Below are 51,786 nucleotides of genomic sequence, written 5' to 3' on the forward strand. Positions count from 1 at the left end.
TAACAAGCGTTATACAAATTATGCGCAGGTGAATTCATGATCAACACCCTCAAACTCACTAACGTAGGAAACTCTGTTGGCGTCATTCTTCCCAAAGAGCTTTTGAGCAAGCTCAGAGTTGAAAAAGGCGACACCTTGTACGTGGTGGAAACATCTAGCGGGATTGAACTCACTTCATATCGCCCGGACTTTGCATCACAAATGGATGCCGCCGAGGAAATCATGCGCGAAAACCGCGATGTGCTGAAAAAATTGTCACAGTAAATGTCTGAACCGAGTTGGGTATTGACAGAAACTGTAAAAGCCATCCATCAAAGGCAACTCGCTGAACATGGCGGTGGAACAGGAATTCGTGATGAAGGGCTTTTTGAATCTGCTTTAGCCAGTCCGAAAAATGCCTACTACTTCTCAAAAGGTCTAGCAAATATAAAAAGTCTGGCCGCAAGCTATGCATACGCTATTGCAAAAAATCATCCCTTTGTAGATGGCAATAAACGTGTGGCTTTCGTGGTTTGTATGCTATTTCAGAAGTTAAATCAACATAAAGTGGTTGCAAGCCAAGAAACGCTTTACGCCATATTCTGGGAACTGGCCGCGGGAAACATATCGCAGGAAGAATTGACTCAGTGGCTCAATTCGGTTGCAAAAAAAACTGAATAAGGGCGTAAATATCTCCGCGCTGAATAGTGCTTAGCATGTTTACTGGCACTTCAACGGGGTTTTTTAAAGTTACATCTAGACATGTTTCTAGACATCTAAAGAAATTGCGTGTAAAATAATGCCCAGATTAACAAACAATGGGCAATAGCTATGCAGGTACAACTTGCTGAAATCAAAAACAAACTGTCCGAATACGTGAAAGCTGTACAACAAGGACAAAGCTTTGAAATCACTGTCAGAGGGGTGCCTGTGGCGCAACTGATGCCTATGTCAGCAAATGTCAGTAAAACCGGTTTTGCCAAACGCGTACAAACCCATATGGAGAGCGAATCCTTGCCAGTTTTTGACGTTCAGTCAGCGTTGCTGGAGGGGCGTAGGTGAAACTGGTCGTTGATAACTCTGTAGTCATGCGATGGTTGTTCAAAGACGGTTCAGACCTAGACCGCTTGTACGCAACCAGAGTAGCTCAGCTTGTGGAAACCAGCGAGGTGTTTGTTCCTGCATTGTTCATAGCAGAAGCCGCCAATGTCATTTCCAAGGCCTTGAAAGTAGAAGTTATCTCACGCGTTCATGCTCAGACTTTCTTTGAGCTGATCAACCATATGCAAGCACAAGTGGTGCCTCCTACCCAAGGCACACAAGAAGTGATGTTTTTTACATTGAGAGCGTGTGAGCTTGATCTATCGGCTTACGACGCAACTTATTTATTGCTGGCTGAACACTTGTCCTGTCCTTTAGCCACTCTTGACAAGGATTTGCGCAAAGCAGCAAAAAAACATGGTGTTGCCATCGCCGCTTTAGATCAGGAATGAGCCCCAAGCTTGCTCACTTTTTGCGCGGCGGCAACCCTGTGTGCTGCGTCAGTATTTTTCCGGGTGCTGCTTTCACTCTTCCTGTAGTGACAGGTGAGGTTTTAGCTGTTGCAGCAGTGCTGTTTTTGCGTCGGCTGCTGGTATAGCCTTCGGTGTTGAGCGGCTGAAAACGCGGTATCAAATGTTGTTTCCCGTTGCCTATCAAATCGGCACGACCCATGGCTTTGAGTGCTTCGCGCAACAGCGGCCAGTTGTTTGCGTCGTGGTAGCGCAAAAACGCTTTGTGCAGCCTGCGGCGTTTGTCGCCGCGCACAATATCCACCGCTTCACTATCGCGCCCTACCCGCTTGAGCGGATTTTTGCCTGAGTGGTACATGGCAGTCGCCGTGGCCATAGGGCTGGGATAAAAGGTTTGTACCTGATCTGCGCGAAAACCATTTTTCTTGAGCCACACGGCCAAGTGCATCATGTCTTCGTCGCGTGTGCCAGGGTGGGCGGCGATGAAGTATGGAATCAAATATTGTTTCTTGCCCGCCTCTGCGCTGTATTTATCAAACATTTGCTTGAACCGCTCATAGCTACCTATGCCCGGTTTCATCATCATCGACAAGGGGCTGCCCTCGGTGTGCTCGGGCGCGATCTTCAAATAACCGCCCACATGGTGGGTCACCAGTTCTTTCACGTACTCGGGGCTTTCGACCGCCAAGTCATAGCGCAAGCCAGAACCAATGAGGATTTTTTTCACGCCACGCAGCGCACGCGCTTTACGGTAAAGCTGTATCAGCGGCGCATGGCTGGTGTTGAGGTTTTGGCATATACCGGGGAAGACGCAACTCGGTTTGCGGCACGCCGCTTCAATCTCAGGTGTTTTGCAACCGATGCGGTACATGTTGGCGGTGGGACCACCCAAGTCGCTGACCACGCCGGTAAAGCCCGGCACTTTGTCGCGTATGTCTTCAATTTCCCGCAGGATAGATTCCTCGCTTCGACTTTGGATGATGCGGCCTTCGTGCTCTGTGATGGAACAAAACGTGCAACCGCCAAAGCAGCCGCGCATGATGTTGACGCTGAAGCGAATCATTTCCCATGCGGGGATTTTGGTTTCGCCGTCGTGCCCACCTTGCTTGTCTGCATACGCAGGGTGCGGGCTTCGCGCATACGGTAAATCGAACACATGGTCCATCTCTGCGGTGGTCAGCGGAATGGGCGGCGGGTTGATCCACACATCCCGCGCGGTGCGCCCCTCGCCGTGCGCTTGCACCAAGGCACGCGCGTTACCGGGGTTGGTTTCTAAATGCAATACGCGGTTGGCATGCGCGTACAAGACCGGATCTGATTTGATTTGCTCATAAGACGGCAAGCGGATGACTGAGCGCTCACGCGGCGGTACTTTGAGTTTGCCTTTGCCTTGCAGCGCAGGGTTGGGTACGAATTGCAAAGGAGAAGTGGTGAAGCCTGCACTTGAAACAGTGCTTGATTTTATGTTGCTGATTGATGAGCTAACAGGCTTTGTTGACAGGGCACCGTCAGTGGGGGATACACCATGAAGGCTGACTTGTTGGTTGGCCGCATCAGCGACCGCCTGCGCCTCGTCTTCACGCGCACAGCTTTCGCCTTGCGCTTTGGCTTGGTCACTCACCATCAGATAAGGATTCACATGCGCTTCTATGCGCCCGGGCGTATCCACTTCGGTGGAATCAATTTCAAACCAGTCTGATGGCGCTTCGCGCACCAGAAAAGCCGTGCCGCGCACATCGGTGATTTGCGTGATGGGTTCTTTGGCGGCGATGCGATGCGCCACCTCTACCAGCGCACGTTCAGCGTTGCCGTAGAGCAGCAAATCGGCTTTGGCATCAACCAGTATGGATCGCCGCACTTTGTCTTGCCAATAATCGTAATGCGCGATACGGCGCAATGAGGCTTCGATGCCGCCAATGATGATGGGTACTTGGGGATAAGCTTCACGACACCGCTGGGTATAAACCAACACGCTGCGGTCAGGTCGCTTACCGCCGATGCCGCCAGCCGTGTACGCATCGTCGCTTCGGATTTTGCGGTCCGCGGTATAGCGGTTGATCATCGAGTCCATATTGCCTGCGGTCACACCAAAAAACAAATTGGGTTGACCTAATGCTTGAAACGGCTCGGCGCTGTGCCATTCGGGCTGGGCAATGATGCCAACGCGAAAGCCTTGCGCTTCCAACATGCGGCCGATGACTGCCATACCAAAACTTGGGTGATCTACATACGCGTCGCCAGTGACCAAAATGATGTCGCAACTGTCCCAGCCGAGCTGCGTCATTTCTGCACGGCTCATGGGTAAATACGGGGCTGTGCCGAAACGCGCCGCCCAGTACTTGCGGTAACTGCTCAGTGGCTTGGCGGCGCGATTGAAAAAAGAGACGTCTATAGGGGCGTTCATGAGCCCTTGATTCTAGGCGTTCAGGTATTTTTCACTCTCGGCAGGCATCATTGCCGCATACATTGCAATGGCATTGATTCGAAAATACACGAAAACGCGCGTAATTCAGGGCTTAAACTGACCTGATGATCAACGCCAGCCATCGTCCAAAGTCCCTGTGGGAGTTGTTTCTCTCTTTCACTCTGCTTGGTTTGCAAGGTTTCGGGGGCGTGCTGACGGTGGTTCAACGCGAACTGGTGGACAAACGCCAATGGCTGAGTCTGGCTACGTTTGCCGAGGAATGGGCACTGGCGCAAACCTTGCCAGGGCCGAATGTGGTGAACCTCTCGGTCATGTTGGGCAACCGATTTTTCGGCCCTTGGGGTTCGGTGGTGGCCGCATCAGGTTTGTTACTGGCGCCCGGATTGCTCATGCTGTTAGTGGTTTATGTTTTTCAATCCCTGAGCAGCTTTGCCTTTGTTCAACATGCGTTGCATGGCATGGGTGTCACCGCTGCGGGCATGGTCGTAGCGGCAGGGTGTCGATTTTTTCCTTTGTTGCGACGACATGTGCTGGGCTGGCCAATGGCTTTTGCTTTGGCAGGTTTGAGCGCGTTTTTGGCGGCAGTGTGGCACTGGCCTTTGCTGCAAGTCATCTCTAGCGTCGGCTTGCTGTCGTGTGTGGCTTGTGGCTGGCGGCTTTACCAAGGTAGCCCAGCATGACTGCCTATGAGTGGTTGGATTTGTTGTCGCATTTCGCCATGCTGTCCGTGCTGGCTGTGGGTGGTGCTTTGTCCATCGTGCCTGAAATGCACAGGTATCTGGTCAACGAACATTTCTTGATGTCTGAGCCATTGTTCAGTCAATCGCTGACCCTGTCGCAAATTGCACCAGGCCCAAATATTTTGTTGGTCGCAGTCATGGGTTGGAACATTGGCACTCAACATGCAGCGTCTATTGCCCAAGGCGTGCCTGTAGTGTTGGTCGGTTTATTCACCGCAGGGTTGTTGCTGCTGTGCACCGTCATCCCCTCGTCTTTATTGACGTTCACCATGAGCACTTGGCTGCAAAAACATCAACACGCCTTGGGTGTGCGTGCCTTCAAGACGGGCATGTTGCCGCTGGTCACAGGACTGATGTTGTCTACCGGTTGGCTGCTCGAGTCTGCCAGCAACCCGATCATGGATTGGCGACTGATGGTGATGTGTGGCATCAGCACCTTGTTGGTGTTGTTCACGCGGATTCATTTGCTTTGGCTGATGTTGGTGGGCGCATTGGCAGCAGGCGTGTTCGGGTTGTGACAAAGTGAACGACCAAAGACTCACCACAAACCATACGGTTGGTGTTCGATTGCGCCCGCTCAAAGCCGCCGATGAAGACGCCTTCATGCAAGCTGTTCGCATCAGTCGCGAATTCCTTAAACCCTGGGTTCAAGTACCTTTATCGCGCCCCGCATTTCAGCGCTACGTGAAAGAAATGAACACCAGTGAAGACAAGGCATTTGCTGTGATCAGAACGGACAGCCAAGCACTGGCAGGTGTGGTGGAATTGCGCGATATTTTCCACGGCGACTTTCAAAACGCCTACCTGATTTATTACGGATTTCAGCCGCATTTCAAACAGGGTTTGATGCGTCAAGCCGTGTCACTGGTAATACCTATCGCTTTTGATCGATTGAAATTGCACCGACTCGAAGCCAACATACAACCAGAAAATCTGGCGTCTATCGCTTTGGTGCGGGCTTGCGGTTTCAGCAAAGAAGGCTTGAGTCCACGCTTTTTAAAAAAGAACGGTCAGTGGCGTGACCATGAGCGCTGGGCGCTGCTTGCGGATTAAACCCACCAGTTCGTATTGAAAAATTGCGTGTGTCAATGTCAAGCACATCGACAGAGGTCAACCTATGCGCTGCCTGACTGTCTCGTAAAGACATATGCCACTTGCCACCGACACGTTCAAACTCTCGACGCCGCCCGCCATGGGAATACGGACGAGTTGATCGCAGGTCTTGCGTGTCAGTTGACGCAGACCGCTGCCTTCAGCGCCCAACACCCAGGCAGTCGATATTTTCAAATCCACGTCATAAAGCGTTTTGTCCGCGTCATCGCTTGTACCGGTGATCCAGATGTTGCGTTCTTTCAGTTCATTCAAGGTGCGCGCCAAATTGGTCACCATGAAATACGGCACGGTTTCTGCGGCACCACTGGCGACTTTGGCGACAGTGGCGTTGATGCCTACGGCATGGTCTTTGGGCGCAATCACCGCGTGTACGCCGGCACCATCAGCCACACGCAAACAAGCACCTAGGTTATGCGGATCGGTGATGCCATCCAGCACCAAAATCAACGCCGGTTCATCCTCGGGCAATGCCTCCAGACATTCATCCAGCGACTTGGCAATGTCAATCGCATGCACCCGCGCTACCACGCCTTGGTGGCCGTGGTTACCCGCCAGTTGCGCCAGTCGCATGCCGTCGGCCTCCACCAGTTTCACTTTGGCTTCTTTGGCGCGTTCTTGAAACTGCCGCATGCGTGCATCACGACGGCTAGGATCGAAGAACACCTCAATCACTGACGCAGGCGTGGTTTTCAGTCGCACACCGACCGCATGAAAACCAAACAATACTTTAGGGCTGGAGGCCATTCACTACTTTCTTTGGGTGTGCATTTAAAGGATACACATCGATTCACTCAACTTTGGGGGGATTTAGTCTTTAGCTTAATGCCTTAGGCCACTGGGTCTGCCAAATGCCTTAGCGGGTGCGCATGCACTGGCCATGCGCTGTCAAAAAATGCTTGCACCATGTCTGCGCTGATGTCTTCCAAGCGCGGTGGTTGCCACTTTGGCGCATGGTCTTTGTCCACCGCCAGCGCACGAATGCCCTCGACCGTGTCGCTGTGCGCGGCGGCACGCTGCAAATGCACGGGGTGAAAACTGTGTCGCACCATGTCGCGCTCCATACGCAACTCATCAGCCAAACCCATGTGGCGAGCACGCCTGATTTGTTCTAGCGTCACGGACAGCATCAGCGGTGAACGTTTGTGCAAGGCTTGCAATGCTGCTGCCGACAATTCATCAGCGGCAGCAGCCAACGCGTTGGCAATAGCGTGTACGTCTGCGAGTGCAAACACGTTATTCAACTGCGCGTTCCACCAAGCAGGTGTGTGAGTTTGGGCAGATGCAGTAGCGGCTGTATAAGGCTGCGTCAGTTGTTGCAAGGCCTTATCGGGGTGCTGCCAATCAAGCATGGGCAAGCTGTCCCACATGGCGGGCAAATCAGAACTCGGGCACAACACATCGGCCAAGCCTGCGAACACAGCTTCTGCGCCGTTCAACATCTGCCCGCTTAAACCCAAATACTCACCCAATGCGCCTTGGCAACGGCTGAGGAAAAAACCGCCGCCTACATCGGGGAACAAACCGATCGTGGTCTCGGGCATGGCCATTTTGGTTTTGTCGGTGGCAATGCGCAGTCTCGCGCCCTGTGCCAAGCCCATGCCGCCACCCATGACCACGCCATCCATGAACACCATGCAGGGCTTGGTGTAGCGATGAATCAAATGGTTCAGCGCATATTCTTCGGTGAAAAAATCTTCCAGTTGCGGGTCACCAGCCAATGCGGCTTGGTGAAAAAAACGTATGTCACCACCCGCGCAAAACGCACCGAACTCGCCCTCTCGACCCATACCGCGCATGGCCACAGCTTTCACTGTGTCATCAGATTGCCAGGCCAGCAAGACCTGTGTGATGTCGCGCACCATCGTCAAAGACAAAGCGTTCAATGCCTTGGCGCGGTTGAGTGTGATCAAACCTACGTGTCCATCGACCTGCGCCAACACATCGCCGCTTGGCAATTCAACATGTAATTTATCCATTGCGCTGCCTCCAACTTGCATATTCATTTCCAGCCAGCGCCATCAGCACCAGACTACCGCCCAACATCACGGGCAAGCCAGGCGCTTCATTCGCACCCCACCACGCCCAACTGATGCCGAACAACACCTCAAGCAAAGCCAGCAAAGCCACTTCGTGCGGCTTCAAGACCTGCGAACTCAAGACGGCCAAAGTACATGGCAACGCCAATTGAAACACGCCCAACATAGCCAACCATTGCATATCAGAGGCGTTAGCGGTGGCAGGAAAAGCCAGAGGGGCGGTGAATAAACACGACAAGACCGCGCCAATCAAAATAGCTGGCAGCATATTCATTTGTGCTGCGTCTTGTTGGCGCGTTTTCATCAGATTCCATTGCACCGAACCAGCCATGGGTACGCACACAGCCACCAACATACCCTTTAAATGTTGACCGCCATCCAACTGGATTTGCGACAAGAACATATAGCCTATGCCCACAGCGGCTAACGTGATTGCGCCCCAGGTTTGGCGAGACAAAGTCTGTCCGCCTAACAATCGGTGCAGCAAAGCGGTCAGCAAGGGGCCGAGTGACAAAGTGATGAGCACATTGGCGACCGTGGTCATGGTCATGGCAAGCATGAAGGCGGTGAACATGACCGACCAGCACAGCCCCGACAGCCAGAGTGTGCGTGAATAAAACTGAGCCAATCGCCACACCTTGCCTTGAGTGGCCCATGTCAAACCCAAGGCCAATGCGAGCAAGGTGAAAAAACTGCGCCAGAACGTGACTTCAAAACCCTGTGCCTGTGTGATTTGTCGAGACACAATGCCAGCCATTGACCACAATAAAGTGGCCAACACCATCAACCCCAAAGCTTGTGCATGGCTCAGCTTGAAGTTCATTGCAAAAACTCAGGCTTCGCGGCTGGCGCGTTTGCGCTCGTGCTCTTTCAAGTGACGTTTACGCAGTCGCACGCTCTTAGGCGTGATTTCGACCAACTCGTCGTCTTCAATGAACTGCACGCCATACTCCAATGTCAGTTGAATGGGCGGCGTGATTTTGATCGCGTCTTCCTTGCCTGAGACGCGGAAGTTGGTCAACTGCTTGGTACGCGTGGCGTTTACCACCAAGTCGTTGTCGCGGCTGTGTATACCGACAATCATGCCTTCGTACACAGGATCATTAGGTTTGACAAACATACGGCCACGGTCGTCGAGTTTGCCCAAGGCGTAGGTGAAAATTTCACCGTCATCCATGGAAATCAGCACGCCGTTTTTGCGTCCGCCAATCTCACCTTTGTGGGCTTCGTAGCGGTCAAAAATATTTGAGATCAGACCTGAGCCACGCGTCAAATTCAAAAACTCAGTCGTGAAACCAATCAAACCACGCGCAGGTATACGGTATTCCAATCGCACACGACCACGTCCGTCAGACTCCATGTTGACCAAATCGCCTTTGCGCTCGCCCAAGGCTTGCATGACGCCCCCTTGGTGTTGTTCCTCGATATCGGCGGTCACCAACTCAATGGGTTCGCAACGTTCGCCATCAATCTCACGGTACACCACGCGCGGTTTTGACACGGCCAACTCATAGCCTTCGCGGCGCATGTTTTCCAACAAAATAATCAAGTGCAATTCACCGCGACCCGAGACTTCAAAAATACCGTCTTCGTCGGTTTCTTTCACTTTCAACGCGACGTTGGCTTGCAGTTCTTTTTGCAAACGGTCCCAGATTTGGCGGCTGGTCACGTACTTGCCTTCACGACCCGCCAACGGGGAAGTGTTGACACAAAAATTCATGGTCAACGTAGGCTCGTCCACTTTCAACATGGGCAGGGGTTTGGGATTGAGCGGATCGGTGATAGTCACACCAATGCCTATCTCGGCAATGCCGTTGATCAGCACAATATCTCCAGGACCGGCCTCGGTGGCTTGAATACGGTCCAAACCTTGGAACTTCAACACTTGGTTGACGCGACCCTTGACTGGCGTGCCATCCAGGCCTGCGACGACCACCACGTCCATATTCGGTTTGATGGTGCCTGCGCTTATGCGGCCTACACCAATACGACCCACAAAAGTGGAAAAGTCCAGTGCGGAGATCTGTAATTGCAAAGGTGCAGTCGGGTCGCCGCTTTGAGGTGGCACATGTTTCAACACAGTTTCAAACAAGGCCGACATGTCAGGGCCCCACTGCTCGCCCTGTTCGCCTTCGACCAGCGATGACCATCCGTTGATACCAGAGGCGTAAACCACGGGGAAATCGAGTTGCTCATCGTTGGCACCGAGCTTGTCAAACAACTCAAACGCTTGGTTAATCACAACGCTGGGGCGTGAACCAGGTTTGTCCACTTTGTTGACCACAACGATGGGCTTCAAGCCCAGCGCCAAAGCTTTTTTCGTGACGAAGCGGGTTTGTGGCATCGGGCCTTCTTGTGCATCGATGAGCAACACCACACCGTCAACCATGGACAATGCACGCTCGACTTCACCGCCGAAGTCCGCGTGTCCAGGGGTGTCCACAATGTTGATATGGGTGCCTTTCCAGCTGACCGCGCAGTTTTTTGCCAAGATAGTGATGCCGCGTTCGCGTTCAATCGCGTTGTTGTCCATCACGGTATCCACCACTTTTTCATGTTCAGCAAACGTGCCGGACTGGCGCAGCAACTGGTCAACCATGGTGGTTTTGCCATGGTCAACGTGGGCAATGATGGCGATGTTTCTAATTTGTAAAGTCATGCGGCACTCTCGAGTAAGGATTGGATTTCTTGGGGGTTCAGTAAGCGTTCTGGTATCAGTTCACCGGCATGCACATGGGCGGTGCCGAGCAATGAATGCGGGTTGCTGCCATACACAGCCACCTGCGCATGGTCAGGCCAATCACCACGGCGGCGCAGGCCGCTGAGAAAACGTCCTGCATCTTCGCTTGGCAATGTGATGGCTTGATGACTGTCCAGCAAGGCATCGACAGGCAGTAAAGAAGCGTGGCGCTTGTCTTCTGCAAAGCTCTCAAGATCAGTCAGCGTGACACAATCTTTGGCTAAAAAAACGCCGCTTTGAACTCGCCTTAGAGACGACAAAAATGCGCCGCAACCCAGAGCAATGCCAATGTCTTCGCCTAAGGTGCGTATGTATGTGCCTTTGCTACAACGCGCGTGCAAAGCGACGCTGCGTACGCCGTCCACAATCGGCAGTTCGCTCAAATGCAACGCATAAACTGTGACACGACGTGGTGTGCGCTCTACGTCCACACCTTCACGCGCATATTCGTACAAGGCCTTGCCGTCTTTTTTCAATGCGCTGTGCATGGGCGGCAACTGCATAAGTTCACCCGTGAACAGCGCTTGTACTTGCTGCAATTTGTCAGGCGTGAAATCGACAGTGGCCTCGGCGATGACTTCGCCTTCAGCGTCAGCCGTTGTTGTGCGCTGACCCAAGCGCAGCACGGCCTCGTAAGTTTTGTCAGCGTCCAAGTGCAGTTGACTGAATTTGGTGGCTGCTCCAAAGCACAAGGGCAACACGCCAGTGGCCAAGGGATCGAGCGTGCCGGTATGGCCGGCTTTTTCTGCACGCAACAACCACTTGGCTTTTTGCAAAGCCTGGTTGCTGGAGAGTCCCAGCGGTTTATCGAGCAACAACACCCCATGCACGGGACGCCGTTGCACCCGTGTGCGTGGCGAGTTCATGGTCAGTCGGTTTCTTTGGCGCGGGAGGCGACGGCACGGGCGATCAGCGCGTTCATATCGGCGGCGCGCTCGGGGGTGCGGTCGTATTGAAAATGCAAAGTAGGAACGGTGTGAATATGCAAGCGTTTGAACAAACCATTGCGCAAAAAACCTGCCGCTTGGTTCAGACCTTCGGCGCAGGCTTCGGCGTCTCCTAACAACACACTGAAAAACACTTTGGCATGCGCGTAATCTGGTGTGACTTCAACCGATTGGATAGTCACCATACCCAGGCGCGGATCTTTGAGTTCGCGGATCAACTCCGACAAATCGCGCTGGATTTGGTCGGCGACGCGAAAACCGCGGTGGGCTGTGGACGACTTCTTGGCTGGCATGCGAAAAAATTAAATCGTGCGGGCGATTTCCTTGATTTCAAAGAACTCAAGTTGGTCACCCTCTTGGATGTCGTTATAGCCTTTGAGGTTCAAGCCGCACTCGAAACTTTCCTTGACTTCGCGCACGTCATCCTTGAACCGTTTAAGGCTCTCCAGTTCGCCGGTGAACACCACCACGTTGTCACGCAATAAGCGCAGACGCGCATTTCGACGCACCACACCATTGGTGACCATACAGCCTGCGATCGCACCGATTTTGCTGATACGGAAGACTTGGCGAATTTCGGCCATGCCAATGACTTCTTCTTTTTTGTCTGGCGTCAACATGCCTGACATGGCTGCTTTGAGTTCGTCTACAGCGTCATAAATGATGTTGTAGTAACGAATTTCGACGCCGTTGTTCTCAGCCAATTTACGCGCACCTGCATCAGCACGGGTATTGAAACCAATGATGACGGCCTTGGAGGCGATGGCTAAATTGACATCGGATTCGCTGATGCCGCCTACCGCACCATAAACCAATTGCACCCGGATTTCTTCGTTGGTGAGTTTGAGCAACGAAGTCGCCAGCGCTTCTTGCGAGCCCTGTACATCGGCCTTGATGATGATGGGCAGATTTTTGACTTCGCCGGAGCCCATGTCGGTGAACATGTTTTCCAGTTTGGCGGCTTGTTGTTTAGCCAGTTTGGTATTGCGAAATTTACCGGCACGGTAAGTGGCAATTTCACGGGCGCGACGTTCATCTGACAGCACCATGAATTCATCACCCGCTTGTGGCACTTCAGTCAGACCTTGAATTTCTACAGGAATGGAAGGGCCAGCCGATTTGATGGTTTTACCGTTTTCATCCAACATGGCGCGAACGCGACCAAAGGTTTGACCCGCCAACACCACGTCACCAGTTTTCAATGTGCCGGACTGAACCAAAATGGTAGCAACCGGACCGCGACCTTTGTCCAAACTGGCTTCAATCACCAGTCCTTTTGCCATCGCATCTATAGGTGCTTTGAGTTCCAGCACCTCGGCTTGCAACAGCACTTGCTCGAGCAATTCATCAATGCCCTGACCCGTTTTGGCTGACACGGGAACAAAAGGCGCATCTCCACCGAATTCCTCGGGGATAACTTCTTCTGCCACCAGTTCACTTTTCACGCGATCAGAATTGGCATCGGGCTTATCGATCTTGTTGATCGCCACCACAATAGGAACCCCTGCCGCCTTGGCATGCTTGATGGCTTCTTTGGTCTGCGGCATGACGCCATCGTCTGCAGCCACCACCAAAATCACAATATCGGTCGCTTGGGCGCCACGCGCACGCATGGCGGTGAACGCCTCGTGACCAGGTGTGTCCAAAAATGAAATCATGCCGCGCGGTGTTTCGACGTGGTAAGCGCCGATGTGCTGTGTGATACCACCGGCTTCGCCTGAGGCCACTTTGGCACGACGTATGTAATCGAGCAAAGAGGTTTTGCCATGGTCGACGTGGCCCATGACGGTGACCACTGGCGCGCGCGTCAACGACTCACCGTGGTGTGCGGATGCTTCTTCTTCAGTGAAGGCCTCGGGATCGTCTAGTGAAGCGATGATGGCTTTGTGCCCCATCTCCTCCACCACAATCATGGCGGTGTCTTGGTCCAAGGGCTGATTGATGGTCACCATTTGGCCCAGTTTCATCAATTGCTTGATGACCTCAGACGCTTTCACTGCCATTTTGTGGGCAAGTTCAGCCACGGTGATGGTTTCGGGTACGTGCACTTCGATAATGCGCGCCTCTACAGGTGCGGCTTGCACAGGGGTTTCTTCGCGGTCACGCTCGCGCTTGCCGCGAGGACCGCCACGCCAACTGTTGCGACCTACACCACCGCTGGCGTCACCACGGGTTTTGATTTCTTTCTTCTTGGCCTGTTCGTCAGCCCAACTGGATGACAACTTGGCACTCTTAACTTCCTTTTGACCTTCCTTGGTGGTGGTCGCACTGCCTGGCGCACGTGCAGGAGCGGTTGAACCTGCCGCGGGTTTGTGCAACGTGCCTTTGATGGCTTTGGGGTCTGGCGTGGCTGCTTTTTCAGCGACCACAGGTTTTTTAGTGACCAACACCTTTTTAGGTGTACTCATCATGGTGCGAATGGCTTCGGCTTCAGCCAAGGCGGTACGACGGCGTGAATCCAAATCTTTGGCTCGAACCGCGTCCTCCTCTGCACTGGCCTTGGCAACTGCTTCGCGTGCAGCCGCTGCAGCTTGTGCCTGCGCTGCTTGCTCGGCTGCTAGGTCTGTGTCATGGCTAAGCACAGGCGTAGCAGCCAGCGACTCTCGTTCTTTGGCTTCTTGTGCTTCACGTAAGCGACGTTTTTCAGCCAGTTCTTCTTCCTGACGGCGGATAAATTCAGCCTGCCGGCGGGCTTCCTCTTCGCGTCGGGCCAGCTCGGCCTGATCCAGAATAGGTGCGGCTGGCGTCACAACTTGCGGTGGGTCTTCAGCGTCGGTGGAATCAGCCTCATCACGCTTGACGAAGGTACGCTTTTTACGGACCTCCACCTGAATCGTGCGGGCTTTGCCAGTGGCATCGGCTTGCTTGATTTCAGACGTGGATTTTTTCACCAGCGTGATTTTTTTACGCTCTGACGTGTCTGTGCCATGGCTTGCTTTGAGAAAGCCCAGCAATTTCTGCTTGTCTGCGTCTGTCAGTGGGTCGTCAATGGACGATTTGGACACGCCAGCTGATGTCAGCTGTTCAAGCAACGTATCGGGAGATTTTTTGAGTTCCTTGGCAAACTCGGCAACCGTTGTGATGGTCATCTGTGGTGTTCCTCTTCATGACCGTTACGCTTGACCCGCGAACCAATGTTCGCGCGCCTTCAGGATCAAAGTTTTTGCTTCATCTTCAGACTGACCAGTGATATCCACCAGTTCGTCCACCGCCAAATCGGCCAAATCGTCACGGGTATGCACACCACCCACGGCCAACTTGGCAATCAACTCGGCATCCAGGCCTTCCAGGTCTCTCAGATCCTGAGAGACTTCCTCAACACTTTCTTCCATGGCAATTTCCATGGTCAATAAAGCATCTTTGGCACGGGCCCGCAATTCATTGACTGTGTCTTCGTCAAAACTTTCAATTTCCAGCATCTCCTGCAAGGGCACATAGGCCACTTCTTCCAGACTGGTGAAACCTTCTTCAATAAGGATGTCGGCGACTTCTTGGTCCACATCCAGCTTGGCGACAAACAACGCTCGCAAGCCTTCTGTTTCATTGGCAGATTTTTGTGCAGACTCGGCTTCATCCATGATGTTGATTTTCCAACCGGTCAAATCGGATGCCAAACGAACATTTTGTCCGCCACGGCCAATGGCCATCGCCAAGTTTTCGTCGTCAACCACCACATCCATGGCGTGTTTTTCTTCATCCACCACGATAGAGGAGACGTTGGCTGGTGCCAAAGCGCCAATCACAAACTGAGCCGGGTCTTCGCTCCACAGCACGATATCAACGCGTTCACCAGCGAGTTCGTTGGTGACTGCGTTCACACGCGTTCCGCGCACACCGACACAAGTACCGATGGGGTCAACACGTTTATCGTGGGAAAGAACGGCGATCTTGGCGCGTGAGCCTGGGTCGCGGGCACAGGATTTGATTTCAAGCAAGCCTTGTTCGATTTCAGGCACTTCCTGACGGAACAACTCGATCATGAATTCGGGTGCTGAACGAGACAAAATAATGGGCGCACCGCGTAAAGTAGTGTCGACTTCCATGATCATGGCACGCACACGGTCTGCATTGCGTAGATTTTCTTTAGGGATCATTTCGGTGCGGCGCAAACGGCCTTCTACCCGACCGCTTTCGACAATGATGTCACCCTTGTCCATGCGCTTGACGCTGCCGACAAAAATTTTGTCACCGCGTGCCAAAAAGTCGGACAACAGCATTTCCCTTTCGGCATCACGGATTTTTTGCAGAATGACCTGCTTGGCAGCCATGGCACCAATGCGGCCAATCGGTAAGGAAGGAATGCTCTCTTCGATGTATTCGCCGACTTCGATGTCAGCCAGACGCTCCTTCGCGTCCATCAGCATTTCTTCAGCATCCGGATTTTGCAAACCAGACTCATCTGAGACCACCATCCAACGGCGAAATGTTTCGTATTCGCCAGAATCGCGGTCGATAGAAACGCGAATATCTGCGTCTTCCACTGTATTTTCTTTGTCTGCTTGCAGTAATTTTTTGGTTGCTTGCGCCAGCGCGGATTCCACCGCACCGAATACCAGGTCACGCTCGACATTTTTTTCGCGGGAGATGGCATCTACCAGCATCAGCATTTCGCGGTTCATGATTCATTACTCCTGTTCTCAGCGGACCTGCGGCCCTTGAAATTCACAATCGGCACCAGTCTGGCGTCACGCAGTTCACTCAAGGTGAACTGCAACGCTTGCACTGGCAAGTTTTTAGAGGCCCGCGCTGGCCGCATACCCGGCTTGCTCGGCGGCTCATCACGCCAAGTGATTTGCCATGTCAAAGGGGTATCAGTGATTTCCAATACACCCCGGAATTTTTTTCGGTTAGCAGCCACCAAGCCACCTGCCGCTGCCCCCATGGGCGCTTTCAACGTCAAGTCGATTTGCTCACCGACAAAACGCAAAAAATCTTGTTCTGAACGCAATGGACGGTCAATGCCGGGAGAAGAAACCTCCAGACGACTGTAGGTGGTGCCTTCTACTTCAAGCACGAACTGCAGTTGCCGTGTGACTTTTTCGCAATCCTCGACCTGAACAAACTGCTCAGGCAGACCGGCTTGCCAAGGCACATCGATAGTGACGCGCAACAACCCGCCAACTGATCTCTCAACCTCGACCAACTGGTAACCCAGCCCGCTGACGGTTTGTTCAATGATGTCTTGCAATGCCACGGCTTTTCACCCGACCAAAAAAAACGGGCGGTTGGGATGTCCGCCCGTTATCGTTCATTTGCCTGCTATTGTAACCGCTAATCAGACCGTCTGGCCAGCCGTTGGGTATGAAGACGCCAAAAGACTGCGTGTGTAATCGGACTGCGGGAAGCGGGTCAGGTTGTCGATACTGCCTGACTCAACCACCACACCGTCTTTAAGCACAAGCACATGGTGCGCCATCGCCTGAATCACTTCAATGTCATGGGTAATCAGCAAATAACTTAAACCCCGCTCGCGCTGCAAGCTTTGTAGCAGTCCGAGCACTTGTTTTTGAATCGATACATCCAAAGCGCTGGTGGGTTCGTCCAATACCAGCATGCGCGGCTGCACAATCAAGGCACGGGCTATCGCCAGCCGTTGTCTTTGGCCACCAGAGAATTCGTGCGGATAACGCGCCAACAAGCCCGGGAACTGTTCCTCGTCCATGCCGACTTCGCGCAAGGCTGTCAGCACCTTGACCTGCCTGTCCGCCGCATTGAGCTCGGGCGCATGCACCCATAAACCTTCACCCACAACTTCTTCGACTGTCATGCGCGGCGACAGCGAAGAAAAAGGGTCTTGAAATACCACTTGTATAGCGCGGCGCAAGGGCAAATCGGCAGTGGCTTTTGACTGCCATTGCTGCTTTTCGATCTGCAGCTCGCCTTGGAAGGGGATCAAGCCAAGCGCGGCCAGTGCCAAAGAAGACTTTCCTGAACCTGATTCACCAATCACGCCCAAAGTTTGTCCCGCCTTGAGGGTGAAATCAGCACCTTGTAAAGCGACGAACTGAGCTTGGCCAAACCAGCCACGCCAGCCAGGGCGCGGCACCGGGTAAACCACTTTCAGACCTTGGGCATGCATGCGCACCTCGGCATCCTCTGCGGGCTCAAACACATTTCGCTCGGGTTGGCTGTCAACCAGACGGCGCGTGTACGCATGTTGTGGGTGACTCAAGACTTTGCTGACATCCCCATGCTCAACCAAATAACCGTTTTCCATCACCAACACGCGGTCAGCAAATCGCCTCACCATGTTCAAGTCGTGTGTGATGAGCAAAATCGCCATGCCGTGCTTTTGTTGCAAGCTGTCAAGCAAATCGAGTATTTGACCGCGCAAAGAAACGTCAAGCGCCGTGGTGGGCTCGTCGGCAAGCAACAGTTTGGGTTCGCCCGCCAAGGCCATGGCAATCATGGCGCGTTGCCGTTGTCCGCCGGAGAGTTGATGCGGGTAACTGTTGACACGACGCTCAGGCTCGGGGATGCCGGTGTCATTCAACAGTTCTATGGCGCGAGACCAGGCTTGTTGGCGGCTTAAGCCTTTTTTAAGCCCCAACACTTCCGCAATTTGGTCGCCAATGGTAAACAAGGGGTTTAACGCAGTCATGGGCTCTTGAAACACCATGGCGATATCGCTGCCTCGTATGCCCAGCCATTCGTGTTCCATGAACTTCAAAAGATCGCGCTCTTGAAAGCGAATTTCACCGCGAACCCATGCACCACGGGCGAGTCCAAGAAGACTCAGCGCTGTCACGGTTTTTCCCGAACCGGATTCGCCCACCAGCGCCAACTTTTCACCTGCATGAATATCAAATGAGACGCCGTGGACCACTTCACGTCCTTGGAAAGACATATTCAAGTTATGCACTTTCAAAAGAGTTTTCATGAGCTACTCTCCTGGTGCAATTTGCGTGGATCCAAAGCGTCACGCAACGCATCCCCCATGAATGTCAAGAGCAGCAGTGACAGCACCAGCACACCAAAAGTAGAGATGGAAATCCACCAGGCATCGATATTGGTTTTGCCTTGGGACAGCAATTCGCCCAAGCTGGGTGTGCCGGGCGGCACGCCTAAACCAAGAAAATCCAGACTGGTCAAAGACAAAATAGCCGCACTCATACGAAACGGAAGAAACGTCACCACGGGTGTCATGCTGTTGGGCAACACATGACGCCAAATAATGGACCAGTTGGACAAGCCTAAAGCACGCGCAGCACGTACGTAATCTAACTGGCGGTTGCGTAAAAACTCAGCGCGTACATAGTCTGACAAGCCCATCCAACCGAACAAACTGAGCAAGATCAGTAACAAGCTGACGCTAGGCTCGAAAACCGCCGAAAAAATGATCAGCAAATAAAGCTCTGGCATGGCACCCCATATTTCTATGAATCGCTGCATGGCCAAGTCAGTCTTGCCGACAAAAAAGCCTTGAACCGCACCTGTGACTACACCCAAAAGGGTACCCGTGACCGTCAATGCCAACGCGAACAACACCGAGATGCGAAAACCGTAAAGTAATCTGGCGAGCAAATCACGACCTCGGTCATCGGTGCCCAGCCAGTTGTCTTCAGAAGGCGGGGCCGGGTTGGGTTCTTTGGCAAAGTAATTGAGGGTGCTGTGATGGTAAGGATTGATGGGGTAAATCGCCCAATTGCCGGGTTGCTTGAATTGCTGGCGGATGAAGGGATCGAAATAATCGGTCGGGGTTTCAAAGTCGCCGCCAAACACCGTTTCAGGTGGGTTTTTCAGTATGGGGAAATACAACTTGCCCTGGTAACTGGCCACCAAGGGTTTGTCATTGCTGACCAACTCTGCCGCCAGGCTGACGACAACCAAAATTGCAAAAAGAATCAGACTGACAAAACCCAAGCGGTTTCGCTTGAAACGTCGCCACGCCAACTGCGAGGGTGAAAGTGAAACTGTTGCCATGGGGTTCAATCGAATTTCACGCGCGGGTCCACCCACACGTAACAAAGGTCACTGATCAACTTGGTGACCAAGCCAATCAGGGTAAATAAATACAAAGTGCCCAGTACCACCGGATAGTCACGACGCATCACGCTTTCATAACTGAGTAGCCCCAGACCATCTAGTGAAAAAAGGGTTTCTATCAAGAGAGAGCCCGTGAAAAAGGCGCCGATGAACGCAGCTGGAAAACCAGTCACCAAAGGAATAAGCGCATTGCGCATCACATGCTTCCACAGCACTTTGCGCTCAGACAGTCCTTTAGCACGTGCAGTCAGGACATATTGCTTGCCGATTTCTTCCAAAAAAGCATTTTTTGTCAGCATGGTGGTCACCGCAAACGCACCCAACATACTCGCCGTCACAGGCATGGCGATATGCCACAGATAATCCACGATTTTGGCGCCTAAGCTCAACGTGTCCCAATTGCTGGAGGTCAGACCACGCAAGGGAAACCATTGCAACTGCCCGCCAAACACAACCAGCAAGGCCACGCCGAGCACAAAGCCTGGTATCGCATAACCAACCAACACCACCAGGCTGGTCAAGGTGTCAAACCGGGTGCCTGCGCGAACCGCTTTGGCAATACCCAAAGGCACAGACACCAAATAGCTGAGAAAGAATGTCCACAAACCCAAACTGATGGATACCGGTAATTTTTCTTTCACCAGTTGCCAGACATCCTTAGGATAGAAAAAACTCTTTCCAAGGTCGAAACGCGCAAATTGCCCCAGCATTTGCATAAAGCGCTCAAGCGGTGGTTTGTCAAATCCATAAAGCGCTTTGATTTCAGCAATACGCTCTGCGTCCACGCCTTGGCGACCGCGGTAACCAGCGCCGCTGACTGTCGCGCCCTCGCCGCCTGAGTCGCGGCCTTGCAGTTGCGCCACCATTTGCTCCACAGGGCCACCAGGTACAAATTGAATCACCACAAAGGTCAATAAGAGTATGCCAAACAGCGTGGGAATCATGAGCAGCAATCGTTTCAGTATGTAACTTAGCATGTCATTCGTGTCCTACAAGGTTGGCGGTGCTTCCCCACCAAGTGGAAGTGACCCAAAACTCGGGTTGGTAATAACGCGGCGTGATGTCGGGCTGCTCAAAACGACCTTGGCGCCAAGAAACACGGTGCACACTGCCATACCAATGCGGCACCGCGTAATGGCCATGACGCAGCACCCTGTCCAAGGCCTTCAAAGAAGCCACCAATTGGGGCCGAGATTGAGCGGCTACCACTTTATCGAGCAAGGCATCCACAGCGGGATCTTTCACACCAATGACGTTACTTGAACCCTCGGTGTCAGCCGCCTTAGAACCAAAACGCTCAAGCAATTCAGTGCCAGGGGCTTCACTGCCGCCTATGCGGTTGCTGATAATTTCAAAATCAAACACATCCATGCGTTTTTGCAAAACCGCAAAGTCAATGACTTTGTAATTCACCTTGAATCCAAGTTTTTCAAGATTTTTTGCATAGGGTGTGACTACCCGCCCCATGGACCCAGAGTTGTCCAAAAACTCAAGCGTAAAAGGCTCGCCTTTGACATTGCGCAACGCACCTTCCTTGTATGTCCAACCGGCCTGTGCCAGCAAATCGCGGGCTTGACGCAAGTGGTCTCGTAACGTGTGGCCCGACGCGGAATCTAGGCTGGTTTGTGGCGGCAGTGGCACTGTTTCATTGAATATTTCGGGGGATAGTTTGCTACGCAATGGTTCCAGTAAATTCAGTTCATCTGACTCAGGCAGACCTTTGGCTTCGAAATCACTACCCACGAAATACCCGCGCACACGCGTGTAAGCCATGTAGAACAACTGGCGGTTCATCCATTCGTAATCCATGGCCAACGCGATGGCTTGGCGTACCCTTTTGTCTTGGAACTTGGGCAGGCGCGTGTTGAACATAAAGCCTTGAAAGTCTCCGGCATTGCCATGCTTGAGTTCTTTTTTGATGAGTGTGCCGTTGTCAAACAATTTGCCTTTGTAGCCGCGTGCCCATTCGCGGGCCACAAATGCTTGTATGTAATCGAATTCACCCGCTTTGAATCCTTCAAACTGTGCCGTCGTGTCCTTGTACATCTTGTAAGTGATGCGGTCGAAATTGAACATGCCTTTGCGCACACCCAAGTCACGCGCCCAGTAATTGGGGTCGCGCACATATTCAATGTCTTTGCCGAAATCAACCTTGCCTATTTTGTAAGGGCCTGAGCCAATAGGAATATCTGTAATGACTTGATCCAAGGGTTTGTCAGCCCCCCATTTTTGGCTGAAAACAGGCATGCCACCAACGATCAACGGCAATTCAGCGTTGGCTCTTTTGAAATCAAACCGCACTTCTCGATCATTGATGACGGCTATGCTTTTGACTTCATTGAAATAAGTGCGAAATTGAGGTGCAGCCTGCTTGCTGGTCAATCGATCAAAAGAATATTTGACATCAGCGGCCAACACCGGGTCGCCATTGTGAAACCGCGCCAAGGGGTTGATCTTGAAAGACACAGAGAGTTTGTCTGCGGCCACAGTCACATCCTCGGCAATCAAACCATAAGCGGTAGTTGGCTCATCGAAATTACCCACCAACAAGGTCTCAATCATCAAACTGCTGAGGGCTGGAGGCGCCGTTCCTTTGAGGGTGAAGGGGTTGTATTTGTCAAAACTGGATGCTCTGGAAGGGGACACCATATCGATATGACCTCCTTTGGGCGCAACCGGGTTGACATAGGAGAAATGTTTAAAACCTGGTGGATATTTGATGTCGCCAAATTGAGCGTAGGCATGGCCCGCCTGCACCGGTAGGCTGAACAGGAAAAGGGTGATGATCAGGAAAATTCGCATGCGACAATTCTGCAAGATTTTTCAGGAGCTTCCACGTGCATTCAAAATCAGGGTTTTTGGCAGGCAAAAAATTATTAATCACCGGCGTTTTGTCTAACCGTTCCATAGCGTACGGGATTGCCAAGGCCTGCCATGCGCAAGGTGCTGAGTTGGCGTTTAGCTACCAAGGCGAGCGATTCAAAGAGCGGATCACCGAATTCGCCGCCGATTTCGGTTCTTCTTTGGTGTTTGATTGCGATGTGTCCAGCGACGAGCAAATTGCCGCGCTGGTCAGCGGCCTCACCGCTGTATGGCCCCAGTTTGACGGATTTGTTCACGCTATCGGCTTTGCACCGCGAGAAGCCATCGCTGGCGATTTTCTGGACGGCCTGAGCCGTGAAGCCTTTGCGATTGCCCACGACATCAGCGCTTACAGTTTCCCCGCCATGGCCAAAGCGTTTTTGCCTCATCTCAATGACAATGCTTCGCTGTTGACACTGTCCTACCTTGGCGCACTGCGCAATGTCCCCAATTACAACACCATGGGTTTGGCCAAGGCCTCATTGGAAGCCTCGGTACGGTATCTTGCAGAATCATTAGGCAGCAAAAAACGCGGCATGCGTGTCAACGGCATCAGCGCAGGCCCCATCAAAACCTTGGCGGCATCGGGTATCAAAGGCTTCGGCAAAATACTGGAGGTGGTGGCGTCTCAGTCCCCTATTCGTCGCAACGTGACGATTGAAGATGTAGGTAATGTGGCAGCATTTTTGCTCTCAGACTTGGCCGCTGGCGTGTCTGCAGAAATCACGTATGTTGACGGCGGCTTCAGTCAAGTGGTGCCTGGCATAGCAGAGTGACAAAACAAGCCGAATCTGTCATTGGCTTGGGATTTATTCAGCGCTGGTAACGCAAGCATTGGGTTAGCGATGGCTGCTTTGTGCCAGTGCTTCACCAGCCAGGGTGGCGACATCACGAGCTGGTAAATGCTTTAACTTGTGATCACTCCATACTTGTCGCCATTTGCGTGCTCCTGTTTGTCCATGACGCAAGCCCAACATATGACGGGAAATAGCAAACCAGGGCACGCCTGACTTTGCTTGCTTTTCCATGTAATCCACCATCTGCGCTTCAACTTTGTTGTGTGTCAGTCCCAATGGTTTATCGCCTAAAGCCTCGTCCCACTGGCTCAATATCCAAGGATTGTGATAGGCCTCACGTCCCACCATGACGCCGTCATTTTGCTGCAAATGCAACCTGATTTCTGGCATGGAGGTGATGCCGCCATTCAGCACAAAAAATAGAGCAGGAAAATCTTTTTTTAACTGCAACACCCAGTCAGGTTTAAGTGGCGGCAACAGACGATTATCTTTGGGAGAAATGCCATTTAACCAAGCATTACGAGCATGAACAATGAATGTACGGCAGCCGACGCTGGCCACCGTCCCCACGAAGTCGCGCACAAATTCATAGCTTTCGATGCGATCTATTCCGATGCGATGTTTCACAGTGACCGGCACAGACACCACATCCAGCATGGCTTTCACGCCCTCAGCAACCAATTTCGGCTCAGCCATCAGACAAGCGCCAAATGCGCCGCGCTGAACCCGTTCAGAAGGGCAACCACAGTTCAGATTGATTTCGTCATACCCCCACTGCTCGCCCAGACGTGCGGCTTTTGCCAAGTCAGCTGGCTCACTGCCCCCGAGTTGTAAAGCCACTGGATGTTCTTCTTGATTGAAGTCCAAATGTCGGGCTTGATCACCATACATCAGGGCGCCAGTGGTCACCATTTCGGTATAAAGCAACGCACGTTGGGTTAAGAGTCTGTGAAAGTAACGGCAGTGTCTATCTGTCCAGTCCATCATAGGAGCTACTCTGAGTCTACTGACGGGCTGATGAGCGGAAGTTAGTTTTGTCATTGAATGTATGCGGATGGACAAAGCTGGCTAAAAAAGAAAGTTCACGACATTACTCAAAGCAATTACTCTGGTCATGCTTTTCCAAATTCGCTGTCTTATTCTCGCATTAGTTGGTTTTTGATGTTCAATACATTAACTTTATGATGTAAGTAATTGATATTTGTATATTTATATTATTTTTATAAACTTTAAGATAAAATATTGTGCTTATTTAGCATTATTTTTTACAGCATTCATTTTTTAAAGTATTTCTACTATAGGCTATGAATCTTGGTATGTCATGATATTTTTTGGAAGTGTAAGTTACTATTTGACACATGAATGGTTCATTGAATATAGATAGAAATTATCTATATATGCGATAGATATTTCACCGTCCATTGATTGAAACATTCATCAAAGAGTAATAAAAAAAGAAATTTAAATCTGTATCAAAGGTATTTCCCCAAAAAGTTTTTCAACCAAGCAATCATCTCGAAAAAGCACATTGCTGAGGCAATCCGTACACACTTTTTTTGAAAGAAATAAAACATGTTGCAGCCTATCTATCCCCCTCAAAAAAATGCATTGCATCAATATGCAGAATTTTTATTAGAACTTGCCAATGGTGCCGACATTGAAAATCTTCATTCTTCATCTGCAGTTGGTAAATCACCAGATTTGAAAGTACTCTTAGGTGGACTTTTTAATGAAGGAACACTTCCCAAATTAGTACATAAACAAGAATTCAAAAAAGTCAACGGCTTTGAGGTGAAGGCGCCTGAAACATCGTTACCTTCGAAAGGCAAGTACTATGTTGCTCGCCCGGATTTACCCAAAAAATATTTGCAAACCGCCAACTGCCAAGAAGTAACTGATGAGCATTATTTGAAAATGGGATTGGTATTTTTAAATCCTGATGATGCAATTGCATACGCAAAAGCGATGTGCGGAATTGATCCAACAACACGTATATAAATTCATCAGTCAATCGGATGCTCATGCACTACAAACAGCAAGCTTGTAAACACAATGGCGCATAGATTTTTTTGATATGAATTTATACATCAAATGATATTATTTTAAATATTTAGGTCTCTTCCTAGTACAGAATAGATATTTAAGTGAGACACTTGGAAAAAAACAAAAGCATATTGCTGAGAGCGCAATAGATTACCAACCATTTTTCAGGAGTGAACATCATGCTTCAATCACTTGAACTTGCCCAAAAAAACGTATTGCAACAATATGCGGAATTTTTAATTGCGCGGGCCAACGATGCCAACTACACAAAGCTAGACATTTCCCTGGTACCAAAAAATGCCCACGACTTAAAGGTTCTTTTAGAGGAATTTTTAAAAGAGGCGAATTTACACAGCGAGATTCGCCAACCGCTGACAAAAGAGATCAATGGGTTTGTCGTGAGAGCACCTGAAACCGCATTGCCACCAAAATGCAAGTACTATGTGGCGCGTCCAGATCTGCCTAAAAAATATTTGCAAACTACCAACTGCCAAGAAATAGCCGATCAGCATCACTTGAAAATGGGATTGGTTTTCTTAAGCCAAGATGATGCAGTTGCTTATGCCAATGCCATGTGCGGAATCGACCCAGAAAAGTAGTTATGAAAAAACGGTTGCTCAATCACATAAATTGATCACCACATTACCCACGAGTTTGCCGGTCTCAACGGTTTCATGGGCTAGCGCAACTTGATCAAGTTTGAATTCAGCGCCAATGGAGTGCGTTAACTGGTGTTGTTTCAACATTTCTCCTAATTGCGACAGGCATACCGAGCGATCTGTAGGTGTCAAATCGTAGACCAGAAAAAAACTCAATGTGAATGAGTTAAAAAGCATGGGCCGAAAGCTCAGTGAAACTTCTGCTGGCTGGTTTGAACCGTAACACACCAGGTGGCCGTGAGGCCTCATAACACCTTGCCCCATCCATTGGATGGTGGTGGAAAAATCCATGTCGATGATGCTGTCAACACCTTTACCATCAGTCAATTCTTTGACCTTTGTCACCACATCTTCGGTTTTATAAAACACACAGTGATCGACACCAGCGGCTTTGGCGTGCTTAGCTTTTATTTCGGAGCCGACAGTTCCAATCACTTTGGCACCCTGTCGTTTGAGCATTTGCGTGACATAGTGGCCAACCGCAGAGGAAGCCCCAGTGACCAGCACTGTTTGTTGACTGACATCGCCCGCCAGTCGCACAGCCTGCAACGCGGTCAGGCCAGGAATACCCATACAGGCACCTGCTTGGTATGACACATCTTCTGGCAATGACACCGCTTGTGCACTGGGCAAACAAACAAATTCAGCAGCAGTACCCAGAGGTCTTTGCCATTGTGCGTTCCAAGTCCAGACGCGCTCACCTAAACGCGCCGTATCGACGCCATGACCAACAGCGTCAATAACCCCTGCGCCATCGCTGTGAGGAATGATCAGCGGTCCACCCAAGGGGCGCGCCATGCGTGACTTCACATCGGACGGATTCACTCCGCTGCAATGCAATTTAACCCTGACCTCACCTGCCTCAGGCTGAGGTGTTGGCTGCTCACCAACCACCATCACCTCTGCAGCAGGACCATTTCTCTCGTACCAAGCAGACTGCATGTTCATCATCCCATGTGTAGGCCACCGTTGCAGGAGAAATCTGCACCCGTGGTGAATCCGGATTCTTCTCCTGCCAACCAGCCAACGATAGAACCGATTTCTTCAGGCGTGCCTAAGCGCTTAACGGGAATAGTCGCGACAATTTTGTCCAGGATTTCAGGCTTGATGGCTTTCACCATGTCGGTACCGATATAACCAGGGCTCACGGTATTCACAGTCACACCTTTGCTGGCCATTTCCTGCGCCAAGGCCATGGTGAATCCGTGCATACCAGCCTTGGCAGCAGAATAATTGGTTTGACCCGATTGGCCTTTTTCACCATTCACAGACGAAATTTGGATGATTCGACCCCACCCCTTTTCCACCATGCCAGGTACCACTTGCTTGGTCACGTTGAACATGGCATTCAAATTGGTGTCAATCACGGACTTCCAGTCATCCGGTGTCATCTTCAAGAACATACGGTCACGCGTGATACCGGCGTTATTCACCAATACATCAATCACACCATGCTGATCCACGGCTTTGGTGAATGCTTGTTTAGTCGACTCCCAATCTGCCACATTACCCACAGACGCATGGAATGAATACCCAAGCGCTTCTTGCTGACCCAACCATTTGTCAAAGTCTCTGCTAGGGCCACAGCCCGCAATGACCTTGTAGCCCATTTTGTGTAAGCGTTGGCAAATAGCGGTTCCAATGCCGCCCATACCACCAGTGACGTAAGCGATTTTTTGACTCATGGTTTGTTTTCCTCAGATGATTTTGAAAAGGGATGCTCAGTTTGCTTTGGCTTTCACAAACCTGCCGGGTGCAGGTTCCATGGCTTTGTATTTTCCTCTGCCGTAACTTTTGGGAGCAGCGATTTTCTGCCCTGCATGTTTTTTCAACCATGCATACCAGTCAGTCCACCAGCTACCCGCATGTTCAGTGGCATTGTCGATCCAATCGTCAATAGAAGCAGGAAACTCTGCTGAGTTTGCTATCCAGTGACTGCGTTTACCGGCTGCAGGCGGGTTGATGACGCCGGCAATATGACCTGATGCACCCATCACGAATCGTTTGGGCCCGTTAAATACATGGGTAGAAGCATAGGCCGCGGTGATCGGGACAATATGATCTTCGCGCGAACCATAAATATAAATGGGCAGATCTAGCTTACGCAAATCTACTTTTTCGCCGCAAATCGCTGACTGTCCCGGTTTGATCAAATTATTTTCAAGGTAGGTATTTCGCAAATACCATGCGTACATGGGACCTGGTAAGTTGGTTGCGTCGCTGTTCCAATAAAGCAAATCAAAGGGGGGTGGCGTTTCGCCTTTGAGGTAATTGCCCACCACATAGCTCCACACCAAATCATTAGGGCGTAAAAAACTGAATGTGGATGCCATGTCCCGACCGGTCATCAAACCGCCTTGAGAAAACTGGGCTTCGCGGTACTGCACAAAAGCTTCATCAATGAATACGTCTAAAACTCCTACATCACTGAAATCTACCAACGTGGTCAACAACGTGGCACTGGCTACCGGATCCTCGCCGCGCGCGGCCAGCACAGACAGCGCACTGGTCAATAAAGTGCCACCGACACAAAAACCCAAGGCATTGATTTGCGGCATATTGCTGATTTGCCGCACCACTTCAATGGCTTGCATCACCCCTTTTTCCACATAATCATCCCAGTGGGTGTGATTCATACTCGCATCAGGATTGCGCCAACTCACCACAAAAGTGCGATGCCCTTGCTCGACCACATGGCGAATAAACGAGTTGGCCGGTTGTAAATCGAGGATATAAAACTTGTTAATACAAGGAGGCACCAACAAAAACGGGCGTTGATAGACCTTGGCTGTCAGTGGCTTGTATTCGATGAGTTGAAAAATCTCATTTTCAAAAACAACAGCACCCTCGCTGGTAGCTACATTTTTCCCCACCTCAAATTTGCTCTCGTCGGTCATAGAAACGTGACCCTGCTGCATGTCATGCAACATATTTTGCAAACCTTGAACGATGCTTTCGCCTTTGGTGTCTATGGCTTTTTGCTGGGCTTCAGCGTTGAATGCCAAGAAATTACTTGGAGAAGACGCAGCAATCCATTGCTCGATGGAAAACTTGATGCGGGCACGGGTTTTCTCATCTGTATCAACCATGTCGCTCATGCTTAGCAATGTGCGCGCATTCAACAAATACATAGCTGCAGTAAAAGCAGATACAGGATTGTGTTGCCATGCTTCTGCGGCAAACCGTCTGTCCTTGAGTACTGGATTAGATTGCATACCTTGTTGCCACAATTGCTTCATTTCTTCAGCATAATCCGCTTGAAGCTTTGCCAGTTGGTCTGCAGGGAAACTCAGAATGGGTAGTGACTTCATGTTTCTTAGTATGTGGGTATTTAAGAATCATCTTAAGCGATGAACCCCAACAAATCACTGACAAACATCAAACTAATGCAATAGCTGCGGCAAACCTTCCACTGACTCGGTCACGGCGATGTGAAAAATACAAATCCTTTTGTGTGACCGTGCACCACACAGGGGTGCTGTCATTGCCTTGAATCTCCTCTACACCTGACTGATGCAAGCGGTGACGGGCAATACCAGCCAGATCAGCCAAATATTTTCCTGGCTGTGCCGCTTGCTTGAACCAAGCCGTTGCGGTGGCGTCTTCCAAACACAATGCCGCCCTCACCTCTTGACCAACTTCAAACGCCGACGGGCCTATGCAAGGCCCCAACCAAACCCTTAACTCTTTCACTGACCCGAAAGCCGCCAGCATGTCCAGTGTGGTTTCCAACACCCCAGATGCCAAGCCACGCCAACCTGCATGGGCGGCAGCTACCACACGGGCTTGGGGCTGGTAAAAAAGCACGGGCAGGCAATCAGCCACCATGATGGTGCAGGCCAATCCAGTCTTTGTGCTCCAACAAACATCCGCCTCAGGTGTTTCATGCTCGGTCGTGTGATCAATACAAACCAGTTGTGTGCCATGCACTTGTCGCATAAACACTGGCCTGACGCCCCATGTCTTGGCCACACGGCGCCGATTTTCGGTGACTTTGGCGGGGTCATCGCCCACATGGTCACCCAGATTCAAGCTTTGGTAGGCGCCAACCGAAACACCGCCCTGACGGGTACTGCCATACAGGCGGGCGCCTGGCCAATCAGGTAGTTCAAGCTTCAAAGTCAGGGCAAGCACTGGGCTGTGATTGTTGGAAAGCGGTCAGTTCCATGCAAGCATTGAAAACAGACATGGTTTTGTCTAGTCCCGTGAAATCCACCTTGAACCGTTGACCATTGAATATCTGCGGCACCAAAGCACAATCAGCCATGGTTGGCGAATCGCCATGGCAGTAAGAGCCCGCAGGCGAAGCACTGAGTTGTTTTTCAAAAGCCAGTAAGCCTTGGCGAACCCAATGTCTGTACCAGACGTTTTTGCTTTCCTCATCCAGTTTCAGGGTATGGCTGAGGTATTTCAACACCCGTAAATTATTTAAGGGGTGAATTTCACTGGCAATAGACTGCGCCAAAGCCCTGACCCTGGCCCGTCCAGCCGCATCCTTGGGCAATAAAGCTGGCAATGGGCGGGTTTCTTCCAGATACTCAATGATTGACAGCGATTGCGTCAAGCGCAATCCATCAATTTCAAGCATGGGTACAAGTGCATCGCTATTGAGTTGAGTGAAACTGTCTTGCAACTGCTCACCTTTGGCTAAATGGATTGACAAATAGTCATAAGGCAAGCCTTTCAGGGCCAAGGCTATCCTGACCCTGAATGAAGCAGATGATCTGAAGTAATTGTGAAGTTTCATGGCCTTAGGATAACGCTGTTTAGTGCTTTCAAGATTGGGGTGAAGACTCACCTAAACTCACGTCATTGTTGCAGCAGACTGATTCAAACTTTCACCCACTTATGACGCATACAGGCCAGGTATCCATCAAACACTGCAAAAACTGCGGCTCTGCTGTGGTGAGGCGTTTGCCCGACGACGGTGACACGCGCTTGCGTGCTGTCTGTCCGTCTTGTCACACCGTGCATTATGAAAACCCGTTGAATGTGGTGGGAACGATTCCAGTATGGGAAGACAAAATACTACTTTGTAAACGCAATATTGAGCCTCGCAAAGGGTTTTGGACCTTGCCAGCAGGTTTCATGGAACTGCGCGAAACCCTGGCTGAGGGTGCTGCCAGGGAAACCGATGAGGAAGCTGGCGCAATCATAGAAATGCAGGACTTGTTCAGCATCATTGATGTTCCCCGCGTAGGACAGGTGCATTTCTTTTTTCGGGCTTCATTGCAAAGCCCTGTATTCAACCCCGGTCACGAAACCCAGGAAGCCTGTTTGTTCAACGAGGCTGACATTCCTTGGGACGATCTGGCCTTTAGAACGGTCAAAGAAACATTACGTTGTTATTTTTCAGATCGCGCCAAAAACAACTTTGAGTTACATACCCTGTCAATCAACTGAAATAGTTGCTTATTTCGAACCCAGCCCCATGCTGCGGGTAATGACTTCTTTCATGATTTCATTGGTTCCACCATAAATACGCTGCACACGCGCGTCAGCGTATGCACGTGTGATCGGATATTCCCACATGAAGCCACTGCCACCGTGCAGTTGCACACATTCATCCATGACTTTGCACTGCAAATCGGTTGTCCAATATTTCGCCATACTGGCCGTGGCTGTGTCCAGCTTATCCTGCATCAATAGTTCTGTGCATTTGTCAACGAATACACGAGCGATCTGCACCTCAGTTTGTAATTCAGCCAGCTTGAACCTTGTATTTTGAAATGAAGCAAGTGGTTGACCAAATACCTGACGCTGTTTGACAAAGTCCAGCGTCCATTCAATGGCTGATTGGGAAGCCGCGACTGCACCAATAGCAATTTGTAAACGCTCCCAAGGCAACTGCTCCATCAAACAAATAAAACCTTTGTTAAGAAAGTCGTTGCCCCCAAGCAAACTGTCTGCGGGTAATCGAAGGTTATCGAAAAATAATTCGCATGTGTCTTGTGCTTTTAATCCCAGTTTATGCAGAGGTTTGCCTTTGCTAAAACCTGTTGTCCCTGCTTCGAGAAGGAAAAGGCTGGTTCCTTTGGCGCCTGCCGAAGGATTCGTTTTGGCAACCACGATGACCAGATCCGAATGCCACCCGTTGGTAATGTAAGTTTTGCTACCGTTCAATACATAACTGCCATCGGCTTGTAGGCTCGCTGTCGTTTTGATACCCTGCAAATCACTGCCTGCTGAAGGCTCTGTCATGGCGATAGCACCAACCATGGCGCCACTTGAGAGAAGCGGCATGTATTTGTCTTTTTGAGCGATTGTTCCATAGTGCAAGATATAAGGTGACACTATTTCTGAATGCAAACCAAAACCTATACCGCTGAACCCGGCAGCACTCAGTTCTTCGATTTGGATCACTGAAAACAATTTATCCGCGTCCGCGCCACCGTATGCTGACGGCATACTCATATTCAGAAAGCCAAGTTCACCTGCTTTTCGCCACACAAGCTTGTCCACATAGCCTTGTTGTTCCCAAGCTGCGTGAAAGGGAGCAATTTCAGCATCCATGAAGCGGCGAAAACTGTCACGAAATGATTCGTGATCCGTGCTGAAAAGTGTTCGTTCAATCATTTGTTTCTCACTTCAAAATACTATGGGAAAACCCTAGAGTTGATCTTCTTATAATTTCGATTTTTCTGTACGGGAGTTCCCTCATGACCTGGCAACAAATATACGACCCAATGGGTAGCATGGTTTTATCCACTTTATTGGCTGCTGTACCTGTTGTAGTCATGTTAGTGGGTTTGGGTTTTTTGCATATGAAGGCGCATATTGCAGCAGCTGCCGGGCTGATTGCAGCTTTGCTTGTAGCCGTATTCACCTATGGCATGCCAGTCAGCATGGCTGCAAATGCAGCCCTGTTTGGTGGCCTCACTGGCTTGTTGCCCATCGGCTGGATCGTGCTCAATATTATTTTTCTGCATCAGCTGACCGAACAAAACGGTAGTTTCAAGATTTTGCAAGACTCTATTGCGGGCATTACGGAAGACCGTCGACTGCAATTACTGTTGATCGCCTTTGCTTTTGGGGCGTTCTTCGAGGGTGCTGCCGGCTTTGGTACACCTGTTGCAGTCACCGCCGCTATTTTGATTGGCCTGGGATTCTCGCCCTTGGCTGCCTCTGGCCTGTCACTGATCGCCAACACAGCACCCGTCGCATTTGGCGCCTTAGGCACGCCTATTTTGACCTTAGCGAAAGTGCATGGATATGACGCCATGGCAGTCTCAGCCATGGTCGGTCGCCAATTGCCCTTTTTCTCATTGCTTGTGCCCTTTTGGCTGATTTGGGCTTTTGCCGGTCGACGCGCAATGATGCAAGTCTGGCCTGCTATTTTGGTCACAGGCGCCAGTTTCGCCATCATGCAATTTTTGGTTTCCAACTACATAGGCCCTGAGTTGGTTGACGTGATCGCGGCTGTGGTGTCAATGTCATGCTTGGTCGCATTTTTAAAGGTCTGGCAACCCGCTGAAATTTGGAGATCCGTGTCTCTGAAGGGCCATGAAGTCGATGGCGGCGATGCCCAACCGACCTCCCAAGTTCACCCTACACATTCCCGCGCAGACGTGATTCGCGCATGGATGCCCTGGGCGATTTTGACGGTATTCATTTTTATTTGGGGACTCCCACCCGTCAAGGAATTCTGGAACAGCATTTTTGCGCCCAAGTTTCCTTTGGAAGGCTTACACAATCTGATTGAAAAAATACCGCCTGTGGTGCCTTCACCTAAAACAGAAGCTGCTATTTACACACTGAATCTTTTGTCTGCCACAGGCACTGGCATTCTGTTGTCTGCCATTGTGGGCGGTCTGGTCATGAAGTACAACCCATTGCAATTGGTTCGTATCTTTTTCAATACCTTGTGGTTGGTGCGTTATTCACTGCTTACCATTGTGCTGATGCTTGCACTGGGCTCACTGACACGCTATTCCGGAACAGACACTACCCTTGGTTTGGCATTTGCCAACACCGGCGTGCTGTACCCGTTCTTTGGCACCTTGATGGGCTGGCTGGGTGTCGCATTGACAGGTTCCGACACGGCCTCTAACGTACTTTTTGGTGGTATGCAAAAAGTCGCGGCCGAGCAACTTGGTCTGTCGCCCAATTTAATGGGTGCGGCCAACAGTTCGGGCGGTGTGATGGGCAAGATGGTGGACGCACAGTCCATCGTCGTGGCATCCACTGCCACGCGTTGGTTCAACCATGAAGGCGAAATCCTGCGTTATGTGTTTTTCCATTCCATCGCATTGGCTTGTCTGGTGGGCATATTAGTTACCTTGCAAGCTTATGTATATCCATTTACTTTGATGGTTGTCCATTAAGCCTGAGGCCAGCAGCAACCGTCCCGGTGACGGTTGCCAATGCTCAAGTTTTTACTTCCGGTGTCGACCATTTGTGGTGACTATTTGTCATCCATTTATCCAAGGCCGCCCATGAAGAACCTCACTATTTCAAGAATCTTGGCACTGCTGCTGATCATGTTGATCGGCTGTGTCAATCCTCGCCAGGCCAGCATGGAAGCGGTTCCCTACCAAGTAGTCATGGGGTCCAGCAATTACGGATACCCGCAATCTCAAATGCAGTTGGTCAGTTCTGTTTATGGTGACCGTTTCGAGGCCAGACACAGCCGATTGAAATACCCTGAATGCATGTCAGGCTCATTGGACGTGGTTGAGTTCTCGGGCTACTTAGACAGCAGTGCCCTGTCAGGAATCAACAGCCTGTTACAGAATGTGAAACCTTGTATTCGAAAAAATGGTATTCGCTTGGTGACTCCCGTTTATATGAATTCGGCTCAAGGTGAGTTAATGCTTGGCATTCAATTGGGGCAATGGTTTAAATCACAATCGCTTGAATTGATTGTGACCGAAGGCCAGCAATGTGAATCAGCATGCGCCGTGGCTTTTTTGGGTGCGGCTTATAAACGGGTTCAAGCCAATGGCCATGTCGTTCTTCATTTCAATGGAGAACTTGGTCGAGGTTTTGACTGTGCCCGTTCTACAGATATGATGCCCTTGAAAAACTACTTGATGTCCATTAAAGGTAATCCATCCGGTCAAGCCTTGTATAACCAGGCGTTAACCTATTGCAGAAACGGAAAAGGTTGGGATTTGTCTTGATATGCCAGTGATAGTGATAGCCAACCCCAAAGGGGGTTCTGGAAAATCTACCCTGTCGACCAATGTGGCGGGCTATTTTGCTTCGCGCGGAAATTCCGTCATGCTGGGAGATGCAGACATACAGCAATCCTCGCGCTTATGGCTGAATTTACGCCCTGCTGAAACCAACCGTATCTCTACTTGGGAGCTTCAAGCCGATCTGGTCTTAACGGCAAAGCCCCCACGCGGGACCACCCACGTCGTGATCGACACGCCAGGTGGATTGGGAGGGTGGCGGTTCAAGGAAGTCATCTCTAGGGCTGACAAATTGCTTATTCCCATCATGCCCAGCATATTTGATATGTATGCGTCACAGGCGTTTATTTCACAAGTACATGAAATAACCAAGCTTGGAAAAACCAAATTGGGCATCATCGGAATGCGGGTAGACGAAAGAACCATTGCGGCCGGTAAGTTACGTGAATTCATGGCGGGTCTTAATGTACCCATCATCGGCTATTTACGCGATACACAGTATTACCTGCACTTGGCTGCCCATGGCTTGAGTCTGTTTGATATCACACCAAGCAAGGTTGAAAAAGACTTGCAACAATGGCAAGTCATATGCGATTGGCTTGAAAGCTAATTACTTGATAAATTCCAATATGGCTTGTGCCACTTTCACAGGCGCTTCCCTTTGAGGGAAATGTCCAACGCCAGGCAATAGTTTTCTTTCATAACGAGATTTAAAAAACTGCTCTTTTTGGGCGGAAGTCGCTGGCAAACTGACGCCATCTTGTTCTCCGTGCAACATCAATGTAGGCACGTCAAGTAAAGGGGCAGGAAACAGCTTTTTTTCATCTGCATCGTAATAAGGGTCAGACGGCGCATGGCCCCACCTGTGCTGGTAAGAATGCAGGGTCACTTCTGCCCAATCAGGCGTATTGAATGCCATGGCGGTTTGTTCGAATTCGTCAGGCAAATACCAACCGCTGGGTGCCCATGTATCCCACATGCGTTGAGCGAACGCTTTACCGTTTTCACGAACTGTTCGCTTACCGCGCTCTGTGGCCATGAACCAGTGGTACCAGTACAGCTGGGTTTGCTCCATGCTCAAAGACTGAGACGGATCATTGGTGCCATACCCTACTGAAATCATCACCATATGACTGGCAATGCCAGGAAGCAATCCGCAGGCATTGGCTACCGCACGGGCCCCCCAATCGTGGCCTACCAATACAGGTTGCTCCAAATTCAAACCATGGACAAAATCGATCATGTCTCTGCCAAGCGCAGCTAACTGACCGGTTCGAGGGGTAGATTCAGACAAAAAAGTGGTGGGTAAAAAGCCTCGCAAGGCAGGTGCAATGACCCTGTAACCAGCATCAACCAAATGTGGCACGACATGATGCCAGCAACGCATACTGTCAGGCCAGCCATGGACCAAAACGATACAACGTTTGGCATCCGGATTCCATTCTCGATACCCTATGCGCAATAAAGGGCTTTCTATAAAGTTCATTTGCATGTCAAATTCACCTCAGTAAAGGACCGCGCAAGCAGGCAATGAGTTGGATATTTTTTAAAACCGTACCAAATTTGGTCTTGTCCCAGAGAGAAGGTTTGGGAAGGTTGATGAGTTTGGCGCCGGTTTGCATTTGTCCTTCGTAACCATAAACTGCCAGATACCTGTATCGGTTATGGTCACAGTCAAACTCCACCCATTTCGCGACTGACAACACATCTTGAGCGGTGGGATTACCGAAATTTGTCAACATCCAAATGGTTGAATTTCGGTTTTTATTTTGTACGAGTGTTGATTTGTCTAACAACACCGTATCACCGTCTGCGCTTGACAAATACGTCCACTCCGCTTGGGCAATCGCTGGTATAAAAAATCCAGACAAAGACAAAACAACGCTTAAACAACGCATCTCAATGAGTCAGTTAGTGGAAGTCAACAAATGATCAATGCGGCGCTGCAGGCAAACGAGGAACCTTAGCAAAATCCTCGGGAATGTTACCTGTCAGAGACTCCAAAAAACTGACAATTTGCATCACATCGTCATCTGACAATTGCTTGCCCAGTTGCAGTTGAGCCATCACACGAACCGCTTGCGGCAGGGTAGCAACTGAGCCATCGTGAAAATAAGGCGCGGTCACAGCCACATTGCGCAACTGAGGGACCTTGAACATGAAAGCGTCTGCCTCGTTCTTGGTGTCATGGAAGCGACCTTTGTCGTAACCGTTGAAAGCGTCCTTAGGGGTACTGCCAGTGACTGTCCAGTAATCCTGGGTAATGCCGAATTTTTGATACGACTGGCCACCCACAGTCACACCGTTATGACATCCAGCACATCCCACATTGATGAATTTTTCCAATCCCAGTTTGGCCGTTTTTGACAAAGCTTGGGCATCGCCTTTTAAAAATTTATCAAAAGGTGAAGGTGTTAATAAGGTCCGCTCAAAAGCACCAATAGCCTTGCTCCAATTTTCAACACTCACCGCTTTTTCATCACCAGGATAGGCCGCTTTGAACAAAGGCTCGTAGCCCAGTTTAATCAACTTGGTTTCAACTTGCTCATTCGAAGTGTTTCCATACGCTACAGGACTGAGCAATGCTTTGAACGCTTGCTCTTCTACAGTCGCCCTGTTTCCACCATAGTGCTGCGCCATCAATAATGAAGTGTTGAAAACGGTGTGCGCGTTTCTGGGAAGAACTTTGCCGTGGATACCAACAGACAATGCCAAGGCATCTGCGCCGTGATAGGCGGGGTTGTGACACGTGGCGCAACCTAATCTCCCATCTGAGGAAACGCGAGTTTCAAAAAATAAGGCTTTACCCAGAGCAACTCTTGTGGGTGCGAGTTCACTGTTATCCAGTGCAGAAGATGCGGGCAACGGCTTGAACAGCGTATTTGCTTTTTCTATCAGTGCCTTGTCTGCGTTGTCAGACAGTGCAGGCAAAGGTAAAGACCACGCAAGAACAAGAGACACAGAAACGATGGAAAACCCGGTGAGCCATACATTTGAATTTTTCATAAGTACCTCTAAAACAAACCCACAATATTGCCATCTGCATCAATATCGATGGCATGCGCTGACGGAATTTTAGGAAGCCCTGGCATGGTCATGACATCACCACAAACCAAGACGACGAATTCTGCACCCGCTGCAAGGCGGACTTCACGAATATGTAATGTATGACCCGAAGGCGCACCAAGCGCTTTGGCATCGGTGGAAAAAGAATACTGGGTTTTGGCAATACAAACAGGGTAATGGCCATAACCCTGTTCTTGTAATTTATCTATCAATGTCTTGGCTTTGGCATCCGCTGAAATACCTTGTGCCCCGTAGATTTTGCGGGCAATCGTTTGAGCTTTGTCCCACAAACTCTCTTTTTCATCGTAAACATATTGAAAGTGGTTAGGCTGATCACACAAAGCAACAACTGCATGCGCAAGATCCACCGCACCCGCACCGCCTTGCGCCCAATGTCTGGCAACGACCACCTGAACGTCATAGGCGGCGCAAGCTTTTTCCAGCATGGTTATTTCTGCGGGAGTGTCTTCGGTTCTGTGGTTGATAGCAACCACGCAGGGCAAACCATAATGTGTACGAATATTGTGCAAATGCTTTTGCAAATTGACCATGCCTTTTTCAAGGGCGGGTAAATTCTCTGTGCCCAATTCCTTGACAGCGACACCGCCATGGTATTTAAGCGCTCGCACAGTGGCGACCAGAACCACTGCTGAGGGTTTCAAATCAGCTTTTCGACATTTGATATCAATGAATTTTTCAGCGCCTAAATCTGCACCGAAACCAGCCTCAGTCACGACGTAATCAGCCAACTTGGCGGCGGTTGTGGTGGCAACCACAGAATTGCAACCATGCGCGATATTGGCAAACGGACCACCATGAATAAAGGCCAAATTATTTTCTAACGTCTGGGCAATATTGGGCGCAAAAGCATCTCTTAGCAAGGCGGCCATGGCGCCATGGGCCTTCAGATCACTGGCTAAAACGGGATCGCCATCGGTGTTGTAGGCCACCACAATGCGGCCTAAACGTTGCTTGAGATCTGCCAAACTGGTTGCCAAGCAAAAAATCGCCATGACTTCAGAGGCCACCACAATATCAAAGCCATCCTCTCGGGGCACACTGTTGGCAGTACCTCCCAAACCAACAACCATTTGACGCAAAGCACGGTCATTCATATCCATGACCCGCTTCCAACTGATGCGACGGGTATCAATCTTCAGTGAGTTGCCGTGATGAATATGGTTATCCAGCATGGCTGACAACAAGTTATGCGCTAAGCCAATGGCACCAAAGTCACCTGTGAAATGCAGATTGATGTCTTCCATGGGAACCACCTGAGCCATACCGCCACCGGTCGCACCACCTTTCATACCAAAAACGGGTCCCAACGAAGGTTCACGCAAACATATCAAACTTTTCTTGCCTATTTTGCAAAGCGCATCCCCCAGACCGACCGTGGTAGTGGTTTTACCCTCACCTGCAGGCGTGGGAGAAATAGCGGTAACTAAGATAATTTTGCTGTTATTTTTAGGCTGTAAATCAGCAATGTATTTCAATGACAATTTGGCTTTGTGGTGACCAAAAGCATACAAATGCTCGTCAGATATGCCAAGTTGACTTTTCACCAGTTCTGGAATGCGTTTTAATGTTGCAGCTTGCGCAATCTCAATATCACTTTGCATCTTCATTCAACCAAAAAAATTAAACGCGTTGAGTTTACGCCAGAGACAACTGTTACTGTCACAGGGTTGGCCCGAGTATGAACGCATTGCAAGATGCAGGCCATGCATAAACAATCACAGGTTGCCTAAGGCAATAATAGGCCATTATCAGGAGTACGCCATGAAAAGTCTCTCAGCCTTATTGGTTATTTTCTTCGTTGCTCCAGCTTGGGCGCAAAATTCACTGCAAGTGGAATTCCGATGGAATATTTCACACCATTGCTCCAACACCTCGCCGGCATTGAAATTAAAAAATATACCGCCCGGAACCACCAGTCTCAAAGTTCAATTAGTTGATCTAGACAACCACAAGCAAGACCATGGTGGCGCATTGCTCACAAAGGCAGATGGTTTTTCAGCTGAGCATGTCATTGAACCAGGTGGCCTCGACAAATACAAAGGCCCTTGTCCGGAAAATTTCACTACACTCGGCCACGAATACCAATTCAATGTCTCAGCCCTGAACGCAGAAAACAAACTGTTGTCTAGTGGGTCTGCCAAGGCTACTTTTTCGGCTAAGTTTGTCATTCTCCAAGGTGTCATCGGTAACCAATAACGCCATACCAACATGAAACAATCTTCATTTACACTCGTCACCGGAGGTGCCAGTGGCATCGGTGCAGCCTGTGTCTCACATTTGATTGATATTGGACACAATGTGCTCGTGATGGACCTTCCCCATTCGGAATCGGTCTGCCACGAGAAAGCATCAGGATTTTTGGCCTGCGATGTCACTGACGAGCAAGCACTCAAGTCCAAACTGCAAGAGATAGAGACACGATTCGGCCCCGTAGATTGCATCGTCAACAGCGCGGGTATATTACAAAATCGGCTACCACCAGATCAACTCAGCATGTCAGAGTGGGAACGCGTCTTGAATGTAGATTTCAGAGGCACTTATCTTTGCTGCACATTGTTTGGCCATGCGATGGTCAAGCGCGGTCATGGGGCCATCGTCAATCTCGCGTCTATCGCAGGCATGCGTTCAAACCCTTTACACGCCTATGCACCTGCAAAAGCCGCGGTCATTTCTATGACCGCGGGTTTGGCTGCGGAATGGGGACGCACCGGTGTGCGTGTGAACGCTGTTTCGCCCGGATACACCAGAACTCAAGCCCTGCAAGCTGCCATTGACCGGGGAGACCGAGACCCCAAGGATTTGATGTCTCAAGCAGCCATGGGGCGACTTGTCGAACCCCATGAAGTGGCTTTTGCAGTGGCTTTTTTGCTTTCCCCACAAGCCACTGCGATCACAGGCATCAATCTTCCGGTTGACGCAGGATGGCTTGCTGGCTCTACATGGCAAACCTATGGCGGGATACCTGCTACATGAACAAACGTCAATGCCCCATCACAAGATGAAAATTTGTGACAAATAAAAAATTGTCAGGGTCAGCTAAAGGTGAAGATTTATTGTGTGATGCCACAAACTTTTTGAAGAATCATCTCTTCAACAGTGCCTTCTTTGATTTTTTTCCATTGACCACTGCCCTGCTGTTTGGCAAGCAACTGGCCTGTCGCCATACCGCCCCGAAAAGCGGCTATTTGCATTACCCTTGAACTTGTATTGGCGCAGTCATATTCCTCGACGGAGCGAAAAGATTTTGTACCTTGAGAATTGGCATTTTCTAATTCGTTCAAAATCCAAATACGCTTAAAACTATCAACCACCGTGATAGTCTCAGGATCCCAAAAAAATTGAGATTTGTCTTCATCTGTATGCAACAAAGTCCACTCGGCATGACTGGATATACAAACCAATGAAAATATTAAAGCAAGTTTTTTCATATTGAACATTGATTTAAAAAAGGGCTAGTTCCTTGTGAGAACTAACCCTTAGTCAGTATGGTCGGCGTGGCGGGATTCGAACTCGCGACCCCTTGCACCCCATGCAAGTGCGCTACCAGGCTGCGCTACACGCCGAAATTAGGTTGCATTATAGCTGTGCCTTGCTAATATTTAATCGAGAAGCCCGCGGATTTCAAATAATTCCTGGCGCAGAAGCTGTAATCTGTAGACGCCATTTTCGGAGAGATCTGTCACCCAAGGATCATCAACTTTGACATCACCCATTGCCAGATTGTCTTCAAGTTCTTCCAAGCCATTGAGCATGACCTCTCCCGCCCGCTTTTTATCCCGTTCGGTTTGCACCAGTTCTTGCAACTTATTTCGAGCACCGCTGATCGTAAAGCCTTGCTCGTAAAGCAGATCTCGGATTCGGCGAATCATCAAAACTTCATGATGCTGGTAATAGCGACGATTGCCACGTCTTTTCATGGGGCGAAGTTGCGTAAATTCCTGCTCCCAATAGCGAAGCACATGTGGTTTCACACCACATAAATCGCTTACTTCACCGATAGTGAAATAACGCTTGGCTGGAATGGAAGGGAGAGAATTCTCCATGAAAACAATCAGTTAGATAGGGCTGTAGAGGTTACACGAAGACTGCGTTCATTCAAAGCATATCGACATGAAAAAACCAAAATTTAATCAAAAAAATGAAATAGACCAACACTGGCAATTATTCACAGCGCCAAAGCAAGCGCTTTCAAGAAAAAAATGCAAATAAAGTTTTCTTATTCAGATGTTTCAGTTGACACACCCTGAATTTGCTCTTTGAGTTTTTGGCTTGCATGAAAAGTCACAACCCTGCGAGCTTTGATAGGAATGGTTTCCCCAGTGCGTGGATTTCGACCCGGACGGGGGGCTTTGGTACGGATTTGAAAATTACCAAAACCGGAAATCTTGACATCTTGTCCTTCAACCAATTGCTTGGAAATCAGATCAAAAAAAGCATCAATCATGTCCTTGGATTCACGTTTGTTCAATCCAATCTGCTGAAAAAGCAATTCTGCAAGTTGAGCTTTGGTCAAAGCAGGAGTTTCAATGGTTTCGAACGACAGATTCATTTGAATAGTTCCTTCAAGTGCGCAATCTTGCTGAAAGTTTGCTAACTAAGTTTTCCATGACAGATTTCATTACCGATTCAATCTGCGCTTCGGTCAATGTATGTTCATTTGCGCTTTGCAGAAAAAGTCTAACAGCCATACTTTTCTCACCGATCGTGACGGCAGAATCTGGTTTAAGAGGACGGTAAATATCAAACAATACCGCATTTTTTAACAACTGTTGCGTGGGTGAATCCTTGATACAAGATATCAATTGTTCATGGGTGACAGATTCACTCACCACAATCGCCAGATCTCGTTCAACAGGATGCAAACGTGGGATCGCTTGACTTTGTGGGACTTGACGGTCAAGAACGGCGTCAAATGAAAGCTCAAAAACGACGGGCGTCAAGGGGAAACCCCATTCTTGACGCCATTGAGGATGTAATTCACCTATCCAGCCCACTGCTTTGCCATTTTTCTCTATGCGTGCAGATCGTCCTGGATGCAAAGCTGGGTGTTTGGCGGCAATAAATTGCAGGGATGGACTGGACATTAAATGGCAGACATCTGCTTTGACATCGAAAAAATCGACTGACTTGTCTTTTGCATTCCATCCAAGGGGTTGTAATGGCCCATATGCGAGACCAGAGAGGTACATAGGTTGCTCTATGCCTTTGACGGTTTGTAGCCCCTCCTCCACTGTATTGTTTTTCTTGAATACTCGACCTAACTCAAAAATCCTAACGCCATAGGCTTTGCGGTCAAGATTAAATTTAGTTACTTGCAGCAAAGAGCCAATCAGCGAAGAACGCATGACACTCATTTGACTGGCAATCGGATTGAGTAATTGAATAGGATGGGGATTTCCAGCCAGCGTATGCTCCCAACCAGCTTCTACAAAACTGAAATTGATAGTCTCTTGGTAGCCTAAATCAGCTAAATGGCGACGCACTGAAAAACTATTGCGACGGCTTTCAGACATTAACTTGGGCGTGATGGGGGCACTGGGCGGAGTTGCGGGCAACTGATCAAAGCCCACCATGCGGGCGACTTCTTCGATCAAATCTTCCTCGATCTTTAAATCAAAACGGTAACTAGGTGGCGTGACAGAGATGACGTCAGACGATTCTTCAACTGTTAAACCCAAACCCTTCAAGGCATCAGACATGACTTGCTGGCTAAGTTGGGTGCCAAGTACTTTGTTGGCCCGACCCACACGCATGGATACCGATTTAGCAGTGGGCATATTTAAAATTTGATCATCAACAGGACCTATTTGAGTTGCAGGTGTCTGGCAAATTGACGATATCAAAGCAGTAATATGTTCTATGTGCTCTGTAGTTCCTGCTGGATCTACACCGCGTTCAAACCTGTACCCGGCGTCAGTGGAAAAATTAAAACGACGTGATCTTCCTGCAATGGCAGTCGGCCACCAAAAAGCGGCCTCTACATATATATCAGTGGTTGTTTCTGACACAGAGGTGGCGGCGCCGCCCATGATACCGGCCAACGATTCGACTTGATGTGCATCTGCAATCACGCCTACCTTGTCGTCTAAGGCCACAGTTTGCCCATTGAGTAATTCAAGCGATTCACCCTTGTTACCCCAACGAACAGTCAATCCTCCATGAATTTTTTTCAAATCAAATATATGCGTTGGTCGTCCGAATTCAAACATCACATAGTTTGAAATATCTACTAAAGGGCTGACGCTGCGCTGCCCGCAGCGGGACAGACGCTGAACCATCCATTCTGGTGTTTTGATATTTGTGTTCAAGCCCCGAATAATTCGACCACTGAAACGGCCACAAAGATCAGGCGCCTGCACGTCTACTTTCAGCAGTTCATGGGTATTGGGTTCAACCGCCTTGAATGTGGGCGATAACAAAGGACTGCCAGTGAGTGCGGAAAGTTCTCGCGCTACACCAAAAACACTTAAACAATGAGCAAGATTCGGGGTTAGTTTGAGCGTAAATAATGCGTCGTCTAAATTCAAATGCTCACGGATATTTAAGCCTGGTTTGGCCTCTGCTCCAAGCTCGTATAAGCCCTGAGCATCTTCTGAAATTTTCAATTCACGAGCAGAACACAGCATGCCCTGACTTTCAACGCCGCGCAACTTACCCAGCTTAATCAATATAGGTTTACCATCTTCTGCAGGTGGCAACTCAGCGCCAACCAAAGCACAAGGCACTTTGATACCGGGCCTTGCATTGGCAGCGCCACAAACAATAGACAATGAATCAGCTTTGCCAATATTGACTTTACAAATCTTTAGACGATCTGCATCAGGGTGTTGTTCAACAGATAATATTTCACCAACCACCACCTGACTGAAAAACGGCGACACAGTTTGAATATCTTCCACTTCTAAGCCGGCCATGGTCAAGGTGTCAGCCAATTGCTGCGTATTGATGGGCGGGTTGCAGAATTCGCGCAACCAGGATTCAGGAAACTGCATGAACTTGCCTTGAAGATGTCATTGGAACTGGCTGAGAAAACGGATATCACCGTCGAAAAATAGGCGTAAGTCATTGACGCCATAGCGCAACATGGTGAGGCGATCTGGTCCCATGCCAAATGCAAAACCAATGAATTGTTCCGGATCAAGCCCCATGTTACGAACCACATTGGGGTGAACTTGACCTGAGCCTGCGACTTCCAACCAACGACCTGCCAGCGGACCGCTAGGGAATTGAATATCAATTTCTGCGCTAGGTTCAGTAAAGGGGAAAAAGCTCGGCCTGAAACGAATAACCAAATCATCGTTTTCAAAAAAGGTTTTACAAAAATCAGTAAAAACCACTTTCAAATCTTTGAAGCTGATGTTTTCGCCAATCCATAAACCCTCGCATTGATGAAACATGGGCGAGTGCGTTGCATCGCTGTCAACACGGTAAGTACGCCCCGGGGCAATCACTCGAATTTCTGGCATAGCTTTGCCCAGAGCCTGGTACTTTTGCACATGAGCCATTGCATGTCTTATTTGCATGGGACTGGTGTGAGTGCGCAGCAAATAACCACCCTCTACATAAAAGGTGTCGTGCATCGAGCGTGCCGGATGGTCTTCAGGCGTATTGAGTGCAGTGAAGTTAAACCAGTCTGTTTCAATTTCAGGACCTTGGGCCACTTCAAATCCCATGGAAGAAAAGATATTTTCAATACGCTCGAGACTCAAAGTAACTGGATGCAAGCCTCCCTTGCTGTGAAAACCAGCAGGCAAAGTTACATCAAATGTTTCGGACTTGAGTTGTTCGTCTAACTCTGCATGCGCAATCTCTTGACGCTTTTGATTAAGTGCAAGTTCTATGGACTGCTTAGCTGCATTGATCAAAGCGCCTTGGCTTTTTTTGGTTTCTAAATCTAACTTTGCCAAGCCCTTCATGCGCTCGGTGATTTGACCGGATTTTCCCAAGAACTGGGCTTTGGCATTTTCAAGCTCAACAGGCGAGGTACATGAGGCAAACAGTTCCTGTGCCTGTTTCACTAAGAAATCGAGCTCGTTCATAGCATGTCTCTGGTACAAATGAAGAAGGGATTGAAGCATGTAAACCTCAACCCCCTTGGATCAATAAACTACCCGATGTAAATCGGATAGTTCAAGGGCCGGATCAGGTAGCCAATTTGGCCTTGACCTGATCAACAATATGACCAAAGGCTGCTTTGTCGTGAACAGCCAGATCAGCCAGCATTTTGCGATCAATCTCAATGGCTGCTTTGCGCAAACCGTTGGCAAACTGGCTGTAAGTGATACCAAATTCACGGGCTGCTGCATTGATACGGGCAATCCACAATTGGCGGAAAACACGCTTTTTGGCACGACGGTCACGGTAGGCGTATTGCCCAGCTTTCATCACCGCTTCTTTGGCGATGCGATAGACATTACCGCGGCGACCGCGAAATCCTTTGGCAAGGGCCAAAACTTTTTTGTGTCTGGCGCGAGCCGTCACACCACGTTTTACGCGAGGCATATCAAATTCTCCTTGTTCGTCCGTTGATCACAGGCCAGACATGGGCAGCATTTGCGCCATGTGACCCATATTGGTTTCATGCACACCGGTAGGACCGCGCAAGTGACGTTTGTTCTTGGTCGTCTTTTTGGTTAGGATGTGGCGTTTGAAGGCTTGACCGCGCTTGACGGTACCTCCTGGACGAACGCGAAAGCGCTTTTTAGCGCTGCTTTTGGTCTTCATTTTGGGCATGTGTATGCTCCTGTTTTTTGTGCTCGTGAGGCGCTGCGAACCAGACGCAGACTTGTTAGCCCCGAGACACTTGTTTGCGTGGCCTTTTACGCTGTCGCTGCCGGAGCAGTTTCAGCGGCGGGTTTGGCTACGCTACCCGGTTTTTTCTTGCCCGGCGCGATCATCATGACCATCTGCCGACCTTCCAGCTTGGGGAACTGCTCGACCACAATCAAGTCGGCCAGTTCATCCCGAATTCTTTGCAATAACGCCATGCCGATTTCCTGGTGGGTGATCTCCCGTCCCCTGAATCGCAAAGTGATTTTGCATTTGTCGCCATCGTCTAAAAAGCGTTTGATGTTGCGCAACTTGATGTTGTAGTCGCCGTCATCAGTGCCGGGCCGGAATTTGATTTCCTTGACCTCGATCACTTTTTGCTTGGATTTGGCATCTGCTGCCTTTTTTTGTTCCTGGTACTTGAATTTGCCGTAATCCATCAACCTGCAAACCGGCGGAACAGCGGTTGGTGAAATTTCCACCAGATCCACATCGAGCTCACCAGCCATTCGAAGTGCTTCAGAAAGACTCAGAATGCCAATGGCTTCATTGTTCGGGCCGCTGACGCGGACTTCGGGAGCCATGATTTCCCGGTTAAGGCGGTGTTTGCGTTCCTCGCGTTGACGGCGATCGCGGAATTCAGTAGCGATGGTTCAATCCTTCAAAAAATCACTGATAAATCAGCTGAAAACACCGTGCAATGGGGCTCTTAGCAATGACAAAAATCATTGTTTGGAGGCAATGTCAGAGGCTAACTTTTGGGAGAAAGCTTCGAGTGTCATCACGCCGAGATCAATATTGCCCCGGGCGCGCACTGCGACGGTACCGGCTGCCATTTCCTTGTCACCCATGACGAGGATGTAAGGCAGCTTTTGCATTGTATGCTCGCGTATTTTATACGTAATTTTCTCGTTACGCAGATCCTTGCTCACCCTAAACCCTTGATTTTTCAGCTTTTTGACCACATCAAGGGCATATTCAGCCTGTGCGTCGGTGATATTGAGCACCATGACTTGCTCGGGAGCCAGCCAAACCGGCAGCGCGCCTGCGTGCTGTTCAATCAAAATTCCGATAAAGCGCTCCAGACTGCCCACAATCGCGCGGTGTAGCATGACCGGCCGATGGCGTGCGCCGTCCTCACCCACGTACTCGGCGCCTAAGCGCTCGGGCATAGAGAAATCAACCTGAATCGTGCCGCACTGCCATTGGCGGCCGATGGCGTCTTTCAAGGTGTATTCGATTTTCGGACCGTAAAAAGCGCCGTCTCCGGGTGAAATGATGTAGTCGCAACCGGAGGCCTTCAAGCTTTGGACCAACGCGTCTTCAGCGCGGTCCCAGCTTTCGTCCGAACCTATGCGCTGCGCCGGGCGCGTGGCGATCTTGTAAATGATGTCGTTGAAACCGAAGTCTTTGTAGACCTTTTGCAGCAACGAGGTGTAGGCTACGCACTCGTCAAGAATTTGCGCCTCGGTACAAAAGATATGCCCGTCGTCCTGAGTGAAACCTCGTACCCGCATGATGCCGTGCAAGCCGCCGGTGGGCTCGTTGCGATGGCATTGGCCGAATTCGCCGTAGCGCAAGGGCAATTCGCGGTAACTCTTGATTCCCTGATTGAAAATCAAAATATGCCCGGGGCAATTCATGGGCTTGAGCGCGTAGTCGCGTTTTTCCGACTCTGTCGTGAACATGTTTTCGCGGTACTTGTCCCAATGCCCGGTTTTTTCCCACAAGGTTTTATCCAGAATTTGCGGCGCTTTCACTTCCAGATAGCCGTTGTCACGGTAAACCTGACGCATGTACTGTTCAACCATTTGCCACAGCGTCCAGCCGTGCGGATGCCAGAACACCAAACCGGGTGCGTGGTCATCGATGTGGAACAAATCAAGTTCACGACCGAGTTTGCGGTGGTCGCGTTTTTCTGCTTCCTCGAGCTGCGTTAAATACAACTGCAAGTCTTCCTTGCTGGCCCAGGCTGTGCCGTAAATGCGTTGCAACATTTCGTTTTTGCTGTCGCCGCGCCAGTAAGCACCGGCCACTTTCATCAACTTGAAATGCTTGAGCTTGCCGGTGCTAGGGACGTGCGGGCCGCGACACAAATCTTCAAACTCCCCTTCCCTGTAAAGACTCACGTCTTCACCGGCAGGAATGCTGCCGATGATCTCGGCTTTGTAATGCTCACCCAGTGACTTGAAATAGGCCACGGCCTCATCGCGCGGCAAAACACGGCGCAACACCTGCTCGTCTTTGGATGCCAACTCAGACATGCGTTTTTCTATCGCCACCAAATCTTCAGGCGTGAAAGGCCGCTCAAATGAAAAATCGTAATAAAAGCCGTTTTCAATCACCGGCCCAATGGTGACCTGGGCTTGCGGGAACATTGACTTGACCGCATAAGCCAGCAAGTGCGCCGTGGAGTGGCGAATCAATTCCAGACCTTCAGCGTCCTTAGCGGTCACGATGGACACACTGGCGTTGTGCGAAATGCTGAAGCCGGCATCGACCAGTTGACCGTCAACCTTACCGCCCAACGTGGCTTTGGCCAATCCAGCGCCAATGGAGGCAGCGAGTTCGGCAACCGTGACCGAACCGGGGAATTCACGCAAAGAGCCGTCAGGTAATGTGATTTGAACCATGTGTCTGAAATTAAAAAGCGCGGAACCAACCGCGCTACTTTCTGAAAATGCCAGTCGGTGATTTTCCCATAAAAAAGCCCGGCCGAGGCCGGGTTTTTTAAAGCGAACAATCTCAGTGGAATTGCTCTTCTTCGGTAGAACCGGACAAAGCTTTCACGCTGGATGAACCGCCTTGGATCACCGTGGTCACATCGTCAAAGTAACCGGCGCCGACTTCCTGCTGGTGCGACACAAAGGTATAGCCTTGTTCGCGAGCGGCGAATTCGGGCTCTTGCACCATGTTCACGTAATGCTTCATGCCTTCGCCGTTGGCATAAGCGTGTGCAAATTGGAAGGTGTTAAACCAATTGATGTGAATGCCAGCCAAAGTGATGAACTGGTATTTGTAGCCGAGTGCAGACAAATCTTCCTGGAAAGAAGCGATTTGCTTGTCGTTCAAATTCTTTTTCCAGTTGAAAGATGGCGAGCAGTTGTAGGACAACAATTTGCCGGGGCAGGCAGCATGCACGGCCTGGGCAAACTCGCGCGCAAAACCGATGTCTGGCACACCTGTTTCGCACCACACCAAGTCTGCATAAGGAGCGTATGCCACACCACGGCTGATCGCTTGCTCTAAACCGTTTTTGACACGGTAAAAACCTTCTTGCGTGCGCTCGCCGGTCAGGAAAGGCTTGTCGTTTGCATCATGGTCTGAAGTGATGAGGTTTGCTGCTTCGGCATCGGTTCTGGCCAGAACGATAGTGGGCACGCCCATGACGTCGGCGGCAAAGCGCGCGGAAATCAATTTTTCGCAAGCTTCGTGCGTGGGAACCAACACTTTGCCACCCATGTGTCCGCATTTTTTGACAGCCGCGAGTTGGTCTTCAAAGTGCACACCGGCGGCACCAGAAGCAATCATGTTTTTCATCAATTCGAAGGCGTTCAACACCCCGCCGAAACCGGCTTCTGCATCCGCCACGATGGGAAGGAAATAGTCGATGAAATCTTTGTTACCGGGCTCGATGCCGCGTCCCCATTGAATTTCATCGGCGCGCTTGAAAGTGTTGTTGATACGGCGCACCATGGTGGGCACAGAATCGTAGGCATACAAAGACTGGTCCGGATACATGGTCTCAGACGTGTTGCCGTCTGCGGCGACTTGCCAGCCTGACAAATACACCGCTTCCAGACCGGCTTTGGCCTGCTGCATGGCCTGACCTGCACTGATGGCGCCGAAAGCGTTCACATAGCCTTTTTTGGAGCCACCGTTGATCTTGTCCCACAGTTTTTCAGCGCCACGTTGAGCCAGCGTATGTTCGATATGCATGCTGCCGCGCAAACGCACCACATCTGCGGCGCTGTAGCCGCGTTTCACGCCTTTCCAGCGGGGGTTCTCGGCCCAGTCTTTTTCAATGGCGGCAATTTGCTGATCACGGCTTTGGGGTGTTTTGGACATGTTGTAACTCCTGAGTTGATTGAAATGCATGAGATCTGCCAATAACAGCTGATCAGAACTTTCATTTTATGTCTTATATAAGACATATTCAAGCTCTTGTGTCTTATAGATGAATATATTTTTCTCTCGTAAAATCAGATACTTAGAAGAGTTTTTAAAGACAAAATACAAAATACTGATCTCGTCGGATGAATAAATGAGGTAGGAATTCGCTTAATATTTCATATTGTGAAAAATCATCCCGTTTTATGAAGAGCACGGCGCTAAAAGCGTTGCCAGAGAGGCAATGAAAAACGAAGAAGACTGAAAAAATTGAGTTTTCAGAGGAGAAATCGAGATTTTTGCTATGAAAAATCAGTTTTCTCCCTTAGGATATATGTGCCGACAAAAGGTGAACCTGGCGGCATTTCAATCACTTCTAGAAGGAAAATGAAAATGGCAACTGCAAAAAAAGCGGCTAAAAAAACCGCAGTGAAAAAAGCTCCCGCGAAAAAAGCTGCTGCGAAAAAACCCGTAGCAAAAAAAGCTCCAGCGAAAAAAGCCCCCGCTAAAAAAGTAGCTGCAACAAAAGCACCTGCTAAAAAAGCAGTGGCAAAAAAAGCACCCGCTAAAAAAGTAGCTGCTAAAAAAGCTCCCGCGAAAAAACGCACGCCCAATGCCGCTTTCATGAAACCGCTGACACCAAGCGGCGCATTGGCAGCAGTCATCGGTTCGAGCCCGATGCCGCGCACTGAAGTTGTCAGCAAATTGTGGGTCTACATCAAGAAGCACAATCTGCAAGACAAGGTCAACAAGCGCAACATCAATGCCGACGACAAACTCAAAGCAGTTTTCGGCAAAGCGCAAGTCACTATGTTTGAACTTGCCAGCCTGATCGGCAAACACCT

At 50.0% G+C, this 51,786-nt stretch carries 52 protein-coding genes and 1 tRNA gene; 17 read left to right on the forward strand and 36 right to left on the reverse strand.

Going from position 1 to position 51,786, the window contains the following annotated elements; translation table 11 throughout:
* The first annotated feature begins 36 nt into the window (after nt 1–36).
* The 4 genes from AC9UG7_RS01515 (at nt 37) to AC9UG7_RS01530 (ending at nt 1,472) form a co-directional block, all read left to right on the forward strand.
* Nucleotides 37–264: an AbrB/MazE/SpoVT family DNA-binding domain-containing protein gene (locus AC9UG7_RS01515; protein WP_509583395.1), complete on the forward strand. Its 228-nt coding sequence runs from the start codon at nt 37–39 to the stop codon at nt 262–264.
* Nucleotides 265–660: a type II toxin-antitoxin system death-on-curing family toxin gene (locus AC9UG7_RS01520; protein ID WP_509583397.1), complete on the forward strand. Its 396-nt coding sequence runs from the start codon at nt 265–267 to the stop codon at nt 658–660.
* Between the two features lie 150 nt (nt 661–810).
* Nucleotides 811–1,041 carry a type II toxin-antitoxin system Phd/YefM family antitoxin gene (locus AC9UG7_RS01525; protein ID WP_509583399.1) on the forward strand — a complete coding sequence of 77 codons (231 nt, stop codon included), beginning with the start codon at nt 811–813 and terminating at the stop codon, nt 1,039–1,041.
* Nucleotides 1,038–1,472: a type II toxin-antitoxin system VapC family toxin gene (locus tag AC9UG7_RS01530; protein ID WP_509583401.1), complete on the forward strand. Its 435-nt coding sequence runs from the start codon at nt 1,038–1,040 to the stop codon at nt 1,470–1,472. Before AC9UG7_RS01525 ends, AC9UG7_RS01530 begins: the two co-directional genes overlap by 4 nt.
* Before the next feature lie 13 nt (nt 1,473–1,485).
* On the opposite strand, the gene AC9UG7_RS01535 is transcribed toward AC9UG7_RS01530, so the two are convergent.
* On the reverse strand, nt 1,486–3,894 hold the full coding sequence (locus AC9UG7_RS01535; protein ID WP_509583403.1) for a YgiQ family radical SAM protein: 2,409 nt from the start codon (nt 3,892–3,894) through the stop codon (nt 1,486–1,488).
* 125 nt (nt 3,895–4,019) lie between these two features.
* Between AC9UG7_RS01535 and AC9UG7_RS01540 the strand changes: the two genes are divergently transcribed.
* Genes AC9UG7_RS01540 through AC9UG7_RS01550 form a run of 3 tightly spaced genes read left to right on the forward strand, consistent with a single transcriptional unit; the run spans nt 4,020 to nt 5,708 of the window.
* Nucleotides 4,020–4,595 carry a chromate transporter gene (locus AC9UG7_RS01540; RefSeq protein WP_509583405.1) on the forward strand — a complete coding sequence of 192 codons (576 nt, stop codon included), beginning with the start codon at nt 4,020–4,022 and terminating at the stop codon, nt 4,593–4,595.
* Nucleotides 4,592–5,173: a chromate transporter gene (locus AC9UG7_RS01545; RefSeq protein WP_509583406.1), complete on the forward strand. Its 582-nt coding sequence runs from the start codon at nt 4,592–4,594 to the stop codon at nt 5,171–5,173. The genes AC9UG7_RS01540 and AC9UG7_RS01545 overlap by 4 nt, the downstream gene beginning before the upstream one ends.
* Nucleotides 5,174–5,177: 4 nt before the next feature.
* The gene (locus AC9UG7_RS01550; protein ID WP_509583408.1) at nt 5,178–5,708 is read left to right on the forward strand and encodes a GNAT family N-acetyltransferase; all 531 of its coding nucleotides are present in this window, start codon (nt 5,178–5,180) and stop codon (nt 5,706–5,708) included.
* A gap of 57 nt (nt 5,709–5,765) precedes the next feature.
* Here the strand turns inward: AC9UG7_RS01550 and rlmB are convergent, their stop codons facing one another.
* The 13 genes from rlmB to AC9UG7_RS01615 all read right to left on the reverse strand — a co-directional run bounded on the left by rlmB (nt 5,766) and on the right by AC9UG7_RS01615 (nt 22,279).
* Nucleotides 5,766–6,512, reverse strand: a complete 747-nt coding sequence (gene rlmB, locus AC9UG7_RS01555) for a 23S rRNA (guanosine(2251)-2'-O)-methyltransferase RlmB (RefSeq protein ID WP_509583410.1) — start codon at nt 6,510–6,512, stop codon at nt 5,766–5,768.
* An 83-nt stretch (nt 6,513–6,595) separates the two neighbouring features.
* Complete coding sequence (locus AC9UG7_RS01560) at nt 6,596–7,744, reverse strand: enoyl-CoA hydratase/isomerase family protein (protein WP_509583412.1); 1,149 nt, start codon at nt 7,742–7,744, stop codon at nt 6,596–6,598.
* Complete coding sequence (locus AC9UG7_RS01565) at nt 7,737–8,627, reverse strand: DMT family transporter (protein WP_509583414.1); 891 nt, start codon at nt 8,625–8,627, stop codon at nt 7,737–7,739. The genes AC9UG7_RS01560 and AC9UG7_RS01565 overlap by 8 nt, the downstream gene beginning before the upstream one ends.
* A 9-nt stretch (nt 8,628–8,636) precedes the next feature.
* Nucleotides 8,637–10,463 carry a translational GTPase TypA gene (typA, locus tag AC9UG7_RS01570; protein WP_509583416.1) on the reverse strand — a complete coding sequence of 609 codons (1,827 nt, stop codon included), beginning with the start codon at nt 10,461–10,463 and terminating at the stop codon, nt 8,637–8,639.
* Nucleotides 10,460–11,410 carry a tRNA pseudouridine(55) synthase TruB gene (gene truB / locus AC9UG7_RS01575; RefSeq protein WP_509583418.1) on the reverse strand — a complete coding sequence of 317 codons (951 nt, stop codon included), beginning with the start codon at nt 11,408–11,410 and terminating at the stop codon, nt 10,460–10,462. The genes typA and truB overlap by 4 nt, the downstream gene beginning before the upstream one ends.
* Before the next feature lie 2 nt (nt 11,411–11,412).
* Complete coding sequence (gene rbfA, locus AC9UG7_RS01580; protein WP_509583420.1) at nt 11,413–11,784, reverse strand: 30S ribosome-binding factor RbfA; 372 nt, start codon at nt 11,782–11,784, stop codon at nt 11,413–11,415.
* A gap of 9 nt (nt 11,785–11,793) precedes the next feature.
* Nucleotides 11,794–14,580 carry a translation initiation factor IF-2 gene (gene infB / locus AC9UG7_RS01585; RefSeq protein ID WP_509583421.1) on the reverse strand — a complete coding sequence of 929 codons (2,787 nt, stop codon included), beginning with the start codon at nt 14,578–14,580 and terminating at the stop codon, nt 11,794–11,796.
* A gap of 24 nt (nt 14,581–14,604) precedes the next feature.
* On the reverse strand, nt 14,605–16,110 hold the full coding sequence (gene nusA / locus AC9UG7_RS01590; RefSeq protein ID WP_509583423.1) for a transcription termination factor NusA: 1,506 nt from the start codon (nt 16,108–16,110) through the stop codon (nt 14,605–14,607).
* Nucleotides 16,107–16,685 (reverse strand): ribosome maturation factor RimP, encoded by a 579-nt coding sequence (gene rimP / locus AC9UG7_RS01595; RefSeq protein ID WP_509583425.1) that lies wholly within the window; start codon nt 16,683–16,685, stop codon nt 16,107–16,109. Before rimP ends, nusA begins: the two co-directional genes overlap by 4 nt.
* Nucleotides 16,686–16,766: 81 nt before the next feature.
* Entirely contained in the window at nt 16,767–18,371 is a 1,605-nt protein-coding gene (locus tag AC9UG7_RS01600; RefSeq protein ID WP_509583427.1) for an ABC transporter ATP-binding protein, read from the reverse strand.
* Nucleotides 18,368–19,414: an ABC transporter permease gene (locus tag AC9UG7_RS01605; RefSeq protein ID WP_509583429.1), complete on the reverse strand. Its 1,047-nt coding sequence runs from the start codon at nt 19,412–19,414 to the stop codon at nt 18,368–18,370. The genes AC9UG7_RS01600 and AC9UG7_RS01605 overlap by 4 nt, the downstream gene beginning before the upstream one ends.
* 5 nt (nt 19,415–19,419) lie before the next feature.
* Complete coding sequence (locus AC9UG7_RS01610) at nt 19,420–20,454, reverse strand: microcin C ABC transporter permease YejB (protein ID WP_509583431.1); 1,035 nt, start codon at nt 20,452–20,454, stop codon at nt 19,420–19,422.
* A 1-nt stretch (nt 20,455) separates the two neighbouring features.
* Nucleotides 20,456–22,279, reverse strand: a complete 1,824-nt coding sequence (locus AC9UG7_RS01615) for an extracellular solute-binding protein (protein WP_509583433.1) — start codon at nt 22,277–22,279, stop codon at nt 20,456–20,458.
* A 35-nt stretch (nt 22,280–22,314) separates the two neighbouring features.
* On the opposite strand from AC9UG7_RS01615, the gene fabI reads away from it, so the two are divergent.
* Nucleotides 22,315–23,115: an enoyl-ACP reductase FabI gene (fabI, locus tag AC9UG7_RS01620; protein WP_509583435.1), complete on the forward strand. Its 801-nt coding sequence runs from the start codon at nt 22,315–22,317 to the stop codon at nt 23,113–23,115.
* Nucleotides 23,116–23,178: 63 nt separating this feature from the next.
* On the opposite strand, the gene dusA is transcribed toward fabI, so the two are convergent.
* Nucleotides 23,179–24,177, reverse strand: coding sequence for a tRNA dihydrouridine(20/20a) synthase DusA (gene dusA, locus AC9UG7_RS01625; protein ID WP_509583437.1), 999 nt, complete (start codon nt 24,175–24,177; stop codon nt 23,179–23,181).
* Nucleotides 24,178–24,708: 531 nt separating this feature from the next.
* On the opposite strand from dusA, the gene AC9UG7_RS01630 reads away from it, so the two are divergent.
* On the forward strand, nt 24,709–25,134 hold the full coding sequence (locus AC9UG7_RS01630; protein WP_509583439.1) for a hypothetical protein: 426 nt from the start codon (nt 24,709–24,711) through the stop codon (nt 25,132–25,134).
* 224 nt (nt 25,135–25,358) lie between these two features.
* On the forward strand, nt 25,359–25,778 hold the full coding sequence (locus AC9UG7_RS01635; protein ID WP_509583441.1) for a hypothetical protein: 420 nt from the start codon (nt 25,359–25,361) through the stop codon (nt 25,776–25,778).
* Nucleotides 25,779–25,796: 18 nt separating this feature from the next.
* Here AC9UG7_RS01635 and AC9UG7_RS01640 read toward each other — a convergent pair whose 3' ends face one another.
* The 5 genes from AC9UG7_RS01640 to maiA form a co-directional block, all read right to left on the reverse strand.
* On the reverse strand, nt 25,797–26,786 hold the full coding sequence (locus tag AC9UG7_RS01640; protein ID WP_509583447.1) for an NADPH:quinone reductase: 990 nt from the start codon (nt 26,784–26,786) through the stop codon (nt 25,797–25,799).
* Nucleotides 26,786–27,523, reverse strand: coding sequence for an acetoacetyl-CoA reductase (phbB, locus tag AC9UG7_RS01645; RefSeq protein WP_509583449.1), 738 nt, complete (start codon nt 27,521–27,523; stop codon nt 26,786–26,788). Before phbB ends, AC9UG7_RS01640 begins: the two co-directional genes overlap by 1 nt.
* Before the next feature lie 36 nt (nt 27,524–27,559).
* A complete protein-coding gene (gene phaC / locus AC9UG7_RS01650; protein ID WP_509583451.1) occupies nt 27,560–29,149 on the reverse strand; it encodes a class I poly(R)-hydroxyalkanoic acid synthase in 1,590 nt (529 codons plus the stop codon).
* A 67-nt stretch (nt 29,150–29,216) separates the two neighbouring features.
* Nucleotides 29,217–29,972, reverse strand: coding sequence for a peptidoglycan editing factor PgeF (pgeF, locus tag AC9UG7_RS01655; RefSeq protein WP_509583453.1), 756 nt, complete (start codon nt 29,970–29,972; stop codon nt 29,217–29,219).
* Complete coding sequence (gene maiA / locus AC9UG7_RS01660; RefSeq protein WP_509583455.1) at nt 29,947–30,585, reverse strand: maleylacetoacetate isomerase; 639 nt, start codon at nt 30,583–30,585, stop codon at nt 29,947–29,949. Before maiA ends, pgeF begins: the two co-directional genes overlap by 26 nt.
* A gap of 101 nt (nt 30,586–30,686) precedes the next feature.
* On the opposite strand from maiA, the gene AC9UG7_RS01665 reads away from it, so the two are divergent.
* Nucleotides 30,687–31,241, forward strand: coding sequence for an NUDIX hydrolase (locus AC9UG7_RS01665; protein WP_509583457.1), 555 nt, complete (start codon nt 30,687–30,689; stop codon nt 31,239–31,241).
* Nucleotides 31,242–31,250: 9 nt separating this feature from the next.
* Here AC9UG7_RS01665 and AC9UG7_RS01670 read toward each other — a convergent pair whose 3' ends face one another.
* Nucleotides 31,251–32,414, reverse strand: a complete 1,164-nt coding sequence (locus tag AC9UG7_RS01670; protein ID WP_509583459.1) for an acyl-CoA dehydrogenase family protein — start codon at nt 32,412–32,414, stop codon at nt 31,251–31,253.
* A gap of 83 nt (nt 32,415–32,497) precedes the next feature.
* On the opposite strand from AC9UG7_RS01670, the gene AC9UG7_RS01675 reads away from it, so the two are divergent.
* From AC9UG7_RS01675 to AC9UG7_RS01685, 3 genes are all read left to right on the forward strand, one after another.
* Entirely contained in the window at nt 32,498–34,162 is a 1,665-nt protein-coding gene (locus AC9UG7_RS01675) for an L-lactate permease (protein ID WP_509583461.1), read from the forward strand.
* A gap of 111 nt (nt 34,163–34,273) precedes the next feature.
* Nucleotides 34,274–34,960, forward strand: a complete 687-nt coding sequence (locus AC9UG7_RS01680; RefSeq protein WP_509583463.1) for a hypothetical protein — start codon at nt 34,274–34,276, stop codon at nt 34,958–34,960.
* Nucleotide 34,961: 1 nt separating this feature from the next.
* Nucleotides 34,962–35,585 (forward strand): ParA family protein, encoded by a 624-nt coding sequence (locus tag AC9UG7_RS01685; RefSeq protein WP_509583465.1) that lies wholly within the window; start codon nt 34,962–34,964, stop codon nt 35,583–35,585.
* Here AC9UG7_RS01685 and AC9UG7_RS01690 read toward each other — a convergent pair whose 3' ends face one another.
* The 4 genes from AC9UG7_RS01690 to AC9UG7_RS01705 are packed head-to-tail and all read right to left on the reverse strand — an operon-like array spanning nt 35,586 to nt 39,663.
* Nucleotides 35,586–36,467, reverse strand: coding sequence for an alpha/beta fold hydrolase (locus AC9UG7_RS01690; protein WP_509583467.1), 882 nt, complete (start codon nt 36,465–36,467; stop codon nt 35,586–35,588).
* A 7-nt stretch (nt 36,468–36,474) separates the two neighbouring features.
* A complete protein-coding gene (locus AC9UG7_RS01695; RefSeq protein ID WP_509583469.1) occupies nt 36,475–36,873 on the reverse strand; it encodes a surface-adhesin E family protein in 399 nt (132 codons plus the stop codon).
* Nucleotides 36,874–36,907: 34 nt separating this feature from the next.
* Entirely contained in the window at nt 36,908–37,981 is a 1,074-nt protein-coding gene (locus AC9UG7_RS01700) for a cytochrome-c peroxidase (RefSeq protein ID WP_509583470.1), read from the reverse strand.
* Between the two features lie 8 nt (nt 37,982–37,989).
* Nucleotides 37,990–39,663, reverse strand: coding sequence for a formate--tetrahydrofolate ligase (locus tag AC9UG7_RS01705; protein ID WP_509583472.1), 1,674 nt, complete (start codon nt 39,661–39,663; stop codon nt 37,990–37,992).
* A gap of 160 nt (nt 39,664–39,823) precedes the next feature.
* On the opposite strand from AC9UG7_RS01705, the gene AC9UG7_RS01710 reads away from it, so the two are divergent.
* Both AC9UG7_RS01710 and AC9UG7_RS01715 read left to right on the forward strand, forming a co-directional pair.
* Entirely contained in the window at nt 39,824–40,258 is a 435-nt protein-coding gene (locus tag AC9UG7_RS01710; protein WP_509583474.1) for a YbhB/YbcL family Raf kinase inhibitor-like protein, read from the forward strand.
* Between the two features lie 12 nt (nt 40,259–40,270).
* A complete protein-coding gene (locus tag AC9UG7_RS01715; RefSeq protein WP_509583476.1) occupies nt 40,271–41,035 on the forward strand; it encodes an SDR family NAD(P)-dependent oxidoreductase in 765 nt (254 codons plus the stop codon).
* Nucleotides 41,036–41,112: 77 nt separating this feature from the next.
* Here the strand turns inward: AC9UG7_RS01715 and AC9UG7_RS01720 are convergent, their stop codons facing one another.
* The 11 genes from AC9UG7_RS01720 to aceA all read right to left on the reverse strand — a co-directional run bounded on the left by AC9UG7_RS01720 (nt 41,113) and on the right by aceA (nt 50,899).
* A complete protein-coding gene (locus AC9UG7_RS01720) occupies nt 41,113–41,490 on the reverse strand; it encodes a surface-adhesin E family protein (RefSeq protein WP_509583478.1) in 378 nt (125 codons plus the stop codon).
* Nucleotides 41,491–41,548: 58 nt separating this feature from the next.
* Nucleotides 41,549–41,625, reverse strand: a tRNA-Pro gene (locus tag AC9UG7_RS01725).
* Nucleotides 41,626–41,661: 36 nt separating this feature from the next.
* Nucleotides 41,662–42,105, reverse strand: coding sequence for a MerR family transcriptional regulator (locus tag AC9UG7_RS01730; RefSeq protein ID WP_509583479.1), 444 nt, complete (start codon nt 42,103–42,105; stop codon nt 41,662–41,664).
* A gap of 173 nt (nt 42,106–42,278) precedes the next feature.
* The gene (locus AC9UG7_RS01735) at nt 42,279–42,611 is read right to left on the reverse strand and encodes an integration host factor subunit alpha (protein WP_509583481.1); all 333 of its coding nucleotides are present in this window, start codon (nt 42,609–42,611) and stop codon (nt 42,279–42,281) included.
* Nucleotides 42,612–42,624: 13 nt separating this feature from the next.
* A complete protein-coding gene (pheT, locus tag AC9UG7_RS01740) occupies nt 42,625–45,054 on the reverse strand; it encodes a phenylalanine--tRNA ligase subunit beta (RefSeq protein WP_509583483.1) in 2,430 nt (809 codons plus the stop codon).
* A gap of 18 nt (nt 45,055–45,072) precedes the next feature.
* Nucleotides 45,073–46,101, reverse strand: coding sequence for a phenylalanine--tRNA ligase subunit alpha (locus tag AC9UG7_RS01745; protein WP_509583485.1), 1,029 nt, complete (start codon nt 46,099–46,101; stop codon nt 45,073–45,075).
* Between the two features lie 103 nt (nt 46,102–46,204).
* Nucleotides 46,205–46,564 (reverse strand): 50S ribosomal protein L20, encoded by a 360-nt coding sequence (gene rplT, locus AC9UG7_RS01750; protein ID WP_509583487.1) that lies wholly within the window; start codon nt 46,562–46,564, stop codon nt 46,205–46,207.
* A gap of 27 nt (nt 46,565–46,591) precedes the next feature.
* On the reverse strand, nt 46,592–46,795 hold the full coding sequence (gene rpmI / locus AC9UG7_RS01755; protein ID WP_509583489.1) for a 50S ribosomal protein L35: 204 nt from the start codon (nt 46,793–46,795) through the stop codon (nt 46,592–46,594).
* An 86-nt stretch (nt 46,796–46,881) separates the two neighbouring features.
* On the reverse strand, nt 46,882–47,481 hold the full coding sequence (gene infC, locus AC9UG7_RS01760; RefSeq protein ID WP_509583496.1) for a translation initiation factor IF-3: 600 nt from the start codon (nt 47,479–47,481) through the stop codon (nt 46,882–46,884).
* A gap of 75 nt (nt 47,482–47,556) precedes the next feature.
* On the reverse strand, nt 47,557–49,464 hold the full coding sequence (thrS, locus tag AC9UG7_RS01765) for a threonine--tRNA ligase (RefSeq protein WP_509583491.1): 1,908 nt from the start codon (nt 49,462–49,464) through the stop codon (nt 47,557–47,559).
* A gap of 112 nt (nt 49,465–49,576) precedes the next feature.
* Nucleotides 49,577–50,899 carry an isocitrate lyase gene (gene aceA / locus AC9UG7_RS01770; protein ID WP_509583493.1) on the reverse strand — a complete coding sequence of 441 codons (1,323 nt, stop codon included), beginning with the start codon at nt 50,897–50,899 and terminating at the stop codon, nt 49,577–49,579.
* 435 nt (nt 50,900–51,334) lie between these two features.
* On the opposite strand from aceA, the gene AC9UG7_RS01775 reads away from it, so the two are divergent.
* On the forward strand, nt 51,335–51,786 hold a 452-nt coding region (locus AC9UG7_RS01775), incomplete at its 3' end, for an SWIB/MDM2 domain-containing protein (RefSeq protein WP_509583494.1).

Origin of the sequence: Limnohabitans sp. (assembly GCF_046052765.1) — a bacterium.
Classification (GTDB): domain Bacteria; phylum Pseudomonadota; class Gammaproteobacteria; order Burkholderiales; family Burkholderiaceae_C; genus Limnohabitans.

Bases quoted from the DNA above. Each gene is read 5' to 3' on its own strand.
- AC9UG7_RS01515 (WP_509583395.1), top strand. From the start codon at position 37: ATGATCAACACCCTCAAACTCACTAACGTAGGAAACTCTGTTGGCGTC.
- AC9UG7_RS01520 (WP_509583397.1), top strand. From the start codon at position 265: ATGTCTGAACCGAGTTGGGTATTGACAGAAACTGTAAAAGCCATCCAT.
- AC9UG7_RS01525 (WP_509583399.1), top strand. From the start codon at position 811: ATGCAGGTACAACTTGCTGAAATCAAAAACAAACTGTCCGAATACGTG.
- AC9UG7_RS01535 (WP_509583403.1), bottom strand. From the start codon at position 3,894: ATGAACGCCCCTATAGACGTCTCTTTTTTCAATCGCGCCGCCAAGCCA.
- AC9UG7_RS01540 (WP_509583405.1), top strand. From the start codon at position 4,020: ATGATCAACGCCAGCCATCGTCCAAAGTCCCTGTGGGAGTTGTTTCTC.
- AC9UG7_RS01545 (WP_509583406.1), top strand. From the start codon at position 4,592: ATGACTGCCTATGAGTGGTTGGATTTGTTGTCGCATTTCGCCATGCTG.
- rlmB (WP_509583410.1), bottom strand. From the start codon at position 6,512: ATGGCCTCCAGCCCTAAAGTATTGTTTGGTTTTCATGCGGTCGGTGTG.
- AC9UG7_RS01560 (WP_509583412.1), bottom strand. From the start codon at position 7,744: ATGGATAAATTACATGTTGAATTGCCAAGCGGCGATGTGTTGGCGCAG.
- AC9UG7_RS01565 (WP_509583414.1), bottom strand. From the start codon at position 8,627: ATGAACTTCAAGCTGAGCCATGCACAAGCTTTGGGGTTGATGGTGTTG.
- typA (WP_509583416.1), bottom strand. From the start codon at position 10,463: ATGACTTTACAAATTAGAAACATCGCCATCATTGCCCACGTTGACCAT.
- truB (WP_509583418.1), bottom strand. From the start codon at position 11,410: ATGAACTCGCCACGCACACGGGTGCAACGGCGTCCCGTGCATGGGGTG.
- rbfA (WP_509583420.1), bottom strand. From the start codon at position 11,784: ATGCCAGCCAAGAAGTCGTCCACAGCCCACCGCGGTTTTCGCGTCGCC.
- infB (WP_509583421.1), bottom strand. From the start codon at position 14,580: ATGACCATCACAACGGTTGCCGAGTTTGCCAAGGAACTCAAAAAATCT.
- nusA (WP_509583423.1), bottom strand. From the start codon at position 16,110: ATGAACCGCGAAATGCTGATGCTGGTAGATGCCATCTCCCGCGAAAAA.
- AC9UG7_RS01600 (WP_509583427.1), bottom strand. From the start codon at position 18,371: ATGAAAACTCTTTTGAAAGTGCATAACTTGAATATGTCTTTCCAAGGA.
- AC9UG7_RS01605 (WP_509583429.1), bottom strand. From the start codon at position 19,414: ATGGCAACAGTTTCACTTTCACCCTCGCAGTTGGCGTGGCGACGTTTC.
- AC9UG7_RS01610 (WP_509583431.1), bottom strand. From the start codon at position 20,454: ATGCTAAGTTACATACTGAAACGATTGCTGCTCATGATTCCCACGCTG.
- AC9UG7_RS01615 (WP_509583433.1), bottom strand. From the start codon at position 22,279: ATGCGAATTTTCCTGATCATCACCCTTTTCCTGTTCAGCCTACCGGTG.
- dusA (WP_509583437.1), bottom strand. From the start codon at position 24,177: ATGACAAAACTAACTTCCGCTCATCAGCCCGTCAGTAGACTCAGAGTA.
- AC9UG7_RS01630 (WP_509583439.1), top strand. From the start codon at position 24,709: ATGTTGCAGCCTATCTATCCCCCTCAAAAAAATGCATTGCATCAATAT.
- AC9UG7_RS01635 (WP_509583441.1), top strand. From the start codon at position 25,359: ATGCTTCAATCACTTGAACTTGCCCAAAAAAACGTATTGCAACAATAT.
- AC9UG7_RS01640 (WP_509583447.1), bottom strand. From the start codon at position 26,786: ATGAACATGCAGTCTGCTTGGTACGAGAGAAATGGTCCTGCTGCAGAG.
- phbB (WP_509583449.1), bottom strand. From the start codon at position 27,523: ATGAGTCAAAAAATCGCTTACGTCACTGGTGGTATGGGCGGCATTGGA.
- phaC (WP_509583451.1), bottom strand. From the start codon at position 29,149: ATGAAGTCACTACCCATTCTGAGTTTCCCTGCAGACCAACTGGCAAAG.
- maiA (WP_509583455.1), bottom strand. From the start codon at position 30,585: ATGAAACTTCACAATTACTTCAGATCATCTGCTTCATTCAGGGTCAGG.
- AC9UG7_RS01665 (WP_509583457.1), top strand. From the start codon at position 30,687: ATGACGCATACAGGCCAGGTATCCATCAAACACTGCAAAAACTGCGGC.
- AC9UG7_RS01670 (WP_509583459.1), bottom strand. From the start codon at position 32,414: ATGATTGAACGAACACTTTTCAGCACGGATCACGAATCATTTCGTGAC.
- AC9UG7_RS01675 (WP_509583461.1), top strand. From the start codon at position 32,498: ATGACCTGGCAACAAATATACGACCCAATGGGTAGCATGGTTTTATCC.
- AC9UG7_RS01680 (WP_509583463.1), top strand. From the start codon at position 34,274: ATGAAGAACCTCACTATTTCAAGAATCTTGGCACTGCTGCTGATCATG.
- AC9UG7_RS01685 (WP_509583465.1), top strand. From the start codon at position 34,962: ATGCCAGTGATAGTGATAGCCAACCCCAAAGGGGGTTCTGGAAAATCT.
- AC9UG7_RS01690 (WP_509583467.1), bottom strand. From the start codon at position 36,467: ATGCAAATGAACTTTATAGAAAGCCCTTTATTGCGCATAGGGTATCGA.
- AC9UG7_RS01695 (WP_509583469.1), bottom strand. From the start codon at position 36,873: ATGCGTTGTTTAAGCGTTGTTTTGTCTTTGTCTGGATTTTTTATACCA.
- AC9UG7_RS01700 (WP_509583470.1), bottom strand. From the start codon at position 37,981: ATGAAAAATTCAAATGTATGGCTCACCGGGTTTTCCATCGTTTCTGTG.
- AC9UG7_RS01705 (WP_509583472.1), bottom strand. From the start codon at position 39,663: ATGCAAAGTGATATTGAGATTGCGCAAGCTGCAACATTAAAACGCATT.
- AC9UG7_RS01710 (WP_509583474.1), top strand. From the start codon at position 39,824: ATGAAAAGTCTCTCAGCCTTATTGGTTATTTTCTTCGTTGCTCCAGCT.
- AC9UG7_RS01715 (WP_509583476.1), top strand. From the start codon at position 40,271: ATGAAACAATCTTCATTTACACTCGTCACCGGAGGTGCCAGTGGCATC.
- AC9UG7_RS01720 (WP_509583478.1), bottom strand. From the start codon at position 41,490: ATGAAAAAACTTGCTTTAATATTTTCATTGGTTTGTATATCCAGTCAT.
- AC9UG7_RS01730 (WP_509583479.1), bottom strand. From the start codon at position 42,105: ATGGAGAATTCTCTCCCTTCCATTCCAGCCAAGCGTTATTTCACTATC.
- AC9UG7_RS01735 (WP_509583481.1), bottom strand. From the start codon at position 42,611: ATGAATCTGTCGTTCGAAACCATTGAAACTCCTGCTTTGACCAAAGCT.
- pheT (WP_509583483.1), bottom strand. From the start codon at position 45,054: ATGCAGTTTCCTGAATCCTGGTTGCGCGAATTCTGCAACCCGCCCATC.
- AC9UG7_RS01745 (WP_509583485.1), bottom strand. From the start codon at position 46,101: ATGAACGAGCTCGATTTCTTAGTGAAACAGGCACAGGAACTGTTTGCC.
- rplT (WP_509583487.1), bottom strand. From the start codon at position 46,564: ATGCCTCGCGTAAAACGTGGTGTGACGGCTCGCGCCAGACACAAAAAA.
- rpmI (WP_509583489.1), bottom strand. From the start codon at position 46,795: ATGCCCAAAATGAAGACCAAAAGCAGCGCTAAAAAGCGCTTTCGCGTT.
- thrS (WP_509583491.1), bottom strand. From the start codon at position 49,464: ATGGTTCAAATCACATTACCTGACGGCTCTTTGCGTGAATTCCCCGGT.
- aceA (WP_509583493.1), bottom strand. From the start codon at position 50,899: ATGTCCAAAACACCCCAAAGCCGTGATCAGCAAATTGCCGCCATTGAA.